The organism is Anaerobutyricum soehngenii, assembly GCF_009697165.1.
GTDB classification, from domain to species: domain Bacteria; phylum Bacillota; class Clostridia; order Lachnospirales; family Lachnospiraceae; genus Anaerobutyricum; species Anaerobutyricum soehngenii.
Genome location: NZ_VULP01000013.1, coordinates 1 through 57,671 on the forward strand (window position 1 = coordinate 1; position 57,671 = coordinate 57,671).

42 protein-coding genes, 3 tRNA genes, 1 pseudogene and 1 riboswitch are annotated in these 57,671 nt (G+C 37.1%); of the genes and pseudogenes, 16 read left to right on the forward strand and 30 right to left on the reverse strand.

Going from position 1 to position 57,671, the window contains the following annotated elements; genetic code table 11:
• Nucleotides 1-131 precede the first annotated feature (131 nt).
• Nucleotides 132-1,238: a UDP-galactopyranose mutase gene (gene glf, locus FYJ25_RS07510; protein ID WP_154580947.1), complete on the reverse strand. Its 1,107-nt coding sequence runs from the start codon at nucleotides 1,236-1,238 to the stop codon at nucleotides 132-134.
• 243 nt (nucleotides 1,239-1,481) lie between these two features.
• Here glf and FYJ25_RS07515 point away from each other — a divergent pair, with 243 nt between their 5' ends.
• From FYJ25_RS07515 to FYJ25_RS07530, 4 genes are all read left to right on the forward strand, one after another.
• On the forward strand, nucleotides 1,482-4,319 hold the full coding sequence (locus FYJ25_RS07515; protein ID WP_154580948.1) for a bifunctional glycosyltransferase/CDP-glycerol:glycerophosphate glycerophosphotransferase: 2,838 nt from the start codon (nucleotides 1,482-1,484) through the stop codon (nucleotides 4,317-4,319).
• Nucleotide 4,320: 1 nt separating this feature from the next.
• A complete protein-coding gene (locus FYJ25_RS07520; RefSeq protein ID WP_154580949.1) occupies nucleotides 4,321-5,373 on the forward strand; it encodes a CDP-glycerol glycerophosphotransferase family protein in 1,053 nt (350 codons plus the stop codon).
• A gap of 151 nt (nucleotides 5,374-5,524) precedes the next feature.
• On the forward strand, nucleotides 5,525-6,481 hold the full coding sequence (locus FYJ25_RS07525) for a glycosyltransferase family 2 protein (RefSeq protein WP_154580950.1): 957 nt from the start codon (nucleotides 5,525-5,527) through the stop codon (nucleotides 6,479-6,481).
• A 4-nt stretch (nucleotides 6,482-6,485) separates the two neighbouring features.
• Nucleotides 6,486-8,393 (forward strand): DUF6020 family protein, encoded by a 1,908-nt coding sequence (locus FYJ25_RS07530; RefSeq protein ID WP_154580951.1) that lies wholly within the window; start codon nucleotides 6,486-6,488, stop codon nucleotides 8,391-8,393.
• 62 nt (nucleotides 8,394-8,455) lie between these two features.
• Here FYJ25_RS07530 and FYJ25_RS07535 read toward each other — a convergent pair whose 3' ends face one another.
• From FYJ25_RS07535 to FYJ25_RS07545, 3 genes are read right to left on the reverse strand one after another with little or no spacing between them, the layout of a single operon-like run.
• Nucleotides 8,456-9,964, reverse strand: coding sequence for a DUF6056 family protein (locus tag FYJ25_RS07535; RefSeq protein WP_154580952.1), 1,509 nt, complete (start codon nucleotides 9,962-9,964; stop codon nucleotides 8,456-8,458).
• Between the two features lies 1 nt (nucleotide 9,965).
• Nucleotides 9,966-11,084, reverse strand: a complete 1,119-nt coding sequence (locus FYJ25_RS07540; protein WP_154580953.1) for an Ig-like domain-containing protein — start codon at nucleotides 11,082-11,084, stop codon at nucleotides 9,966-9,968.
• A 29-nt stretch (nucleotides 11,085-11,113) separates the two neighbouring features.
• On the reverse strand, nucleotides 11,114-11,491 hold the full coding sequence (locus tag FYJ25_RS07545) for an Ig-like domain-containing protein (protein ID WP_154580954.1): 378 nt from the start codon (nucleotides 11,489-11,491) through the stop codon (nucleotides 11,114-11,116).
• A gap of 231 nt (nucleotides 11,492-11,722) precedes the next feature.
• Between FYJ25_RS07545 and FYJ25_RS07550 the strand changes: the two genes are divergently transcribed.
• The 6 genes from FYJ25_RS07550 (at nucleotide 11,723) to pflA (ending at nucleotide 21,255) form a co-directional block, all read left to right on the forward strand.
• Nucleotides 11,723-14,548: a bifunctional glycosyltransferase/CDP-glycerol:glycerophosphate glycerophosphotransferase gene (locus tag FYJ25_RS07550; RefSeq protein WP_167513791.1), complete on the forward strand. Its 2,826-nt coding sequence runs from the start codon at nucleotides 11,723-11,725 to the stop codon at nucleotides 14,546-14,548.
• A gap of 1 nt (nucleotide 14,549) precedes the next feature.
• Nucleotides 14,550-15,602 (forward strand): CDP-glycerol glycerophosphotransferase family protein, encoded by a 1,053-nt coding sequence (locus FYJ25_RS07555; protein ID WP_154580956.1) that lies wholly within the window; start codon nucleotides 14,550-14,552, stop codon nucleotides 15,600-15,602.
• 116 nt (nucleotides 15,603-15,718) lie between these two features.
• Entirely contained in the window at nucleotides 15,719-16,480 is a 762-nt protein-coding gene (locus tag FYJ25_RS07560) for a threonine/serine exporter family protein (protein WP_227084209.1), read from the forward strand.
• Complete coding sequence (locus FYJ25_RS07565; RefSeq protein WP_021907725.1) at nucleotides 16,477-16,911, forward strand: threonine/serine exporter family protein; 435 nt, start codon at nucleotides 16,477-16,479, stop codon at nucleotides 16,909-16,911. Before FYJ25_RS07560 ends, FYJ25_RS07565 begins: the two co-directional genes overlap by 4 nt.
• Nucleotides 16,912-17,354: 443 nt before the next feature.
• A riboswitch (ZMP/ZTP riboswitch) is annotated at nucleotides 17,355-17,440 on the forward strand.
• 476 nt (nucleotides 17,441-17,916) lie between these two features.
• The gene (gene pflB, locus FYJ25_RS07570) at nucleotides 17,917-20,169 is read left to right on the forward strand and encodes a formate C-acetyltransferase (protein WP_154580958.1); all 2,253 of its coding nucleotides are present in this window, start codon (nucleotides 17,917-17,919) and stop codon (nucleotides 20,167-20,169) included.
• A 339-nt stretch (nucleotides 20,170-20,508) separates the two neighbouring features.
• Complete coding sequence (gene pflA / locus FYJ25_RS07575) at nucleotides 20,509-21,255, forward strand: pyruvate formate-lyase-activating protein (RefSeq protein ID WP_205677390.1); 747 nt, start codon at nucleotides 20,509-20,511, stop codon at nucleotides 21,253-21,255.
• A gap of 711 nt (nucleotides 21,256-21,966) precedes the next feature.
• Here pflA and FYJ25_RS07580 read toward each other — a convergent pair.
• The 3 genes from FYJ25_RS07580 to FYJ25_RS07590 form a co-directional block, all read right to left on the reverse strand.
• Nucleotides 21,967-23,556 (reverse strand): peptide chain release factor 3, encoded by a 1,590-nt coding sequence (locus FYJ25_RS07580; protein WP_096241256.1) that lies wholly within the window; start codon nucleotides 23,554-23,556, stop codon nucleotides 21,967-21,969.
• A 214-nt stretch (nucleotides 23,557-23,770) separates the two neighbouring features.
• Nucleotides 23,771-24,955: a sugar transporter gene (locus tag FYJ25_RS07585; protein ID WP_154580959.1), complete on the reverse strand. Its 1,185-nt coding sequence runs from the start codon at nucleotides 24,953-24,955 to the stop codon at nucleotides 23,771-23,773.
• A gap of 262 nt (nucleotides 24,956-25,217) precedes the next feature.
• Complete coding sequence (locus FYJ25_RS07590; RefSeq protein WP_123864871.1) at nucleotides 25,218-25,940, reverse strand: hypothetical protein; 723 nt, start codon at nucleotides 25,938-25,940, stop codon at nucleotides 25,218-25,220.
• Between the two features lie 618 nt (nucleotides 25,941-26,558).
• On the opposite strand from FYJ25_RS07590, the gene FYJ25_RS07595 reads away from it, so the two are divergent.
• Nucleotides 26,559-27,206 carry a hypothetical protein gene (locus FYJ25_RS07595; RefSeq protein ID WP_154580960.1) on the forward strand — a complete coding sequence of 216 codons (648 nt, stop codon included), beginning with the start codon at nucleotides 26,559-26,561 and terminating at the stop codon, nucleotides 27,204-27,206.
• 160 nt (nucleotides 27,207-27,366) lie between these two features.
• Here the strand turns inward: FYJ25_RS07595 and FYJ25_RS07600 are convergent, their stop codons facing one another.
• From FYJ25_RS07600 to FYJ25_RS07610, 3 genes are all read right to left on the reverse strand, one after another.
• Complete coding sequence (locus tag FYJ25_RS07600; protein WP_154580961.1) at nucleotides 27,367-27,666, reverse strand: hypothetical protein; 300 nt, start codon at nucleotides 27,664-27,666, stop codon at nucleotides 27,367-27,369.
• A gap of 38 nt (nucleotides 27,667-27,704) precedes the next feature.
• Nucleotides 27,705-27,908, reverse strand: coding sequence for a hypothetical protein (locus FYJ25_RS07605; RefSeq protein ID WP_154580962.1), 204 nt, complete (start codon nucleotides 27,906-27,908; stop codon nucleotides 27,705-27,707).
• Between the two features lie 187 nt (nucleotides 27,909-28,095).
• Nucleotides 28,096-30,342 carry a YfhO family protein gene (locus FYJ25_RS07610; RefSeq protein ID WP_154580963.1) on the reverse strand — a complete coding sequence of 749 codons (2,247 nt, stop codon included), beginning with the start codon at nucleotides 30,340-30,342 and terminating at the stop codon, nucleotides 28,096-28,098.
• A 137-nt stretch (nucleotides 30,343-30,479) separates the two neighbouring features.
• On the opposite strand from FYJ25_RS07610, the pseudogene FYJ25_RS15230 reads away from it, so the two are divergent.
• Nucleotides 30,480-30,617, forward strand: a pseudogene (locus FYJ25_RS15230) (transposase); the annotation flags it as partial.
• Between the two features lie 301 nt (nucleotides 30,618-30,918).
• On the opposite strand, the gene rlmD reads toward FYJ25_RS15230, so the two are convergent.
• Nucleotides 30,919-32,304, reverse strand: coding sequence for a 23S rRNA (uracil(1939)-C(5))-methyltransferase RlmD (gene rlmD / locus FYJ25_RS07620; RefSeq protein WP_154580985.1), 1,386 nt, complete (start codon nucleotides 32,302-32,304; stop codon nucleotides 30,919-30,921).
• 26 nt (nucleotides 32,305-32,330) lie between these two features.
• Nucleotides 32,331-33,287, reverse strand: a complete 957-nt coding sequence (locus FYJ25_RS07625; RefSeq protein WP_096241260.1) for a 3'-5' exoribonuclease YhaM family protein — start codon at nucleotides 33,285-33,287, stop codon at nucleotides 32,331-32,333.
• Nucleotides 33,288-33,532: 245 nt separating this feature from the next.
• Between FYJ25_RS07625 and FYJ25_RS07630 the strand changes: the two genes are divergently transcribed.
• The gene (locus FYJ25_RS07630; protein WP_096241261.1) at nucleotides 33,533-33,823 is read left to right on the forward strand and encodes an acylphosphatase; all 291 of its coding nucleotides are present in this window, start codon (nucleotides 33,533-33,535) and stop codon (nucleotides 33,821-33,823) included.
• Nucleotides 33,824-33,948: 125 nt separating this feature from the next.
• A complete protein-coding gene (locus tag FYJ25_RS07635; RefSeq protein WP_154580964.1) occupies nucleotides 33,949-36,324 on the forward strand; it encodes an endonuclease MutS2 in 2,376 nt (791 codons plus the stop codon).
• A 726-nt stretch (nucleotides 36,325-37,050) separates the two neighbouring features.
• On the opposite strand, the gene trmL is transcribed toward FYJ25_RS07635, so the two are convergent.
• From trmL to FYJ25_RS07665, 6 genes are all read right to left on the reverse strand, one after another.
• Nucleotides 37,051-37,542, reverse strand: coding sequence for a tRNA (uridine(34)/cytosine(34)/5-carboxymethylaminomethyluridine(34)-2'-O)-methyltransferase TrmL (trmL, locus tag FYJ25_RS07640; RefSeq protein WP_021906323.1), 492 nt, complete (start codon nucleotides 37,540-37,542; stop codon nucleotides 37,051-37,053).
• Nucleotides 37,543-37,575: 33 nt separating this feature from the next.
• Nucleotides 37,576-38,751: a pyridoxal phosphate-dependent aminotransferase gene (locus FYJ25_RS07645; RefSeq protein WP_154580965.1), complete on the reverse strand. Its 1,176-nt coding sequence runs from the start codon at nucleotides 38,749-38,751 to the stop codon at nucleotides 37,576-37,578.
• Nucleotides 38,748-39,230, reverse strand: coding sequence for an Lrp/AsnC family transcriptional regulator (locus FYJ25_RS07650; protein WP_021906325.1), 483 nt, complete (start codon nucleotides 39,228-39,230; stop codon nucleotides 38,748-38,750). Before FYJ25_RS07650 ends, FYJ25_RS07645 begins: the two co-directional genes overlap by 4 nt.
• Before the next feature lie 85 nt (nucleotides 39,231-39,315).
• Nucleotides 39,316-40,290: an AIR synthase-related protein gene (locus FYJ25_RS07655; protein ID WP_154580966.1), complete on the reverse strand. Its 975-nt coding sequence runs from the start codon at nucleotides 40,288-40,290 to the stop codon at nucleotides 39,316-39,318.
• Between the two features lie 67 nt (nucleotides 40,291-40,357).
• The gene (locus tag FYJ25_RS07660) at nucleotides 40,358-41,809 is read right to left on the reverse strand and encodes a VanW family protein (RefSeq protein ID WP_154580967.1); all 1,452 of its coding nucleotides are present in this window, start codon (nucleotides 41,807-41,809) and stop codon (nucleotides 40,358-40,360) included.
• Nucleotides 41,810-42,152: 343 nt separating this feature from the next.
• On the reverse strand, nucleotides 42,153-44,021 hold the full coding sequence (locus FYJ25_RS07665; RefSeq protein WP_154580968.1) for a B12-binding domain-containing radical SAM protein: 1,869 nt from the start codon (nucleotides 44,019-44,021) through the stop codon (nucleotides 42,153-42,155).
• A gap of 500 nt (nucleotides 44,022-44,521) precedes the next feature.
• Here FYJ25_RS07665 and FYJ25_RS07670 point away from each other — a divergent pair.
• Together FYJ25_RS07670 and FYJ25_RS07675 are read left to right on the forward strand one after the other, a co-directional pair.
• Nucleotides 44,522-44,592 (forward strand) — tRNA-Gly (locus FYJ25_RS07670).
• Between the two features lie 99 nt (nucleotides 44,593-44,691).
• Nucleotides 44,692-44,763, forward strand: a tRNA-Gly gene (locus FYJ25_RS07675).
• A 1,010-nt stretch (nucleotides 44,764-45,773) separates the two neighbouring features.
• Here FYJ25_RS07675 and FYJ25_RS07680 read toward each other — a convergent pair.
• From FYJ25_RS07680 to asnS, 12 genes are all read right to left on the reverse strand, one after another.
• Nucleotides 45,774-46,049: a hypothetical protein gene (locus tag FYJ25_RS07680; protein WP_154580969.1), complete on the reverse strand. Its 276-nt coding sequence runs from the start codon at nucleotides 46,047-46,049 to the stop codon at nucleotides 45,774-45,776.
• Between the two features lie 382 nt (nucleotides 46,050-46,431).
• Nucleotides 46,432-47,661 (reverse strand): phosphotransferase, encoded by a 1,230-nt coding sequence (locus tag FYJ25_RS07685; protein ID WP_154580970.1) that lies wholly within the window; start codon nucleotides 47,659-47,661, stop codon nucleotides 46,432-46,434.
• A 403-nt stretch (nucleotides 47,662-48,064) separates the two neighbouring features.
• Nucleotides 48,065-48,137, reverse strand: a tRNA-Phe gene (locus tag FYJ25_RS07690).
• Nucleotides 48,138-48,231: 94 nt separating this feature from the next.
• Nucleotides 48,232-48,507, reverse strand: a complete 276-nt coding sequence (locus FYJ25_RS07695; RefSeq protein ID WP_021906135.1) for an ArsR/SmtB family transcription factor — start codon at nucleotides 48,505-48,507, stop codon at nucleotides 48,232-48,234.
• A 122-nt stretch (nucleotides 48,508-48,629) separates the two neighbouring features.
• Complete coding sequence (gene epsC, locus FYJ25_RS07700) at nucleotides 48,630-49,580, reverse strand: serine O-acetyltransferase EpsC (RefSeq protein ID WP_021906136.1); 951 nt, start codon at nucleotides 49,578-49,580, stop codon at nucleotides 48,630-48,632.
• A gap of 642 nt (nucleotides 49,581-50,222) precedes the next feature.
• Nucleotides 50,223-50,573 carry a TerY-C metal binding domain-containing protein gene (locus FYJ25_RS07705; RefSeq protein WP_005351706.1) on the reverse strand — a complete coding sequence of 117 codons (351 nt, stop codon included), beginning with the start codon at nucleotides 50,571-50,573 and terminating at the stop codon, nucleotides 50,223-50,225.
• Nucleotides 50,570-51,382 carry a PP2C family serine/threonine-protein phosphatase gene (locus FYJ25_RS07710; RefSeq protein ID WP_167513792.1) on the reverse strand — a complete coding sequence of 271 codons (813 nt, stop codon included), beginning with the start codon at nucleotides 51,380-51,382 and terminating at the stop codon, nucleotides 50,570-50,572. Before FYJ25_RS07710 ends, FYJ25_RS07705 begins: the two co-directional genes overlap by 4 nt.
• A 1-nt stretch (nucleotide 51,383) precedes the next feature.
• Nucleotides 51,384-52,190 (reverse strand): vWA domain-containing protein, encoded by an 807-nt coding sequence (locus FYJ25_RS07715; protein ID WP_096241273.1) that lies wholly within the window; start codon nucleotides 52,188-52,190, stop codon nucleotides 51,384-51,386.
• A complete protein-coding gene (locus tag FYJ25_RS07720) occupies nucleotides 52,174-53,355 on the reverse strand; it encodes a hypothetical protein (RefSeq protein WP_154580972.1) in 1,182 nt (393 codons plus the stop codon). Before FYJ25_RS07720 ends, FYJ25_RS07715 begins: the two co-directional genes overlap by 17 nt.
• Nucleotides 53,356-53,368: 13 nt before the next feature.
• Nucleotides 53,369-54,724 carry a serine/threonine protein kinase gene (locus tag FYJ25_RS07725; RefSeq protein ID WP_096241275.1) on the reverse strand — a complete coding sequence of 452 codons (1,356 nt, stop codon included), beginning with the start codon at nucleotides 54,722-54,724 and terminating at the stop codon, nucleotides 53,369-53,371.
• 7 nt (nucleotides 54,725-54,731) lie between these two features.
• Nucleotides 54,732-55,616, reverse strand: coding sequence for a vWA domain-containing protein (locus tag FYJ25_RS07730; RefSeq protein ID WP_154580973.1), 885 nt, complete (start codon nucleotides 55,614-55,616; stop codon nucleotides 54,732-54,734).
• A 577-nt stretch (nucleotides 55,617-56,193) separates the two neighbouring features.
• Nucleotides 56,194-57,576 carry an asparagine--tRNA ligase gene (asnS, locus tag FYJ25_RS07735; protein WP_021906665.1) on the reverse strand — a complete coding sequence of 461 codons (1,383 nt, stop codon included), beginning with the start codon at nucleotides 57,574-57,576 and terminating at the stop codon, nucleotides 56,194-56,196.
• Between the last annotated feature and the right edge of the window lie 95 nt (nucleotides 57,577-57,671).

A 57,671-nucleotide genomic window follows, 5' to 3' on the forward strand; every position in this document is an offset into this window, starting at 1 on the left:
GCTTATTAAAGTGCGCCTAAAATGTCCGGTTATCCACTTTTTATTCCAGGATTCGTGCTAAGCACGAATCCTTCCCTGTTTAAGTTCAAGATTGCGAACGAGCATCGCGAGTTTCGCAATTACCTATTGAATTATATCCTTGTTTCTTCCTCAACAGCCTTTAATGCTACTCCAATTACCTTATCCATATCATAATAACGATACTCTCCAAGACGCCCACCGAAAATTACATTTTCTTCTTTAGTAGTTAATTCGCGATATTTTTCTGCTATTTTTTCATTTTTTTCATCATTTACTGGATAATATGGTTCTTCTCCCAGTTTCCACTCACTTGGATACTCTCTGGAGATTACGGTTACCGGCTGAGTACCATATTCAAAATGTTTATGTTCAATAATACGGGTATATGGAACTTCACGCTCTGTATAATTTACTACTGCATTCCCCTGATAGTTCTCCATATCCAGCTTCTCTGTTTCAAATCGAACACTTCTATATTCTAATACGCCATATTTGTAATCAAAATATTGGTCAAGCATTCCCGTGTATACTGTTTTAGCAGCAATATCTGGATTCTCTTTTCTAAACTCATAATAATCTGTATTCAGCAGAATATCAGAACCTTCTAACATTTTCTCTACAATAGCCGTATATCCACCCATAGGAATTCCTTGAAAACGATCATTAAAATAATTATTATCATAAATAAACCGAAGAGGAAGACGCTTAATAATAAATGCAGGAAGTTCCTTACAGTCTCTTCCCCACTGTTTCTCGGTATACCCCTTTATCAGCTTTTCATATACAGAACGTCCAACCAGAGAAAGAGCCTGTTCTTCTAAGTTCATAGGCTCTGTAATACCTAACTCCTCAATCTCTGCCTGAATCTTTGCTTTTGCTTCAGCCGGAGTTGCGATATTAAACATCTTACTGAATGTATTCATATTAAATGGCAGGTTATATAATTCATCTTTATATCTTGCTACAGGAGAATTAATATAATTATTAAACTCTGCAAACTGATTTACATAATCCCATACTTCTTTATTCGACGTATGAAAAATATGTGCACCATATTTATGCACATTAATCCCATCTATGTTCTCACAGTAAATATTACCTGCTATATGATCTCTTTTGTCAATTACAAGACATTTTTTCCCTGTTTTTGTCATTTCGCATGCAAAAACAGCTCCAAAAAGACCTGCTCCAACAATTAAATAGTCGTATTTTTTCAATCACAAACCTCCTTCGCATTTCCTTCTCTATCCTTTTATTAAATTTTCCCATTTTTAAATTCTAACTCTATAGCTTTCTTCTGTCAATTCTTATATATCTTGATTTATAATTTTAGATTTGTTCTGCGTTTTTCATATACTTTTTACTTATATTACTTTACTGTTCCTTTTCTTGTCACAACAATTAAACTATGCTATATTCAAGTCAGACTCTACAACAATTTATTTAAAAGGAAGTATACTATGAAAAAAGATTTAAAAATATCTGTAATCATACCTGCATATAACGCGGAAAAGTATCTTGCAGAAGCATTAGACAGCGTAGTTTCACAAACCATGCCCGACTCTGATTATGAGATTATTATCGTTAATGATGGTTCTTCCGATCACACAGCAGACATTTTACAGAAATATAAAAAATCACATTCAAATATAACTGTTATCAACCAAGAGAATGGTGGACCTGCTTCTGCCCGTAATGCCGGACTTACTGTTGCAAAAGGCGAATATATTTATTTTTTTGACGCAGATGATCTTCTTATCAATAATGCTCTTGAGGCTATGTTTACCAAAGCAGTGACTAAAAGCGCAGACTTAGTTATCGGAACCTATGATGTGTTGAACACTTACAAGCTTTCTGCCGTTCACACACTTGATAATCTAGTTACTCTTGATGATATTGATAAATATAATACCGACATTCTATGGACCTTTTCTTTATCAAACAAGTTATTCAAACGGGAATTAATTGAGAAATATACGTTACGTTTTCCAGATATTTCTTATTCAGAGGATGGAGCTTTTCTTGTTCAGTTTTTATATCGCTCTTCTAAAATTACCGGTCTTAATCAGGTAATCTTCCATTACAGAAGATATAATGAAGAAGACGCACAGTCCATTACAGCTTCCGTTTCTGAATCAAAAATCAAGGACTATCTTACTGCACATGAAATGATTCTTGATTGTGCAAAGGAAAGTTTTTTGCGAGACTTCCCTGCGTATACAACAATCGAGGATGCTATGGCAGATAATGAGGAAATCAGCGATTATTTAAACACAATCATTCATAAAGAACTGCTTATTTTATTAAATCGTTTTTATGCCAAGTTCTGGACTTTAGATTCTTCTACTGCCCAGTTTCTTCTTGCCCAGATTAACGATAAATTAAACTTATTAAATATGAAGAGTTTCTGTGAACTAAGATCCGCTCTTCCAGAATTGCCATTAACTGCTTTAAGTGCTGATTCTGAAGAAGTATTAAAACACGCCAGTCTGACAGCCGTTCTCTATGGCGATGACAGCACAAAGGAGGACTTCCTATCCTGCCTGAAATCTTTAACAGAACAGAATATGGTATTTATCAAGATTGTTGTTCCTTCTTCTATGAAAGCTGTTATTCAGACTAAGAAATTATTACAGAAAAATATTATTTTCACAGATTGTAATTCCAAAAAGAACCTTTTTAATAAAGCGTTAGATGAAGCAACAACTTCTCACATTGTTTTTTGTGATGAGAAAATCGTATATTCTACAGGTGCGTTCCGCCGTGTGAACAAATTATTCAGCAGATTATATATGGACTTTGTTACAGAAGCTATCTATCACAAAAATTATGGCAGTTTGCAACCATTAATCTACAGTCATATTACCGCAGACTTCTTGGCTTCTAATCAATATGATACATTATGTCTTGGAATGGAAGCAACTTTAGCTAATAAGTTCTTCTCTGTTTCATTTTTAAGAAATCAGAATATCAATTTCAACCTTGATATTATAGACTTTCTGGACAAATGTTACCATACTGGATATTACCTTTATAATTTTGATGAACTTGTCATTTACAATGGCACAGAGGAATCTTTCCTAAAATATACAGAAACAGAAAAATCTCTTTCTCTGTTAAAAGAATATTTTAAAGCAAAATCTGTGACTTTAAATAGCCCAAAATTACTTTATAATCCTTTAGAGTCCGGAGAAAAGTTTCGTCCAATTCCAGAAACGGAAGCGGAACAGCCATGGACAAAAGAAGTGGAAAAGCTAAAAAAGAAAAAACTACAAAATAAAGTCGCCTTTGTTTCTGTTCGCTCCGATGGCGAACTTGAGGGAAATGCACTTGCTCTTTACCCTTATATCAAAGGTGAAAAAGAAATCTGTGCACACAAGTTACCACACGATAATGATGCTGCTCTTGCAATGTCCGAAGCAATTCTTACAAGCAAAGTAATTGTAACTGATGATTATGTCAAGTATCTAAGATACTTTCCTCTTCGTCCAGAACAACGTGTCATTCAGCTCTGGCATGCCTGCGGTGCATTTAAGAAGTTTGGTCAGCGTGGAACTAATATCCCTGTTCCTACAGATATTGCTACCCATGCACAGTATAATCTTGTATCTGTCAGTGGTGAACAAGTACGTTCCATTTATGCGGATGCCTTTGATGTTAATTATCAGAAAGTACAGGCTCTAGGTGTACCAAGAACAGATGATTATTTTAATAAGAAGTTGATTTCCAAAAAAAAGCGACAGATTTATTTAAAGCATCCAAAGTTGCTTTTTAAATCTGTACTCGTCTATGCCCCTACATTCAGGGACACCGACGGTAATCGAAATGAATTTCAGCCGGAAATTGATTTTGACTTACTTTCAAAATCTCTGCTTCCAAATCAAGTTTTATTAATTTGCCCTCACCCGGTAATGGATGCTCCTATTTTGCCACACAAATATCATAATATATTGGAAGTAAGAGATTTTTCTACAAACGATTATATGTTGATTTCTGATATGCTGATTACAGACTATTCTTCTGTCATTTTTGAGTATGCTTTACTAGGCAAACCAATTGCATTCTTCTGCTATGACCTTTTAAGATACGACAGAGATTTTTATCTAAAGTATCCAGATGATCTGCCAGGAGATGTATTCAAAACACAGGAAGAGCTTACAGAATATCTCAGAAATCCTGAAAAGCAAGTTCTGACAGACAAATATACTGCTTTTGTGAAAAAATATATGTCTGCCTGTGATGGGCATAGCTGTGAACGAATTGCAGCGTTAATTAATTCTTATATGGAGGAGAACTAGTATGAGTAAAGCTACCATTTCATTTCTCAGTACACGTGGCAGAGCAATGAATATCGATTTAAAATTAATACAGGACTATCTGGCATTGAACCTTTCTGACGTAACTTTTGAATACTATCTGAAAAACACCGCTACGAAAGTTCCTGCCGCCAACAAACAGTTAGAAAAGGCCCGTCTCTCCTTCTGTGAAAACACCAGAAATATTATCTGTATGGATCCTTCTATTCCAGTGAAACTTTCTCCTGCTTTACCGGAAGAACGGCGACTTTTAACTTTAGTCCCTTATGATTATCTTTTTAATGAATATTTAAAATTTATAGAAAATCCTGAACTGGAACACAAAAAAACTTTCATCCGATGTACTCATGTACTGGCTGGATCTCCGTTCTTTGCTAATTTACTGAAAGAATTTTATGAATTTGAAAATGCTACTTTTTTAGACGATATGTGTCTCCCTCTTGCCTGGGATATCACATCTAAAGAATCAAAAGAAAATGTACGAAACAACTTAGAATACCTTTATCCTGAAGCAAAAGGGAAAAAGATACTGACTATCCTTACAGTAAATCAAACCGCTCCAGAGGAAATGACAGAACTCTTTTCCGATTTAGACTTAAAGAAATTTCTGAATGAAATCGGAGATAACTGGTTTTTACTTACCAACAATATCAATCTTCTTGAAATGTCTGGCAAACTTCCTTTTTCGTATGCAAAATGTTTTGGATATATGAAGGGGGTATTCGGTTTTGATAATCTGCTTTATTTCTCAGACATGTTGGTCACAAACAGCAGTAAACATGCTTGTACCTTTGCCTCTGAAAACAAACCAGTGTATTATCTAAATTACGGGAAAAAGCATTTTGGAAGATATATGAAACAATATTATCCAGATCTATATCTAGAAACAGCAGGAGAATTACTGACACTTGACTATGACCAGACGGAACTATCCGAAGAAGAAAGTCGCTTTTGTCAGGAGTTTGCTTGTAATACGGTGCAGAATCCTTTTACTGCTATACTGAAAGATTTATTTTTATTAACAAACAAAAATTAGCATTATCAAAATTATACTAAAAATCATTAGAATCATTATTGATTTTTATTTTTAAGGATGTTACACTTAAGAGAATGTTTTCCATTTTTAGTATTGATATTACAATACTATTTATGGATATTTAAAACAATTTATAAAGGAGGAATATATAATGGATAAAATAGCTGTTTTAATCCCATGCTACAATGAAAGCAAAACTATAAAAAAGGTTATAACAGATTTTAAAAGAGTTTTACCCAATGCAGTTATCTATGTATATGATAACAATTCCAGTGACAATACCGCAGAAATTGCTGCAAATGCTGGAGCTATCGTCAGACATGAATATCAACAGGGAAAGGGAAATGTAATCAGGCGTATGTTTAGGGAAATCGATGCCGAATGTTATATAATGACTGATGGTGATGATACTTATCCAGCCGAATTCGCACCACAGATGGTTAAAAATGTATTAGAAAAAAATGCAGATATGGTTGTTGGTGACAGACTTTCTTCTACCTATTTTACTGAAAATAAAAGACCTTTTCATAATTTAGGAAATTCTCTCGTACGTAAAGCAATCAATATAATCTTTAAGACAAGCATCAAAGATATTATGACCGGCTACCGTGCATTTAGTTATCAATTTGTAAAAAGTTTCCCTGTTTTATCCAAAGGGTTTGAAATAGAAACAGAAATGAGTATACATGCCGTAGATAAAAATATGTTCGTAAGTAACGTTGTTATCGAATACAGAGACAGACCTGAAGGTAGTGAATCTAAGTTAAATACATATTCTGATGGTGCCAAAGTTTTAATGACAATCGTTAAATTATTTAAGAGTTATCGACCAATGATATTTTTTGGTATCATTGCCTTCATTCTAGCCGCACTCTCTGTAGCCTTTTTTATTCCCGTAGTTTTAGAATTTACCCAAACTGGTTTAGTAAGTCGATTTCCAACATTAATTATGTGTGGATTTGTAATAATTGCAGCTTTACTTTCCTTTTTCTCTGGAACTATTTTACAAATAATCAGACAAAAAGATCGACAAGATTTCGAAATGGTTCTTCATGAAATAGAGGATAGAAAAACTAGAAAGAAAGAATATGATAAGGAGGTAAGGTAAAAACATGGGCAAAACCAATCGCATACAAGATCATCTTAAATATATCATATGCGCTTTTTTTTCCAGTTTAAGTCTTTGTATGTCGAATACTATGTATGAATTATCTCCAGAACAAATAAAACAATTAGGAAGTAACATTGAAATCTCTTGTTGGAAATTAATGAATTCCATTCATTCCCCTTCCTACTTAATATGTATCGTAGCCATTTTATTATATTTTGCTTATTGTTATCTTGGCTCTAAACTAGATAAAAAATATTTATTTTGGGGAATACCTTTATCGGTTCTGTCTTCTTTAATTGTTCTCTTATGTGAAAGTTATTACATAACTAATACTTGGAATAACGTATTTGGTAATATAACCGCATTAAGTCTTTCTATTATTAAGGGGATTGGTATTACAATATTATTTTTATTTATTTTTGGTTACATTCAATCTTTACGCTTTCGTCAAATAGACCAAGTTCTGAAAAGTAAAGTTACAAAAAAATATTTTTTTAAAATAATGGGAATTTTATTATTTTGTTGGATACCCTATATGGTTATTTTATTTCCAGGTTGTATGAATCCAGATACCAGAGATCAAATTGCTCAAATCACGAGAAATGTTGATTTATGCTGGACTGCCCAAACTATTTTATTAAAATCTTCAAGTGTAATATTGAATAATCATCACCCAGTTTTTTATACATGGCTTATCTCTATCTTTATAACAATCGGAAAACATATTGGTTCATATGCATGGGGATTAGAACTTTATTGTATTACACAATGTATTGGTCTTTCTGCCACATTCTCTGGTTTCTTAATTTATATTAGAAAAAAAGGGGTTCCAGAACGGCTTTGTAAATGGATTACAATTTTCTTTGCTCTCAACCCAATTTTTCCAATCTATGGGATGACTGTAATGAAAGATGTTCCTTTTTCAATTTTAATACTAATAGCAATCATTATGATATATGAAGCTCTCAAACATCCAGAAAAATTAACTCCTGTATACATGACAATACTTATGCTTGTATTATTAGTTTGGATGCTCCTACGTAATAATGGCTTTTATATTTTAATCGTACTCATTCCTTTTATTATAGGTATTCTATGGAAAAGCAAAAAATATTTAGGGAAATTTCTAATTTCTTTTTTGATTCCAATGCTAATTTTTCAAATCGGAATACAAGGTTTCCTATTTCCCGCACTGAAAATATCAAGTGGAAGTGTTCGAGAAATGTTGTCTATCCCCTTTCAACAGACTGCAAGATACATTCAAGAATATGGTGATACACTCAGCACTGAGGAAAAAGATATTATTTTAAAAGTATTTAACACCCCAAATCATTCTGTCAATGACCTTGCACAACAATACGTTCCCGATCGTGCTGATATAATAAAGTCTTGGTATAATAAAAATACCTCTAAAAATGATTTGAAAAATTATTTAAAGGTTTGGGCAAATGGATTGATACATCACCCTAATGTATATATACAAGCTTTCCTTAATCTTAATTATAGTTGGTTCAGTTTTGACAGCAAACAAGATAATATATATTACAATGGAATAACCGATAAAAATATACAAAAGATGCTTCCAGATGTAGAAAACCCTAAATTTCTATCCCCTATAAGACAAATATTATCATACTTTATCGGAAGTTTATCAAGGATTCCTTTTACATCGTGGATAGTAGAATTCTCATTTTATACCTGGGTATATCTTCTTGCATTTATTCTTATGTTTGTAAGAAAAAAATACAAGGAATTACTGGCAACCGGTATGTTATATATAAACTATTTAATTTGTTTTATTGGCCCGGTTGCATATATGCGCTACGCCATTCCAATGATTGTATGCTTACCATTTCTTTTAATTCTAACATTTATGGACGAAATAAGAACCACTCCATCTATATACTAATTAACATAAAGAGGGAATATTGTAATTATACTGTTTATAGTATAATTACAATATTCCCTCTTTTACTTACTATATTCCCAAACAGATTTCAATGTTATATTCTGTGGAATATCATAAAATAATTTATAACGTTCTTCCCATATTTCCCCTTTATTTGGTGTAGGCGTCCATATATAAGATTCATATGGAAGATGTAATATTTCAATTTTCTTTTCGCCGGCTGCCACCTTCTCTTTTATATAGGAAAGTCTTTGATGATCTGCTCTATATACCGATGCAAAGATGCATAAATAAAATACCATACCTACCCCTGCCGCCGTTACCGCTACTCGCTTAATAATCTCCGCATCCACTATCATTGTAAAGTTATCTGCTACAACCCTACATAATTCTTCTGCAAACAAAATAAATAATACATAAGATGGGAAGAAACAGCGACTTCCAATTGGATTTACTGCAAATAATGGAGCTGCCACGCAAAGTACACTACATGCAGCAAACAAAACTCTCCAAAAATTCGTATAATGGACCGCTGCAATTAAAGCAAATACAATTAATGATATACCAGCTATCGCTGTTGCAGTTCCTTCTATACCAATTAATATATTCTGCTTTGTTACTGTCCCCAAACCAATATAGGAAAAGAAACTCCAGGCATCATAACAAGTCAGTATTCCCAAACAAACCGCTAATACCTTACCTGATATATTTTTACTCTCTGTATTTTCCCTTTTATAATTTATATAAATAATATAACATAAGCCTAAAATAAATAAATTTAACGCAATATTATTCATAAAATATTCTTTATAAATAACATCAAAATAATTCTTTAACGCCTGAACAATAATCCCACCCTTTGCTACACTTCGATATCCATCTGAATTTGTAGAGATTGAATGGTATACTGAATTTGAAAACATATACACTGTTCCACAAATAGTTCCTGCAAAGTAGCATACCTGCTGAATCAATACCTTACGATATCGAAACAGTACATATATTATGACGGCTATCCCCAATACCATGTTATACAGAGTAACGTTTTCCACAATCAATGTATTAATCATCCCCAAAGCAAACAGTGGAATACACGGCAATATTCTTTGGCGCAGTTTATTTCGATCTGGCTTCTCATCAAAAATCCAATAAATATAAGCAATATAAATCATTGTAAAAAAGATTGAAGTCACGTAATTAGAAAATCCTGCTGTCCACACTACTGCCTGTCTCAAAACTGCCTTCGGTAAACATATTAATAAAACAATACTTACATAAAAAGACCACTTTCCCTTTATCAGCCTTTCCAGTAAAAATATACTACCAGTTATAGCAGTACCCATTGCCAGTGATTTCAATAAATTAGAACGCGTCAATGCCAAAACAATCAAATTTCCAATGTATCTTCCACTGTAATTGTCAAACCATGTATGCAATCTGTCCACCCCAATCTGACTTCCCCATGCCCAGTCATCACCTGTATAGGGAAACATCCAGCTCAATGCAAACATCATCACAAAACATATTGCATATTTAACTATATCTTTAAAATTTATTCCTTTTATATTCATACTACTTCCAATCCTCTGCTAATACCCAGTTCTCGTAAGGTATCATATGTCCAAATGCATCTATTGCTCCTTTTGCTGTTGGCTGATATTCATTAATCAGTCTTTCTTTTATTTGAAGATTTCCCTCGCTAATCTTGTCACCCGGATTTTCTTCTCCCTTATTATAATAACGACCAAAATAGTACAGTTTTGATTTACCCACAAGAGTCTTTTTGAATGCTGCTGTAACCATGTTGCTTACCTGCTGGTGATGGAACTTTCCATATTCTCCATTTGGATTATGTGTAACAACTTCATCCCACTTCTTATAATTTAATAAAAATTCTATGTCCTCCTGCATCGCATTTTTACAGGTAGAGTACAAATCCATTTCATAGCCATATTTTCCATCCGTAACCCAATCTCTTCTTACATCTGGATAATCTAAAATAATATGTGGATCACCTGTCTGACTCATTACCCGCTCAAAATCAGAACTTCTTTTCTTATACCATCCATTCGACATACACACTACAAGATAATTTGAATCAATCAGATGAGAACCTCCCCATAAAGTTTCATCGTCCGGATGCGCAACAATCATAAGCTTTGTTACATTCGTAAGATTTAACTTGTCAAGACTTTGTTTCGTAAGATAACCTTTACTTTTTGTAATCTTCAATTGATATGTTGCTCTGTACTTTCCATCCACACTCGTTGCTCTTACTTCTACGTATTCTGTCGGACGAAGAGCTGTAAGCACCCCCCCGTTTGTATCAATTGATACTTTTGTTTTATCACTCGAAGAATAAATAATCTTTTTATTTGTTGCATTCCATGGTTCTATCTGTGCATTTAATTTAATCTTTTCTCCAACTTCCATGGAAGTTATTTTGGACTTCCACCAAATTCCTGTCACTGGAATGTGCTGTTCTTTAATCTTTAATTTAATTTTTGATGTCTTCCTTGTAAAAGGTTCTTTTGCCCTAATAGTAACAACTCCGGCTTTCTTAGCCTTTACAACACCTTTTTCAGACACTGTTGCAATATTTTTATTACTAGACATCCATTTTACATCCTTGTAAGTCGTATTGGTGGGAATTCTTTTTAATCGTAATTTTACAGATTCACCTTCTACCAACTTTTTCTTGGAAATTATTTTGATTTTTTCTAGTTTTTTGATTTTTTTACCTGAACAGTATAAGAAGTTTGAATATCACTTTTTCCTTTTATCGCTGTTATTCTGGCCGTCCCTGTTCTTCCTGCTGTAATCTTTCCTTTTTCAGATACCTTTACAACAGAGGGATTACTTGACTTCCAAACTATATTTTTAGGAATCTTTCCTTGATTTGTATTCACTTTCAATTTATACCATGTATTTGTATATAAAATTTTTTTCTTATTTACTATCTTTATCGTTTTTATTTTGGGTAAATCTCTTGTTTTTACTGTCTTGGCATTTACAGAGATTGTATTTCCCCAAAATAACATACACAATATGGCTGCCATCATCATAAACTTTATAGCTTTCTTTTCTCTAAGTAACATATTTTCCTCCTTTTTTAAATCACTTTACATATATTATCATTAAATATAGCGTTTATCAACGTAAAAAACAGCTTCGAAGTTTATGATATATAAGGCATATCTTTACTAAATTCTCCTATAATATTGTCATAATAAAACAAATAGTATATAATAAAAAAATATATTCATGTTGTACAGATATGTATTTTTTACAATTGTACAACCAATTATTATGAAAAAGGATGGATGGATATGAAAAAAATATCAGTTATTATTGCTACCTATAACGCAGAAGAATATCTATCTGAAACATTAGATAGTATTTTTTTACAAACAATGGATAATTCTGAATATGAAGTTATTGTAGTAAATGATGGCTCATCTGACAATACACTAGATATATTGAATTCTTATAAAACCAATTATTCTAATTTAATTATTATCAATAAAGAAAATGGCGGTCCTTCTTCCGCAAGAAATGCAGGACTAGATATTGCGCAGGGAGAATACGTCTTCTTTTTTGATGCGGACGATCTTCTAGAACCTGATGCTTTATCCACTATGTATGATACGATTTCTGAAAAACACTCTGATTTACTAATTGGAAAATATGATATTTTTAACCGACATACAACTATAGAAATCCATAATCTCGATAATTTAGTTGAATTAGAAGAAATTCACAAGTATAACACCGATATTTTATGGACATTTGCTTTATGGAACAAACTTTTTCGCCGCAGCATAATTCAAGAATACAATTTACAGTTTGCTCCAATTTCCTATTCGGAAGATGGTGCCTTCGTAATGAGTTATTTATATCGATGTAATAAAATTGTTGGTCTTGATCAAATATTAACTCATTACCGCCGATATGATGATATGAACTCTATTACGGCCTCTATCTCACCAAGTAAAATCAAAGATTACATTACTGCTCATCAGATGATTCTTCATTCTGCAGAAGAAAGCTTTTTAAGGGATTATCCTGAGTACAGTTCTATTGATGATGCACGAGAACAGAATCCAGATATTCATAACTACTTGAATACAATTATTCAAAAGCAGCTACAGATTATGCTGAACCAGTTTTATATTCAGTTCTGGTCCTTAGATTCAAACACAATTCAGTTACTTGTGGATGAAATAAATAACAAATTAAAGATTCTGGATATGAAAGTAATTTCTACCCTCAGTCTCTCTTTCCCAGAATTTTCTTTATATGATATTAAGTCATCTAAAGAGGACGTTCTTAAAAACGCATTTTTTACTGCAGTACTCTATGGTGATAAAACAAATAAAGACAACTTTATGAAGTCTTTAGATTCACTAATAAAACAGAATCTCATATTTATGAAAATAGTTGTACCTGTTTCTATGAAAGCTGATATCGAAAAAGAAGGGTTGTTACAAGATAATCTTTTCTTTGAAGATAGTAATTCTAAAAAAGAATTATTTGCTACTGCTTTGAATAATGCTCAGACACCATATATTACTTTTTGTGATGCTGAAATCACTTATGCCGTTGGTTCTTTCCGCCTGGCTTATCGGCAGCTTATGAAGCAGCAGTATGATTTCATCAGTGAGGGAATTTATCATAAAGAATATGATAATCCACAGCCATTGCTTTTCAGTAAAATCGCCTCTACATCTTTAAAAAATGGAATGAAATATAATTTTTCCCTCTTTATGGATGCTACATTAGCTAACAAATTCTTCTGTGTTGATTTTGTAAGAAGTCTCCATTTAGATTTTAGCGAAGAGCTTCCAGAATTGATAAAATTATGTTATACAAAAGGCAGTTACGCATACCGCTTAGATGGTTTGCTTCTTTACAATAATAAAAAAGAAACTTTTATTGATTACATTGCAACAGATAAAACTCTATCTTTTATTAAAGAATACTTAAAAGATAAACCAATTACATTAAATAGCCCTGAAATACTCTACTCTCCGGCAGAATCTGGCATGAAATTCCGTCTTCTCTCTGATGAGACGGAAGAAGAACGAGCATGGAATAAAAAGGCAGCTTCTTTCCAGAAAAAGCCACTGAAAAATCAGGTTTTATTTGTTTCTCCCCGTGCAGATGGGCATCTTGAAGGAAATGCAAAGGCTCTATATCCCTTTATCAAAGGTAAAAAGACAATCTGTGCAAAACGTTTACCACATAATCCTCAAACAGCCCTTGAAATGACTGAGGAAATCCTTACCAGTAAGGTAATCGTAACAGATGACTATGTAAAATATTTAAGATATTTCCCTTTACGCCCGGAACAGCGAGTTATTCAGCTATGGCATGCCTGCGGTGCATTTAAAAAGTTTGGACAGCGCGGAACAAATCTTTCTTTGCCTGAAGACAGAGCCACACATGCACAGTATAATCTTGTATGTGTAAGTGGAGAAAATCTACGTTCTATCTATGCGGATGCATTTGATGTAAATTATAATAAGGTAAAGGCATTAGGCTGCCCACGAACAGATGATTACTTTAACAAACATCTGATTAATAAAACAAAACGGAAAATCTATTTCCGGCATCCAAGTTTGATTGGAAAATCTGTTCTTGTTTATGCGCCTACCTTCCGGGATGTTGGATGTGATAGAAGTGAATTTCATCCTGAACTTGATTTTGATCGTCTTTCAAAAGATTTACTTCCTAATCAAGTACTTTTAATCTGCCCGCATCCGATAATGAAGAACGATATTCTTCCAAAAAAATACAAAAACATACGCGTAATGAGAGATTTTTCAACAAATGATTATATGCTTATTTCAGATATGCTAATCACTGATTATTCTTCTGTTATATTTGAATATGCACTACTTCGCAAACCTATCGCATTCTTCTGTTATGATCTGCCAACCTATGACCGAGGATTTTATCTTAATTATCCAGAAGACCTGCCTGGAGATGTATATACAAATCAAGAAGAACTGACAGACTATTTAACACATCCTGAAAAACATATTCTTACAAATAAGATGAATTCTTTTGTTGAAAAATATATGTCTGCCTGCGATGGACATAGTTGTGAAAGAATTGCAAACCTGATTAATTCATACATGGAGGGAAAGTAAAATGAGTAAAAAAACTATTTCATTTGTAAGTACCCGTGGACGTGGACTAAACACTGATCTGCAACTTGTAAAAGACAATCTCATGACTGCTCTTCCAGAAGTGGAATTTGAGTACTATCTCAATAAAACAGCTACAAAGATTCCTCTAATCAATACTAAAATGGAAGATGCACGCCGAACTTTTTGTACTGAAGCCCAAAATATCATTTGTATGGATCCTTCTATTCCAATTAAAATACCTAGTGCTTCCGAAAGAGAGCGCCGTTTGCTCTTAGCAACACCTTTTGATTATCAATTTAATATTTTTATGAAATATCATGATAATCCTGACCAACCAAAGAAACAGACATTCATACGCTGTACACATGTAATGCCCGGCTCTCCATTTACAGCTAAACTTTTCCACTCTTTTTATGAATGGGAAGATAGTGTTACCTTTTTAGATGGTATTCCCCTGCCTATTTCCTGGGATATTCTTCAGGAAGAGAAAAGAACTACTGTAAAAAAACAATTGGAATTCTATTTTCCGCAAGCAAAAGGTAAAAAAATACTATCCATACTTTTAGTCGGACAAAAACCCGAACCCGAAGATGGTTCAGAACCTGTAAACCTTTTTGATAATTTTAACTTAAAAAAAATCATGGATTATATAGACGATGACTGGTTTGTAATTACAAATAACGAGGATCTTGTAGAACTATCCTACCAGTTACCATACCAATATTCTTCTAAATTTGGTTATATTAAAAATAAAATTTCGCTTAATGATATGATGTACCTTTCCGATATGTTGATTACAAACAGCAGCAAACATGCCGGAAACTTCTCAATCACCAAAAAGCCTATTTATTATTTGGAATATCTTCCAAAAATATTTGGTGATTTTATAAAGAAATTTTATCCATCTATGTATTTGAAAGACCTGGAGCAATTACTGACACTTGACTTTAGTAACACTGAATTATCACCTGAACAGAAAAACTTCTGCCAAGAATTTTCTTATGACCCAACAGAAAATCCATTAGAAACAATTGAAAAGCTTTTCAAATACTAATTTATAGATTTCGTATAGACGAAAAAAGAGCGAAATAGTTCTCTGATTAAAAAGATTCCAATAGTACCCTAAATTTGTGATATACTATATCATATTTTGTTGAAAGGAGAATTTCATTGAGCTCACCAAATGCTATTTTACATGAATTATTAAATCTGGCTGAAATTATGCTGACCAATGGCGCCGAAGTCAGTCGTGTGGAAGAAACGCTTAATCGAATGGGACATGCCTACGGTGCCAGCCAGATGAATGTTTTTGCAATTACATCAAGTATTGTTGTTACAATGGTATTTCCTGAGGGAGAAGAATATACACAAACTCGCAGGATTACCACTCCTGCCGGCACAGATTTTTTTAAATTAGAACAGGCAAATGCATTAAGCAGACAATGCTGTGCCACTCCCCTTTCTTTAACAGATTTGAAAGATGAAATAAACAAAATTTCAAAAATAAAACCTGCACCTTATACTATTTATCTGGGAAGTATGCTTGGTGCCGGCGGGTTCTCTGTCTTTTTCGGTGGAACGATCTTAGATGGAGCTATTGCTGTTATCTTTGCTTTTCTCCTTTGTTTTTTACAAAGGCATTTAAATTCTATATGCAGTAATACCTTTATTCTTCAGTTTTTCTGTTCTCTCTTTATCGGTACCGGCATTTGCATCACTGCCTTCTTTTTTCCGGTAATTCATGTAGATAAAGTTATGATCGGAGATATTATGCTGTTGATTCCCGGTATTCTTATGACCAATTCTATCCGGGATATTTTAATCGGAGATACGATTTCCGGTATAATGCGACTCGTAGAATCTCTTCTATGGGCTGGCGCTCTTGCCTGTGGATTCATGTGCGCTATCTGGTTTGTGGGAGGTGTATTATGATACTTCAGTTCTTTGCGGCTTTTATCGGAGCTGCCGGATTCGGATTCCTGTTTCATTTGCAGTTTAAACACATTTTTCCTGCAGCTTTAGGTGGCGTACTGACCTGGGTTATTTATGTTATTGCTAATACCTGGGGGTTCGATGTTTTTATTTCCTCACTATTTGCCAGCGCCTTTGCTGCAATTTACTCCGAAGTCATTGCAAAAATAAGAAAAGCTCCCACCACACTTTTTCTTATCATCTCTGTTGTTGTTTTGATTCCTGGCGGTTCTCTCTACTACACGATGAGCTATGCTGTTCAAAGGCAATGGCAGTATGCCGCAATGTATGGTTCTAAAACCGTCCAATGTGCATTAGGACTTGCCATCGGAATGAGCCTCATATGGATATTCCACGATATGGCAAGAAGAGTTTACTCTTTAATTCATTAGGGGAAAACAGACGAAAAAAGAAATGAATACAATAGTTTTTGGGAAAGAGATGGGGAAGGGGACAGAAGGTTGTGGCTTATTCTGATATTGTCAATGATGATACAATGATATCGCCAACTATCATTGTATACGATAAATATAAAGGCGATTTCTTTAATATTCTGGACACTATACCTTCCAAACAAGCAGTAGACTTCTGATCTCTCCCCCTTTCTCTCCTCCAAAGACTATTGCATTCATTCACGTGGAGCCAACAAACAGAAAATAAAAAGAATAGACGATAACAAATGTAATGTGAGAGCAAGTAAAAATGCCGAACAGGCATTTTCTACGCAGCGATATCTTTACATTTGTTATCGTCTATTCTTTTTATTTTCGTCTGTTTTCCCCAAATGAATTAAATAGTTACCCCTTGACATTTGATTGGCTTTTGGTTATAGTTAGGTTACTTATACGACTGACGGAAGTAAGTGGAATGAACCACATGAAGTATGAGATTCTTATTTAGCCGACCGTCTGGGCAATTCTTGTCTGGATATCGGCTTTTTTTATTTTACTCTGACAGGTTCAAGTCGAGCTGTCACTCACCACCTGAAAGAGGTGGGAGTCTTCTCGACTGAGATGAATATTCTATCCGATATCCCCGAGAAGAAATAACTTTAAATCATGATTAAGCCAGGTGAAATTTTTGCTATTTTCTTGTTGATATTGTATTTATATCCGTACATTTGTACGATTTGATATTTTTTTATCAACAACTTAAATCCCTTGATTTTAAGGGCTCTAAGAACATTTTTAGTGTATATGTTCAGAAAAAAGAACACATAATATCAAAAATTTGTTTGACGATTATCAAAAATCATGCTAATAATGTTGTTAGGTGATTATAACTATAATAAGTTTTAACTAATTATTTAAAATCATCTGACACTTTTTTGATTTTTTAGCAAACATATTTCAAAGCCTTGACTTAAGAATTTTTTACAAACAGGGAGGTCAATTAAGATGTTACAAAAAGAACAATGGCAGGGATTTAACGGACGTATCTGGAGAGAAGAAGTTAATTTAAGAGAGTTTATCCAGGATAACTACACTCCATATGATGGAGATGCTTCTTTCCTTGAGGGACCTACAGAAGCTACGAATACGCTGTGGGACGAACTGCAGAAATTGCAGAAGGCTGAGCGTGACAAAGGTGGCGTTCTTGATATGGATACCGAGATTGTATCAAGCCTTACTTCACACAAACCAGGCTATATTTCTGAAGCTTTAAAAGAAAAAGAACAGATTGTAGGTCTTCAGACAGATAAGCCTTTAAAACGTGCCTTTATGCCATTTGGTGGTATCCGTACTGCGGAAGAAGCCTGCACAACTTATGGTTATACACCAAATCCAGAACTGCATAAAATTTTTACAGATTATCATAAAACACATAATCAGGCAGTATTTGATTCTTATACACCTGAGATGAAGAAAGCTCGTCACAACAAAATCATTACCGGTCTTCCAGATACGTACGGACGTGGACGTATCGTTGGCGATTACCGTCGTGTTGCTCTTTATGGTATTGATTTATTAGTTGAAGACAAGCAAAAAGATTTCGCAAACTGTGGCGATGGAACGATGACAGATGATGTAATCCGCTTAAGAGAAGAAATCTCCATGCAGATTAAAGCATTAAAAGATATGAAAGTTATGGCAGAAAGCTATGGTTATGATATTTCTGAGCCTGCTTCTAATGCAAAAGAAGCTGTTCAGTGGACATACTTTGGTTATCTTGCAGCAATTAAAACACAGAACGGTGCTGCTATGAGTATCGGACGTATCGCTACTTTCCTTGATATTTATATCAAACGTGATATGGATAAAGGCATCCTTACAGAGAAAGAAGCACAGGAATTAATTGACCATATGACTATGAAGTTCCGTATGGTTAAGTTTGGACGTATCCCATCCTACAATCAGCTCTTCTCTGGCGATCCTGTATGGGCTACACTTGAAGTCGGTGGTCTTGGTCAGGATGGTCGTTCTATGGTTACAAAGACAGACTACCGTTTCCTTCATACATTAGAAAATATGGGACCTGCTCCAGAGCCAAACCTCACCGTACTTTACTCTGAGCGTCTTCCAAAAGCATTCAGAGATTATGCCGCTCATATTTCTATTACAACAAGTTCTATCCAGTATGAAAATGATGATGTAATGCGTCCGGTATGGGGCGATGATTACTCTATCTGCTGCTGTGTTTCTGCTACACAGACTGGTAAGGAAATGCAGTTCTTCGGCGCCCGCGCTAACCTTGCCAAATGTCTTCTTTACGCAATCAATGGTGGTGTGGATGAAAAGACCGGCCAGCAGGTTGGACCGGAATATAAACCAATTACTTCCGAATATCTTGATTATGATGAAGTAATGCATAAATACGATATCATGATGGACTGGTTAGCAGGTTTGTATGTAAATACATTGAATCTCATCCAGTACATGCATGACAAATATTACTATGAATATGCACTGATGGCCTTAATCGATACAAATGTACGTCGTACTTTTGCTACCGGTATTGCAGGATTCTCACATGTAGTAGACTCCTTAAGTGCGATCAAATATGCCAAAGTAAAAACAGTCCGCAATGAAGAAGGTCTTGTTGTTGATTATGAGACAACTGGTGACTTCCCTAAATACGGAAATGATGATGACCGCGCCGATGATATCGCTGTATGGTTACTTCAGACATTCATGAAGAAACTGGAGAAGTTCCATACTTATCGTGATTCTGAACCTACAACTTCTATCCTTACTATCACATCTAACGTAGTATATGGTAAGGCAACAGGTTCCCTTCCAGATGGAAGAAAAGCCGGTGAACCACTTTCCCCAGGAGCAAACCCAAGTTATGGTGCAGAGCAGAACGGTCTCTTAGCTTCCTTAAACTCTGTAGCTAAACTTCCTTATGAATGGGCATTAGATGGTATTTCCAATACGCAGACAATCAACCCTGATGCACTCGGTCATTCCGAAGAAGAACGTATTGGTAACTTAGTAAATGTTATGGACGGCTACTTCGCACAGGGTGCTCACCACTTAAATGTAAACGTATTTGGTGTTGAGAAACTGATTGATGCCATGGAACATCCAGAAAAAGAAGAATATGCAAACTTCACAATTCGTGTTTCCGGCTATGCTGTTAAATTCATCTCACTGACAAAAGAACAGCAGTTAGATGTAATTGCAAGAACATGCCACGATAGAATGTAGTAAAAATAATTTATACCGAAAGCAGGATGATGAGCCTGAACGGTGCATAGCCTAGTTAGCTCCTATCCTGATGAAGAAAAAAGAGATACTTTTATACACCGTACTGTACATTCCATTTTGCCTGATAAAACAGCCACTTCGAAGAAAGCAGTTCAAAGCGGCTACAGTCAAAATTCCATAGTACGAAATGATAAAAGTATTCTCTTTTTTCTTCATTAGGATATTTTAATATTTGATATGCACCTGTCTATGTTCTGCCACCTGCTTTCTCCTTGATAATTTATTTTTACACTGTAATAGAAATAGAAATTACAATGAAAATATTATGAGGTGTTATTTATGAGTGATAAAAATGCGATGGCTCTTGTTCATTCTACGGAGAGTTTTGGTTCTGTCGATGGGCCGGGAGTTCGTTTTATTATTTTTTTACAGGGTTGTCCTTTGCGTTGTCAATTCTGCCACAATCCAGATACCTGGAAAATGACGGACGAAACCGGAGCTGTCTGGAAAAGTGCAGATGAACTGTTAAATCAGGCTCTCCGTTATCGTGCTTACTGGAAAAACGGTGGCGGTATTACAGTAAGTGGTGGTGAACCTTTATTACAGATTGATTTTTTATTAGAATTTTTCAAAAAAGCAAAAGAAAAAGGAATTCATACTACTATTGATACAGCCGGAGGACCATTTACAAGAGAGGAACCTTTCTTTTCTAAATTTCAGGAACTGATGAAATACACTGACTTGTTATTAGTAGATATCAAACACATCGATACCGAATGTCACAAAGTTTTAACTGGTCGCAGTAATGAGAATATTCTTGATATGATTCGCTATCTTTCCGATATCAAAAAACCGATTTGGATTCGCCATGTCCTTGTCCCAGAACGAAGCGATAAAGATGAATATCTGACTAGATTAGCTGATTTCATTCACTCTCTTGATAATGTGGAAAAGGTGGAAATCCTACCTTATCATACGATGGGTATTTATAAATGGAAAGAACTTGGACTAGATTATCCTTTAGAAGGAATTGAACCACCAACAAAAGAACGAGTGGAGAACGCAAAGAAAATTCTTGCTATTTAATTCATTAGGGAATAGACGAAAATAAAAATAATAGACCATTGCAAATATAAAGATATCACTGCGTAGAAAATGCCTTTTCGGCATTTTTACTTGCTCTCACATTATATTTGCAATGGTCTATTATTTTTATTTTCTGTTTGTTGGCTCCACGTGAATGAATTCAATAGTTTTTGGGAGAAATTAAGGGGGAGAGGTCATAAGTCTACTGCTTGTTCGGAAGACATCTTTGTCATGGAATTTTATTTACCTGTTCTCACATTACATTTGCAATGGTTTATTCTTTTTATTTTCTGTTTGTTGGCTCCAGAAGGAATGAATACAATAGTTTTTTGGGGATAAGGAGGAGAGGTCAGAAGTCTACTACTTGCTCGAAAGGTATATCATCCAGAAGAAAAAGATGATATATTGCCACAATATAGTAGTGAATTTATCGTATACAATGATAGCCGGCGATATCATCTTATCAGCATGCCAGCATCAGAATAAGCCACAACCTTCTGTCCCCTTCCCCATCTCTCTCCAAAGACTATTGCATTCATTCCTTCTGGAGCCAAAACACAGAAAAAAGAAATACTTCCATATCCCAGATGCGGCTTCGGAGCGTGTCTAAGATGCAAATAAGCATCTTAAACACAGCGACTACAGAGCAGATGGGATATGGCAGTATTTCTTTTTTCGTTTGTTTTCTTCTTAATGAATCAAATAGTTATTTTATGCTTTTCCAAATTCAGAGAGTACTAGTCCTTCGTTTCTTTCTAAGGTCATTCCCACACTCCAGCTATTAATAAACAGTAACAGTGGGCGTCCCTTTAAGTCCTTAATCTTCTTCATATCCGATGTTCCGCGAAGGTTTTCAAGATCAATCTCTGTATTTTCAATCCAGCGGATATACTCATATGGAAGTTTTTCAAGGCGGATTTCTACGTTATATTCATGCTGCAGACGATAATTTAATACATCAAACTGCAGTGTTCCTACTACACCTACGATAACTTCTTCCATTCCAGTATTAAATTCCTGGAAAATCTGGATGGCACCTTCCTGTGCAATTTCATTGATTCCCTTAATGAACTGTTTACGCTTCATTGTGTTTACCTGGCGCACTCTTGCAAAATGTTCCGGTGCAAAGGTTGGGATTCCTTCATAGGCAAACTTCTTCGGTGAAGTTGTGATGGTATCTCCGATAGAGAAAATGCCTGGGTCAAAGATTCCGATAATGTCTCCGGCGTAGGCTTTATCAATCATCTTTCTCTCACTTGCCATCATCTGCTGCGGCTGGGAAAGACGTACCTTTTTGTCTCCCTGTACATGGAAAGCATCCATTCCTGCTTCGAATTCTCCGGAACAGATTCTCATAAAAGCGATTCGGTCACGGTGAGCTTTATTCATATTTGCCTGAATCTTAAATACAAATGCAGAAAAATCTTTTTCCTCAATTGGGTCGATTGTTCCCTGATCAGAAGTTCTTGGCAGTGGGGAGGAAGTCATTTTCAGGAAGTAATTTAAGAAATTCTCTACGCCAAAGTTCATGAGGGCAGAACCAAAGAATACTGGAGAGAGTTCTCCGGCATCAACTAATTCCTGATCAAATTCTGCACTGGCCCCATCTAAAAGCTCAATTTCTTCCTCTAATACTTCTCTTGCTTCGTCTGTAACATAGTTACTGATTTCCGGGTCATCGAGGGCGATTTCTTTCATCGTTCCCATCTTTGTACCCTTCATTGTGTCTTCAAATAAATCGATTTTCTGGCTTTTTCTGTCGTAAACGCCTGCGAACTGTTTACCGGAACCGATTGGCCAGTTTACCGGACAAGTTGGGATTCCAAGTTCTTTTTCGATTTCATCTAAGAGGTCAAAAATATCTCTTGCCTCACGATCCATTTTATTAATAAAAGTAAATACCGGAATATGGCGCATGGCACAAACTTTAAAAAGCTTTCTTGTCTGTGCCTCCACACCTTTCGATGCATCGATTACCATAACAGCGGAATCGGCTGCCATTAATGTACGATACGTATCTTCAGAGAAATCCTGATGTCCCGGTGTATCCAAAATATTGATGCAGCATCCGCCATACTCAAACTGTAATACGGAAGAAGTTACGGAAATACCTCTTTCTTTCTCAATATCCATCCAGTCAGATACCGCATGTTTTGCGGTTGCTTTTCCCTTAACGGAACCAGCCTGGTTGATCGCTCCTCCATATAAAAGGAATTTCTCTGTTAATGTGGTCTTACCGGCATCCGGATGCGAAATAATCGCAAAGGTACGTCGTTTTTTTATTTCATCTATTCTACTCATGTTGTTCTCCTTACATTTTTTCAACAGATTTTATCACCTGCACTACAGTAATTACCTGTAGCTTTTATAGTCAAACAGTACCTATTATCGTATAAAATCGTCATTTTCGCAAGTACATCTTTTATTTTTGTTACATATTTCAGATTACGTCCTTTTACTTCCCATAAATTTTCTATCTTAAGAAAAAAAGCGAGTATAAATACCCGCTTTAAAATCAATCTGCCCTATCAAATTCCTTCATATATTTTATCACAACAAATATACACAGCAATGCTGCCACTACCGCTATCACGCCACCAACCATTCCGATATAGGAAATGGACAGATGTGTGCAGATACTTCCTCCAATCCATGTTCCGCTTCCGATTCCAAGATTATAGATTCCGGAATAGATTGCCATTGCTACAGAAGAAGCCGCTGCCGGTGCATAAGTAATAATTTCTGACTGAAAGGTTACATTAAATGCCATAACAGCCATACCCCAGAATGCACATAAAACAACAACCGCCATATGTGCTTTTGATACAGGATACAATAAAAGTAAGGCTGCTGCTACACTGATCATGACCAGTCTTATAAAAAGATATTTATTCTTGTCATAGTAATGGGAAAATAAAAAACTTCCTAAAAGACCTGCTGCCCCGAATATAGTAAGTGTTGTCGTAACCCAGTTAGCAGAAAGACCTGCCACCTTCTGTAAGAACGGTTCAATATAACTGTATCCCGTATAATACGATGTGGCAAATAAAAATGTGACAAGAAAAATTCCCATCAATGTTTTATTTTTCAATATTTCCGGCATTTGCTTAATAGAGAATGACTCGCCTCCCGGCACCTTTGGGAATACAAAAATCATATATGCTGTTGTGATAAATGCAATTACTCCCACACAGAAAAATGCCATATTCCAGCCCATATGAAGTCCTATGATCCTTCCTAACGGAAGTCCAAGAATCATCGCAATTGAGGTTCCGGTTACTACCATACTAAGTGCAAGTGAACGAAACTTTTCTGACACAACACTGACTGCTGCCGGTGATGCGATCGACCAGAATACTGAATGTGTACACGCTACACCGATACGTGATACCATTAACATTCCATACGAGGCAGAAAAAGCGGACAGCATCTGGAAGATTCCAAAAAGTGCAATCGTTCCTAACAAAAGTCTTTTAAAATCAATCTTATTCAATAGAAGCATCAACGGCAGAGACAGTAACATAACGATCCATGAATATACTGTGATCAGTACCCCTGCATGTGCCTCTGTAATATGAAAGCTGTCGGCAATATCTGTCAACAAACCAATCGGCATAAACTCTGATGTGTTAAATATAAATGCGGAAACAGTAATCCCGAGAAGCGGAAGCCATTCCTTAAGTGACATTTTACTTTGCATAATTTTTAATCCCTTCTAAATAATAATTTTATATAAAAACCACGACTATTAAATCACATGGTGACTTATGTGTCAATCCTGAATATAATTTACTCCAACAGCCAAAGATAATCCTCTGAAAGATAAATAAAGCATATTTGTGACCTCGGAGCAAGGTTTAAACATTCGCGCGTCCAAGCGAACATTCAAACCACAGCGACTAAAGTCACAAATATGCTTTATTTATCTTTCAGAGGATGTCTCCCCTTGCCTGTAGCAAATATTATTTATTCTGCAAAGCTTTCGTAACTAATGCAGCAATCTCATCTACCTTCCATGCCGGCTGAGTAGATGCAGAAATCTTATTGCCTCTCTCCCAGATTCCCTGAGCAGATGCAGATTCTTTTGGTTTATACTCCTCACTGTCATCTTTCCATGCTGGCTGTGTAGAGCTTGATACTGTTGTTGGCTTTGGTAATGGTTTGTTATAGAATTCCAGATTCTCTGTTAATTCTTTTCTTACTAAAGCTGCGATTGCATCCAGGTTCCATACTTTCTTTGTCTCAGAAGAAAGTCCACCTGGGGTATCTGTTGTATCCCATGCTCCCTGCGTTCCTGCTGCTGGTTTACGAGGAGCTTCTTCCTCTTTCTTCCATGCTGGCTGTGTAGAACTTGAGATTGTTGTTGGCGCCGGAATTGGTTTATTAGAGAATGCAACCTTTACATTATTAGACTCTAATGCCTTTGTTACAAGTGCTGCGATTTCCTGCACGTTCCACTTTTCCTTTGCTAAAGAAGAAACACCGCCCGGTGTGTTTGTGCTGTCCCATGCTCCCTGTGTTGCTGCGGAAGCTTTTGGCGCTAAATCTTTAGACCATGATGCAGAAGTTGCTGTAGAAGCTTTTGTTGGCTTTGGACGGGCAACATTAGAAAATGCCAGCTGATTCTCTTTAAGAATCTCCATTACCTGGCTGTGAATCAGCTCCTGTCTCTTGTTATCTATCATGTCTTTTCTACCCCTTTCCCAATATGTATACTTTGGTTTTCTGGTTATGGTGACATCCTCCCCCACCTATAGAGTTGGGAACTTCCCAACCTCGGCAAGTTTGGTTCTCGTTCGATAGCACCATTGTGCTAAGCATACACGAGCTACCTCCATGTGTCCCATGGTTGTGTTATGTTATATAAACTGAGGCTATTCAAAACAAAAAATAAGCATCGCAACTACGATTTCATGAATTCTTTCTGAATAGTCATATTTATTCTATTATAGCACTAATTCAAAGAGGGGATATATGAAAATTGCTGTCCTATTACTGAAATATATTGACTCTTCACACAGGAAATTAAAATCTAAAGGATTGACACATTCCTTCTGGTACATTCCACGTTGCCAAACTGTGGATTTAGAATAATCAGAAAAAAAGAAAAATGATATACCCAAATGCGGCTTGGAAGCATATTTAAGATGCGAACGAGCATCTTAAATACAGCGACTACAGAGCAGATAGGATATATCATTTTTTCTTTTTTCGTCTATACCAAATCTACAAATCAAGATTTACTTTTTTTTCACAAAGTATTATAATCATAACATACATTTTAATTAAGGAGGAAAGTTACTATGAAACACTTAGTAAAGAAACTGTCGACTTTATTTATCGTTGCTGTATTAGCTGTTACCATCCTGCTGCCAGCAACTGCAAATGCAAAGGAAAGAGCAATCAAATATCGTTCAAACTTAGTTGTAGTTAAAGACCCTATGTTTGCTTCTTCCATTCGTTTTCCTGAAAGGATAACTTCTTATACTTCCAGCAACAAAAAATTTACTACAACTGATTTATTACAACTTGACGGAGACCAATATGTCACTATTACTCCCTACACAAAAGCTTCAACTTCTCTTTCATTTGTAGGTAAAAGTGGTAAAATTTACAATATGAATTTTAAGATTGTAAATTATACAAATCCTGTATCTAAATTTAAAATCAATTCAAAAAATTATGCAAAAAAATTCAAGAAATCTACAGAATTTTCTAAAGAGATATCCGGAAAACAAAAAATTTCTGTTAAGGCAAAACGTGGCTGGAAGGTTGTTGGATTATATTATACTACCTATAATTATTCAGGCAAATGCAAAACTAAAAAAATTAAAAATAATCACTATGTAAATATTTCAAAAAAATATTCAGGATATGTAGATGTAACCTTAAAAAATAAAAAAACAAATGCAATTACAGTTTTAACTCTTTGCGTTGGTCCACAATTTTAATTATTAAAATACAAGAACAAAAGAAACAGAAAACAAGAACCCCCTACTATAGCAAATGTAATGTCGAAGCAAGTAAAAATGCATTCAAGCATTTTTACGTAGTAACTACCTTTATAGTTGCTATAGTAGGGGGTTCTTGTTTTCGTCTATTTATTTTTGTTTATTTTATTTCACACAACCATTTTCTCTTATTATTTCTACATTTTTCTATAAGCCGATGGATTTCCATCATACTCTGGCTAATTTCTGAATTTCTATTTTTGTATGTAATCCCAACAGCCGAAGAATAATTGCCAATAGCACCAGGATGATAGCAAGTTATATCTTGGCGGGCATCTACTCCGATTACTATCTTATTTGTACTGGACACCTGAAAAAGAGCCGCTAATAAATAATCATTCACAGATACTCTATTGTCATGACATAATTTTTTTATTTCCAATAATCTTTTTACGGACATACTGCTTCTTGCGTATCCATAAGGATTTTTTTCATAAATTACTTTGCAAACATTTCGTATTCTGTATAAGAAACCATCTGTTTTTCCTTACGCCATAAACGATTTACTCTTTTTACGAGTACCTTACTAATACCAGATAACTTGCTTTTTTCTGGAAGATCTGACATTGAAGAAATCAATTGCTCTTTCACATACATAAGAATTTTGTTTTCTATATAGCAATCTGAAAATTCAACAACCAACTGCAGTAATGCCCTCCCATCGCATAAGAGATGGTGTGCTATAAATAGAATTTTGCTGTCTTGACTGATTTTATCAGTATCTATGAGTGTCTACAACTCTTCCAGAAACTGTTTTGAAGTAATCGGCAATACCTTTTCTTCGTTATAGCATGGAATAATGATAAATAACGTTGGCTTCTTCATCTACTCACCCTCTTTTCTTTCTTTTGTTGATAAACACAAATCCCATGAATATACAAACCGAAGCCGCTGATACTAAACTTCCCACACGGAAACCAGGAGTATGATAAGTGAAAACTATCTGATGTTCACCAGCCGGAATCTTTAAGGCCATCATTCCACCAGAATTAATAATCTTCGTCTCAAATCCATCCACTTTTGCAATCCATCCATTGCTCCACGGAACCGTGAAATACAGTAAACGATTTTGATCATAGCTTGCCGTACACGTAAAACCATGACTATCCCTATGAAATTCAGAAACTCTGTTTGCAACAGCTTTCGCCACTAACTCATCTACACTTGCCTCATAGTCAAGGCTTCCTTCTCCCGCATGAATAACTGCATCATTTAAATCGCCGAAATCATCTTCATCAACAATAGCTGCTTGCATAAGAGTCAAAGCTTTTTGTTCTTGAGGAATTGCCGTAAACTCTTCTTCTGTTAGCGCAAAATCCACAGCAAAACCTATAGGGCAAGCATTCTTTTCTGTCACATAGAATGTTTTCTCACGCCCTACAACTGTATCCAATATTTTTTTATCTCCTGGCTCCCTCGTTATTTCATATTTTCCTGCAAGAAGCTCAGAAAGGCCAGGTACATCATATTTGTTTTGCGTACGATTACTGGAATAATGACCAAACAGGGCATCAAATTTTCTTGAAGAATTCTCTACAGTGGTACAGAATACTCCGATTCCAGCAGCATCCCCATTAATCATCAATTCATTATTTACAGAATTATAGCGATATTGTGCATCTATCGTTTTTAATTGCAATCCAGCCTCAAAGTTTTCTTTATATCCTTCCACCGAATTGCTGCATGCACTTCTGTAAAAATGCAAAGTTAATGCAGTGGTAAGAATGCAGCCACACATTGTAAGTACCAATATATTTTTATATGAATTCCAGTTCAGCTTTTTCAACACGCAAAAAAGTAGTGGCCCAGCCAATGCAATAAAATAAAACAAAGTGAATCTTTTCACATCAAAAACTATACTGTCTCCATTGGCATTCCATTTTACAAATCGAATTGTAAAATAAAATATTGATAACATCGCCACATATAGCATTGAAGATTTCATCACTGGATAATCTTCAATATTTTCCAAAACTTTTGTAGTCGCCAAGGCTAATACCAAGACAAACATATACCACCAACGTTGATTGGATTCGCTAAACAAAAGAAAAATTGATTCCGACAGCGGAAACAATGAAATTATCCCTAATATCCACAGCAAATTAGAAAGCCATTCCTTCTTTTTCCCTCTTACATAAGCGATTACCAATGATATTCCAAAAAAAGGAAGATATGCCGAAGTAGAACTCCATCTCTGTCGTATTACGGCGCTGAATTCTCGCATAGATTCACCCGGAAAAAGAATACCCTTGATGATATGAAGTAGCCCTGCTGAATCATAAGTTAAATTTTCAAGATGGAGTTTATTCTGCCCTCTGGAATTTCCTAACACATAAAGAATGTTGGGAAAGAACAGAATTGCTGCCATCCCGACTCCTAAAACTCCGCATAATATACATGTCAAGATTCCAGAAATAAACTGTCGTACAGGCAGTTTTCTGTATCTAACCAGATAATAAATTGCAAGAAAAATAACCTCTCCGACGAAAAAGAAATAATTCAGCAAACAATTGATGAAGATTGTCAATACGAAGACAGGACGATATTTTTTGTCTTTCATTGCCATCTCAAGTCCCCATAACAATAATGGAAATATGGCTACAACATCATGGAAATGAAAGAATTCCAAATTTGTTGTCTGATAGCCTGAAAACGCATATAAAAGTGCTCCTATCACTGCCCATTGACGTTTATCAACAAAAAGCCTGAGATAAAGATATGCAGTTGTTGCCGCCGTTACATATTTGACGATATACAAAAATCCTGCAAGATATGGGAACACACCTCTTGGAGCCAGTAGACTTATCCAAATAAACGGACTCCCTAAATCATAAAAACTGAACGTATTAATAAAAGAGGAGCCTAAGTCTATATTCCAGCACCATTCTCCTGCATCACCTGAGTGGATCATATTCCACACTGCCGTTGCAAACGGCAATTGCTGAAAATTAAAATCATCAACAACCGTAAAAAAACCTCTACTTTTAAAAATAAAATATCCGAATATAATACTTGCAGATATTAGAGAAAAAAGTAGAGTTTGAATAAGGTAAACATCTTTTCTTCCCTTTTTCATCTGTCTCCCCCCTATATATTTTGATTTTCTGGGTATCAAAAATGTGTACTTTTCTGTAAATCGCCAATGCCGAAAGTATCTGTATTATTTTACCACAAAAGTACGTCTGTTTCAACATAAAACGACACTTTTAAAGGCGAAATTTCACGCCTGGGTTTATTATGGTTCTGCATACCTTTGGGTGGAATCTCAAATGGAATCCACATATTCACTGTCTGATTTCCGAAGGCGGCTACAATGATGATGGTTTTTGGCGTCATGTAAAATATCTAAACAGTGTCATCATCTTCTTATGCCTGCCTTTGCGCAGGTTTTTGTCATTCATGCGTTCAATAAAGATCGAACTTTCCTATAAAGTAAAAAATAGGAACACCCGCTTTTAACAAGTATCCCTATAATCTATCAATTATTTGATAGCTCTCTATTCATTTTCATATTCAGAATTCTTTGTGTTCCCCGTACCGAGGTCTAATGCAACAACAACGGTTACTTTCTTCACAAGGCTCTTTTCTTTGTGATTTTCGCCTATTCTTTTGAAACTGAAAAACTCCACAAAGTGCGTAAATTCAAGGATTTCTACATATTCTTCCTTTGTAGCAACACCACACTTTCCACATGAACAGAATGACTAAACTGATCTACGACGGCTACTTTCTCTAAAGTGTATTTTTCCTCACATAGTATCTTTAAATCTCTTGCCAATGTTGCCGGATCACAGCTCACGTACACGATACGTTCCGGTGCCATATCTAACATCGTATTTAAAAGGGCAGCATCGCAGCCTTTTCGCGGTGGATCTACTACAATAACATCTGGATGGATTCCTGTTTTTTCATACTGGGCAGGAACAATTTCTTCTGCCTTTCCAACGAAAAATTCAACATTGTCCATATGATTCAATGCGGCATTACGCCTTGCATCATCAATCGCTTCTTTTATGATTTCGACACCATAGACCTGTTTGGCTTTTTGTGCAAGGAATAGGGAGATTGTTCCAATTCCGCAGTATAAGTCCCAGACTAGTTCTTGGCCTTTTAAGTCCGCATACTCTAATGCTTTTGAATAAAGTACTTTCGTCTGCTGTGGATTCACCTGATAAAAGGAAAGTGGCCCGATCTGATATTTAATATCGCCGATATAATCTTCAATATAATCCTGACCCCAGACTGTTTCACAGTGTAATCCTAAAATTTTATTTGTCTTATCTGTATTTGTATTTACGATAATACTTGTCATACCCTCGATTTCTTTTAGTTTATCGACAAGTTTATTGATATTCTTTAACTGTTTTGCGGTTCCATTCACGATAAGGCATACCATGATCTCTCCTGTGGTAAATCCTACTCGTGTTAAAATATGACGGATCAATCCGCTATGATTCTTTTCATCATAGGCAGAGATCTTATTCCCCCTCATATATGCAAGTACTTTTTCAACGATTGGATGGGTTACTTTTGCCTGAATCGCACAATTAGTATTTGCTACAATGGAATGGGTTCTTCCCGCATAAAATCCAGCAACAAGATTCCCTTCTTTATCATATCCTACAGGAAACTGTGCCTTATTGCGGTAATGCCAAGGTTCTTCCATCCCATATACCGGCTCCATCTTCTGTTCTATATCTTCTTTTTCAAAACCGCCTATGCGGGTAAGACAGCCTTCTACAAGCCCTTTTTTAAAGTGGAGCTGTTTGTCATAAGAGATCTGTTGTAATTTACAACCGCCACACTGTCTTGCAACAGGGCACAGAGGGGGCACTCTATCTTCTGATGGCTTTATAATCTCCACAAGACGGGCATATCCGTAATTCTTTTTTAACTTTGTTATGGAAACTTTCACTTCGTCACCGATTACCGTATCCTTAACAAAGAGGGGAAAGCCCTGGTACTTCCCAAGACCTTCCCCTTCCTTTGTAAAATCTTCGATTGTAAGTGAAACTTCCTGATTCTTTTTCAAGTTCAAATTCTTCTCTGATTTCACTTTCTTATTCAATCCTTTTCTCCTAAATGACTTGTCGGTCTGATATTCGTTTCAAATAATTTATTGTAGCCTTTCCATTCACCACTCTGACGGCTTTCTTCGGCAAGTGCTTCAATAAATGTCTCCATCTTCGCATCGGTATTATCTGCAAAGTTAAGAGCCAGCGCCTCGATTAAGGCAGGTTTTTTGGGGGAACCGTATTCTAATTCACCATGATGTGCAAGAATACAGTGCTTTAATTCATTCGCCAGCTTTGGTGGGAATCCATGAATTTCTCTGATCTTTTCATCGAGCATCATCGTTCCCATAACAATATGTCCAACTAACTGTCCAACATCTGTATAATCGTTCTCCGGGAAATTAGAAAGCTCATCAATCTTTCCAATATCATGACAGATTGCTGCTGTAATAAGTAAATCTTTATTCAGGATCGGATATTGGGTACAGTAGAAATCACACAGCTTCGTTACACTCAGTGTATGCTCTAATAATCCACCCATAAATCCATGATGCACTCTCTTTGCTGCTGAATGTGCTTTGAACTTCGCAGCAAACTCTTTATCTCCGAAAAAGGCAACTAAGAGCTGTCTTAAATAAATATTCTGTACATGATTCACATAATTAGATAGCTCTTTAAACATGCCATCGATACTCTTGCTAGAGCAAGGAATATAATCTTCCATGGCAAACTCGCCTTCTCTGGCTTTACGGAGTCTTCTTACATTCAACTGAAGGCTACCCTGAAAACTTGTGATATTCCCCTCAACACGAATGTAATCCATCTGCTCAAAATTATCAATTCCATTATTCAAATCCCAGATCTTTGTATCTATTACACCGGTTTTATCCTGTAAGATCATGGAATAATAAGTCTTTCCTGCTTTTGTTTTTGCAATATTCTTTACTTTACAAAGGTATACATCAGAGACATTATCTCCTTCTCTGAGTTCATTAATATAACGCATATACGTTTCCTTTCTAGCTTTCTCATTAATTACTTCACATATTATAGCGTAAATTTCATATGCTGACAACCAAGAAAATCGTCTATTTTGCAGAATTTTCCGCTTTTTCAAAAGCTTTCTCCCCCATCTTGATTGACAAATCGAATGTTTCGTGTCACAATTACTTTTACATTATTTTTTATCTTAAATTTACTAAATTAAAGAAAGGAATAGTCCGGCACATTATCGGACTGTAGAAACGCACTATGATCAGAAAACATATTATTGCACATGGCCGCGTACAAGGCGTTGGTCTTCGATTTACAGTAACCGGTTTCGCAAAAAAATATAATGTAACCGGATGGGTTCGCAATCTTTATGACGGTACAGTAGAGATGGAAGTGCAGGGACTTGAACACCGCGTGGACCTCTTTTTACAGGAGTTATCCTCTGATCGGCCAGGTGGGAATGGTTTTATCCGCATTGACAGACTGGATATCTCAGATATTCCTTCCGTAAATGCAGCAAAAGAAACCCGATTCCGGGCACGCTATTAATAATCTCATATACGATACTGTATCAACAGATAATGAATATATGAAAATCTTAACATGTACTCTCGGAATCTTTTTTTGCTTGATTTTGTAAGAGTACATTTAACTTATCTGAGAGGATTTTATTTATGAATACAAAGGCATTTATCACATTAGAATATGATAAAATAATTAAAAAGCTGGAAACTTTTGCTTCTTCCACAATGGGAAAGAAGCTTTGCAAAGATTTGCTTCCCTCTTCTGACTACGAAGAAATCTTATCCGCACAGACAGAAACAAAGGATGCATTAACCCGGCTTTATAAGACGGGTTATCTTTCTTTTCAGGGACTTTCCGATATCCGCCCACATTTAAGGCTACTAGAAATTGATTCCACACTCAATCAAAAGGAACTTCTTGAGATTGCCCGTCTTCTTTCTATTACGGCACAGGCAGTCGAATACGGAGATACCGAAGATGAAGTGCTGGCTTATGACTCTTTAAACAGTTATTTTGGAGAACTTGACCCGCTCGAATTCCTGTATCAGCGAATTACCCAGTGCATCCTATCAGAAGATGAAATCAGTGATAATGCTTCTTCCGCATTAAAAGATATCCGGCGGGAAATCAAGCAGACAAATATTTCCATTCACAATAAGCTGACTTCCGTTATCAACTCACAAAATAATAAAACTATGCTTCAGGATGCATTGATTACTGTCCGTAACGGCCGTTACTGTGTTCCTGTAAAAACAGAATACCGCAATGCATTTCCTGGTATGATTCATGATCAGTCCTCATCCGGTTCCACACTTTTCATCGAACCGATGGCTGTCGTACAGTTAAATAACCATTTAAAAGAATTAGATATTAAAGAAAAAATGGAAATCGAAAAGATTCTGCAGTCTTTAAGCGCCCAGGCCGCTTCCTGCAGCCGGGAATTAGAAGAGAATCAGAAGATTCTCACAAAGCTTGACTTTATTTTTGCCAAAGCAAAATATGCAAAAGAATATCAGGGAACAGAACCGATCTTTAATACCGACGGCATTGTAGATATCAAACAGGGCAGACATCCTCTGCTTGATCCGAAAAAAGTAGTTCCGATTCATATTTATATTGGAGAAGATTTCAATATGCTCCTTCTTACCGGACCAAACACCGGTGGTAAAACGGTTTCTTTAAAAACAGTTGGTCTTTTCCAGCTCATGGGACAGGCCGGTCTTCATATTCCGGCATTTCAGGGTTCCCGCCTTGCTGTATTTTCCGATATTTTTGCTGATATTGGCGATGAACAGAGTATTGAGATGAACTTATCCACATTTTCTTCTCATATGACGAACCTTGTCCACATTTTAAACGAAGCTGACCCCAATTCTCTCGTCTTACTCGATGAGTTATGTGGCGGAACCGACCCGACAGAAGGTGCGGCACTTGCGATTGCCATCTTAGATGATCTACATACAGGTAAGATTCGTACTGTTGCAACAACGCATTATGCGGAGCTTAAAATGTACGCAATGGATACAGAAGGCGTCGAAAATGCCTGTTGTGAATTCGACCTTGAAACACTTTCTCCAACTTACCGCCTCTTAATCGGTATTCCTGGAAAAAGTAATGCGTTCTCCATCAGTGAACGCCTCGGTCTTCCGGACTATATCATCGAGCAGGCCCGCTCCCAGATTGATGCTACGGCTATCGACTTTGAAAATATGCTCTCTGAATTAGAGAAAAATAAAGCGGAAATCGAAAAAGAGCAGTCTGAACTTTACAAGACAAAACAGGAAATCGAAAACTTAAAAAACAGCCTGAAAGAAAAACAGGATGATATCAAAGAAAAACGAGACAAAATGCTCCGGGACGCTCGTGAGGAAGCTCGAAATATTCTCGAAGAAGCCAAGGAAGTTGCCGATGAATCCATCCGCAAATACCACGCATGGGGACAGCATCCAAAGCAGAACAACATGAAGAAAATGGAAGCACAAAGAAGTGACCTTCGAGGCCGCATGAGTAAGCTTGATAAAAAACTTGCTTACAAAGCAAAGAAATCTTCCACTATCTCCGATCCTTCTGACTTTAAAGTAGGCGATTCCGTATTTGTAACTACACTTTCTCTAAACGGAACCGTAAAAGAAGCCGCCAACAAAGATGGGGACCTTATAATCCAGATGGGCTTCCTAAGTTCGGTAGTAAACTATAAAAACTTAGAACTCCTCGCCCCTGAAAAAGCACCAAAACCACAGCATCAGCCAAAAGACCGCTACAGCATTAATAAAGCGGCAACCATCAATCCAGAAATTAACCTTCTCGGAAATACTGTGGACGAGGCAATTGCCCGTCTTGAAAAATATCTTGATGATGCCATGATTGCCGGCCTTACTTCCGTCCGCGTTGTTCATGGAAAGGGAACCGGCGCTTTACGAAAAGGAATCCACGAATATCTCCGTAAGCTCAAATTTGTCAAATCCTATAAACTCGCAGAATTCGGCGAAGGAGATGCGGGGGTAACAATCGTAACTTTTAAATAAATACTAATTTGAGGGGGACACAGACGCCGCTTTAGTAGAAGATATTGAGCTGAATTGTAGTTAGTCTTGTAAAGAAAAAAGAATAGTTATAAGTTAGATTTTGTTCCGTTGCGCTAAACGCTTCATTTTGCCTCAAAAAACGAAAACTTCGGAAAAACGAGTCCGAAGTTTTCAGAGTCAAAATTCCACAGCGCAAAGTCACAAAATGCAATACTTATAACTATTCTTTTTTCTTTATCATAGTCTTCTTACAATTCAGCATAAAATTTTATTTCAGCGGCTGACTGCTCTTAATGAGGAATTAGTATTTTAGTCTGAGGGAAAAAGAGGAGATTGTCCAGAAGTCTATGGTTTTCACTAGAATAAAAATCTCCAGAGGGGAATATTTTCCCACTGGATTTGTAGTCGATCTTCTAAAGCAAAAGGAATTGTAAGACATTATTATATGGAAAGAAATCGGATTAATCGGAAGGCTTTGACCTTCACTACTATTTTCTTATGCGGAACAGTTTTTTTGATTAAAAATCATAGCCTTCTGGGCAATCCCCCATTCTCACCAACTGTGAGTTTTGTATAGTCAGAAAAAAGAAAAAACTAATACATCCCAGATGCGGCTTCGGAGTGTGTTTAAGATGCGAACGAGCATCTTAAATACAGCGACTACAGAGCAGATGGGATGTATTAGTTTTTTCTTTTTTCGTCTACACGAAATCTACAAATTCGTATTTACCATTCGTATTTGTGTAGTTGTCCTTCGAGTTCAAGTTCTTTGAAGCCCTGCTGTCTTAATGCTTCATACAACACGATTGCTACAGAGTTTCCAAGATTCAGTGAACGGATATGATCGAGCATCGGGATACGAACAGCGGTTTCTTTATGTTCAAGCAGAATTTCTTCCGGAATTCCGGCACTTTCTTTTCCGAACATAATGTAGCAGCCATCTTCGTATTCTACATCTGTGTATGTCTGTTTTGACTTTGTTGTTGCCATGTAAATTTTTGCTCCGGGATTTTTCGCAAGAAAGTCTTCAAAGTTTACATAGGTGCGGACATCTAATTTATCCCAGTAATCAAGTCCGGCCCGTTTGAGCATTTTGTCGTTGATTTTGAAGCCAAGTGGCTCGATCAGGTGAAGAACGCTTCCTGTTGCTACGCAGGTTCTTCCGATATTTCCGGTGTTTGCCGGCATTTCCGGCTCATGTAATACAATGTTTACCATAATTATTCCTCGATATTTCTTTATTTACTACTATTATAGGTTTTTCTCTTTACGTAATCTTTCAACAAAGTTTGCTAAACGTCCTAATGCTTCTTTTAATTCTTCGATGGAATACGCATAAGAGATTCTAAGGAAGCCTTCTCCGCAGTCACCAAAAGCGGTTCCTGGAATGACTGCTACTTCTTCTTCGTGTAAGAAACGGTTTGCAAATTCATCGGAAGTCATTCCAAATTCTTTGATGCATGGGAACAGATAAAATGCGCCTTCCGGTTCAAAACATTTTAGTCCCATTTCTGAGAAAAGTTCTAATACAAATCGACGGCGTTGATTATATGCATTTCGCATAATCTGTACGTCTTCTTCTCCGTTTGTCATTGCCTCGATTGCGGCATACTGACTTGTTGTCGGTGCTGCCATGATCGCAAACTGATGAATTTTTAATATTTGCTGCATGATCAGTTCCGGACCTGTAGCAAATCCCATTCTCCATCCGGTCATAGCAAATGACTTACTGAATCCATTGATGATAATCGTTCTGTCTCTCATTCCCGGAAGTGAAGCGATAGAACAGTGATCTTGTCCGTAGGTAAGTTCTGCATAAATCTCATCGGAAATGACATACAGATCTTTTTCTTTTATAATTTCGGCGATTGGCTCTAAGTCTTCGCGAGTCATAATTGCACCTGTTGGATTATTCGGATAAGATAAAATTAAAATCTTTGTTTTATCTGTAATCGCGGCAAGTAATTCTTCGGGCTGTAATTTAAATTGATTCTCTTCTTTTAAATTAATCGTGACCGGAACTCCATCTGCCAGCTTAATGCAAGGAAGATAGGATACGAACGCCGGCTCCGGTAAAATAACTTCATCTCCCGGATTGATCATTGCGCGGAGTGCAAGGTCAATTCCTTCACTTCCGCCAACTGTTACTACGATTTCATGTACAGGATCATATTCTAAATCATATTTACGATACATGTAGTGTGCGATTGCTTTTCGAAGTTCTAACAGTCCGGCATTCGATGTATAAAAAGTGCGTCCCTTTTCCAAAGAATAGATGCCTTCCTCACGAATATGCCATGGTGTGTCAAAATCCGGCTCACCTACCCCAAGAGAAATCGCATTAGGCATTTCCTGTACCAGATCGAAAAATTTGCGGATTCCCGATGGTTTCATTTCCACTACTTTATCAGATAAGGGATTTCTCATGGTGTCACCTTCATTCTGTTCGTTGGTTCTTTATCAATAAGGATCATTCCATGATCTTTATACTTTTTCAGAACAAAATGTGTTGCCGTACCGGCAACTGCCTCTAATGTTGAAAGCTTCGTTGATACAAACATAGATACTTCTTTTAATGTTTTTCCTTCTAAAAAGATTGCAAAATCAAATGCTCCGGACATAAGATATATTGACTTTACTTCCGGATAGTTCGTAATTCTTTCCGCAAGTTTTTCAAAGCCTTGTCCTCTTTGTGGGGTAACACGAACTTCGATAAATGCGGTTACTTTTTCTGTATCTGTTTTATCCCAGTTAATCAGTGTAGGATAACCGCAGATAATGCCCTCATTCTCCATTTTTTCGATTTCTTCTAACACCATGCTCTCATCGGTTCCAAGCATGATTGCCAGATCATGCAAGTCTATTCTGCTGTTATTTTCCAGCATTTTTAAAATCTCATTACGCATCTGCTACTCTCCTTTATATTTTGTCACTATCAATATGATATCGTTACTATTACATCGTTGGCAATGCCTATTTATATTACAATAATTATACTTTATAATATTCATCCATTTTCGGGGGCTCTAAAAAACGAGCCTCTTCATCGTAATGTATCAGGCGGTCATTTCCTGATGTTGTCTGACCGATCACTGCCGATTCTATGCCAGCTTTCTGAAACTGTTCTACTAATCTGGCTCCATTTGCACAGGCAAGAAGCAAGGTTCCACCGGACCGAAGCATATATGGATTTAAATTAAAATATTCACATACTTCGATTGTATGTTGTCTGATCGGTATATTTTTTAAATCAACAGAAAGACCAACGTTCTTTGCGGCTGCCATTTCCCACAGTGCGGCAAAAATACCACCTTCTCTTACATCATGAATAGAAATAACTTCTCTTTCCTGTAAAATGTCAGATACTGCGGACATCGAACCATCATCAAATAAATGCTTTGCCGTTTCAATATAAGACGGCGCATATCTTTCTTCTAAACGATCCGCATGCTCCGTTGCAATCATTGCTGCTCCCTCTCTTCCGATAGTTCCTGCAATAACCAGATCTAAATTTGTATATTCTGCCCGGGCTCCCTCTTTTTTCTTTTGAATTCCCATTGCTGTCACAGATAAAATAAGAGTACTTACAAAAGGAGACACTGCTGTATGTCCTGAAATTACCAGAATGTCTTCCTGTGTACAAAGTGCATCGATCTCCTTCATTAAAAATTTTAACTGTTTTTCCTCTGTATCTTGTGGCATAAGAACGCTAAGTGAAATTGCCTTGATTTTTGCTCCGGCTGCCAGCATACTATTTACAGCGCCATAAACAGCTCTCTTTGCCGCAAATGTCCAGCCTTCTATCGGATTCACCGATAATGCTACCCCGGCATCCTCTGAAAATTCCGGCATAAAAAGAACCCCGGCATCCTCACCGGATGCCGGAGAGCCTTCTTCACTGTGATTATGCAACTGTCTTAGTACCGAGCGTTTTAAAATACTCTCTTTTACTTTTCCTATCCGCATAATATCTCCCGCACAGAGCAGGCATACACCTGCTCTGTTTTATCTATTTTTCATTCATTATTCTTCATTAATTACCGTTTGGCTGCTTCACATCGGCTTTGGCTTTATCCTCTGCCTTTGTTGTTTTCTTTCCAGTTTCTGTCGTTGGCTTTGGAACTTCTTTTTTCTTTGTTCCAACACGAACAACCGATGGCGTTGACATATAAGAACTGGAATTCACCTGTGTTCTCTTTGTCTCTTTGCCGTCTATGTATACAACCTTCCACAGCCTTGCTGTATAACCGGTACGTCCATTAGATTCCACAACACGCTTTCCTTCTTCCATCGTATTATCTTTAATCACTTTTTCGGAAGGACCTCTTACAGAAAGGGTCTGTGATACATATTCTACTTTACGGTTTGAAGCACGATATTCCTTACCATAAATAGTAAATGTAATACTGCTTCCACCTGCGGTTCCTTGAATATAAATCGGATGATCTAAATTATTAGTAAACTTTAAATCCTTATCTGTTCCGGAAATTGCCGCATCGGCAGATAAAGGAACATAATGAACCGTCATAGAATGATTTAAACGCTCTGTTACATTTAACTCTGCTCTAAGAACTGCATTATAAAGAGTCGTTGAAACCTGACAGATTCCACCACCATAGGTCTGAACTGTCTGCCCATTTGAATAAGAACCTGCAAGATGATATCCATTAGCCGCTGTAAATGGCGCAACTTTAGAATATACAGAGAAGGATTCTCCCGGATATAATACGGTTCCATTGATGAGACTTGCTCCATTCTCTACATTCGCACATCTTCCAGAAGCAGATCCAGCATAGGATGTTGTATATGTACCAAGTACATCCTTAATTGCAGAAAGCTCCTTCTTTGTGTGCTTTGCCTTATCTAAAGTATAATCCATCGGAAATACAACAGACTTATGATCCCAGTTCTTATTATCAAAAACTTCTGCAAGCTTCTCTGCATTCGCATCAAAATCGATAGCAATACCATGTACATGTTTTGTAATAACAAACTTACCATCTACACGCTTAATTGTCGCATCCTTCTTCTTTGCAAGAAACTTCTTTGCCTTCTTTGCGACAACCTTCTTTGTTTCTTCTTTATCTACAGAAAATGTAAGTGGAAAGTCGGTTCCTTTCTTCTCAAGCTCCCTGACTTCCATCACTCTCTTAAAAACATTACCTGTCTTCCCAAGATTATATGCTTCCTCTACCACATCCATGTTTGTACACTTCAAGCCGATATCTGAAAGAGGGAATGCGGTCTCCTTCTTCCTTACCTGTAATGTCACTGTTTCCTGTGATACTTGATCTACGTACTCCTGTACCTTTGCCTCCGCTTCTTTCTGCGTCATTCCGCCAACAGACATCCCCTGAATCGTTACTCCCGGATAAATCGCGTCAATATTAATATACTTAGAATAGTAATAATAAAATCCCGCTCCGGCGCCTGCTAAAAGAAGAAGAAGCAATACAAGAACAACAACCCCTATTCTTTTCTTCATCTCACACCTTTTCACTTTCTTTCTAAAACTTATCTATTGTATTCTCACATCTGATATAAACAAAACAGCTTTACAACTGCAGCAAAATTCTGGTCGTCTTCCTGCCAAAATACACATTGCCTACATCATCATCGGCGCTACTGTAGTGATTACCATTGCGATTACTACTATTGCTACTACAATCGTAGCGATTCTCTGTCTTCTCTTTGTACCATTTGACTTCATAATATATTCCTCTCTTTTAAATCATATTTCTGTACTTTTTTATAAAGTAAAAAACATCTTCAATGTTGAATAGTTACATTCTAAGCCATTTCTGTCTTACATTCAAGTATGTATTTTATTAGATTTTACCCTTTTGGGGCGAAACATTCCATTCCACAGTCCTTGCAGCACGATTTAACGGGTTTCTTTTATTATAATCAAACAAACAACATACTCTCTTTTCTACAATCGTTCCATTCTCCTCAAACTGCTTTATATCAATTTCAAATAGTTCAATATGACTCTGATTCGCTGCTTTTTTTGAATCATATGTACCTGCCTGTACTTCTTCTGGGAAAAGTTTTTCTCCCTGTTCTCTATACAGCATCTTCCATTCTTTCTTGTACTTTGCGGTATCTTTTGCCCACACTGGTCTTCCTTTTACATTTTCTCGAAGATACATATCATACAACATAATCTCATCTAAAATATTCCATCTGACTTCCTGCATATGTTCCCTTAAGAATTCGCGAAGAATATTATATTTTTCCAGACGATTATGATTCAATTTATGGTAACCTTTTTTCCGATAAGATGCTGAGAACATTTCATAAAAACGAAACGGACTTTCAAAAAATGGTACGGCATACTTCAATGTCAGCGCATACTGCCCACTATTATAATAAAGCTCTACCAGTTCCTCCACACCTTTTAATAAAATAATCTCATCATAAGAAAGCCATTTTGTGCCAAGCACTTCATACGGAGACTGATTTCTATAGATAATGTCGTATTTTTTAACTTCCTCTTCCATCACTGTCCCCTTCAGAACTTTAAGGAACCCTAGCTGAAGCTGATCTGGTTCATGTGCATACAGATCATTAAAAGACTTTCCAAAGCTCTCATAATCTTCATAGGGAAGCCCCGCGATCAAATCCAAATGCTGGTGAATATTTCCCAGTTTATGTACTCTGTCCACATAATGAAAAAGCTTATCTAAATCCATATGCCGATGAATCGCATCAACCGTCTCCCCATTCGTAGACTGCACTCCGATTTCAAGCTGGATCAGACCCGGCCGCATCTTTGCAAAAAGTTCCAACTCTTCCTCTCCAAGCAGATCCGAAGAAATCTCAAAATGAAAATTCGTAATACCATTATCATGTTCCACCAGATAACTCCAAATATCAATCGCTCTTTGCCGATTACAGTTAAATGTCCTGTCAACAAACTTCACCTGCGGAACCTTTGCCTCAAGAAATGCATCCAGCTCCTTTTTCACAAGCTCCAATGAACGGAACCGCACCGTCTTATCCACAGAAGAAAGACAGTAACTGCAACGAAACGGACATCCCCTGCTTGTCTCGTAATATAAAATCTTATGCTCAAAAAGATGAAAATCTTCATACACAAAAGGAATCGTATCCATATTCATCAAAGCAGCAAAACCTGTATTGATGATTTTCGATTTACTCTCCATACTACTCTCGCCAATTTCCAATGCTGATTTTTCGGAAAAATCCCGAACGGCGATTCCCTGTAACTTCTGAAGTTTTGCCATATCTATATGATTCGTTGAGTTGGTATTCTCTTCTCCTGCGAAATATTTATCTTCTAGCGCAAAACGAATCAGTTCAGAAAAAACTTCTTCTCCCTCTCCCTGCATAATAAGATCAAATGCTGAATTCTGCTCTAAAAATTTATTCGCCGCATAAGAAACTTCCGGACCTCCAGCCCATATTTTTACAGCAGGGCTTACCTTCTTAAGCTCTGCTGCTAACTCTCTTACAAAAGAAATATTCCAGATATAACAGGAGAAAATAACCACATCGGCCTTCGTCTCATATAAATCCTGTAAAATATCCTCTACATAATTATTAATCGTATATTCTTTTAAAATAATCTCCGCTCCCGGAATCTTCTTCCTGTCTGCATATGCTTTCAGGCTGAAGATTGCCAGATTTGAGTGGATATACTTTGCATTAATTCCGCATAATAAAAAGCGCATTACATACTCCTTCCAACAAAATTCAAGTCGAGCAGGTTCTTTTATTCAATACGGGATTCAAATAGAACTTCCTGGCTCTGTCTGAATAAAAAACCTACGGAAATGTACTCCGCAGGCTGATTTTCATTCGAACGTTTTCAGTATAACATGAGATGAGCGTTTTTAATAGGGGAATGTTGTTTAAATGGCTAAACTGACGCCCCTTATCCTCTGTAATATACAAAATGCTTCGTATCACTGCGTCCAAACTGCTCAACCGCAGCTTGAACTTGCTCTAAGGCGCATTTTTGTATATTACAGAGGATAAGAGGGCTGTCCATTCTTAAACCTCCTAACTACAAACTCCCAATCTGGCAAGTCTGTTAGAAACTTAGAAAAGTGAATTAATGAACTTTAGTTTTCTATAAAGCTATAATCTTCTGAACAATTTCAAAAAAACCCCTTGCATTTTCAAAAAAACTATGCTAGAATAAATTTCGTTGTGAGACAGCACAGCATATGCGGGTGTAGTTCAATGGTAGAACACTAGCCTTCCAAGCTAGATACGTGGGTTCGATTCCCATCACCCGCTTTTATTTTTTCAAAGTTGTTAAAACATTTCAAATAGTTCTTGACAATTAGAAAATATATGATATACTAAATACAGTTGAATAATTCATTTAAGTTTTATGCACGAGTGGCTCAGTGGTGGAGTATCGCCTTGCCAAGGCGAGGGTCGCGGGTTCGAATCCCGTCTCGTGCTTTTTTTGTTGTCTTTTTATTCAACTAATTTATACTAGAATTAAATTTGGAGATGTTGCATTATAATAATATACTGCAGCATCTCCATTTTTTCACTTACTGGTAATTAGCTATCTTGTAAACGAAATGATAAATTTTTAATCCATATAAAATAAGAACTTGCCAACAGGATACTTGATAAGAACCACGTTATACCAAAGAAACTATATTTAACATTTGACCACAGCATATACGCAGCAAACAATACTATCGCAATATAAAACAAAATACTTACAATCTTCCATATCAGCGAATCATCGGACGAATAACAAATTTTTCTTATATCAACATATTCATTAGTTTGATATATCAAGGTGATGATAATCACTGCGATAGAACTAATAATTTTTATAATAGCTGCTCCATAATTCCACATTATAGGAAAGATCAACAATACTATTGTATTACTAACTTTAGAACCATCCGCCGTATCCATCATAATTTTTACATATTCATAAATAAAATTCTTTCGTTTGCCATAGGCGGAAACCCACTACCTTTAGGTGGTGGGAGGAGCCTTGTTAACTGTTACCCAATATGCTACAATAGCCGTAGCAGTTCTTAAAGAGAAAACCGTTAGATGTGCTGCTCATTAAAGACACTCTTTTGTACATTGACAAGATATGAGGTTGCAATACGAAATTCGTGTATTGCGTAAAATCTTAACCGTAAAAGATTTTTTTACTGTATAGCATGGGAAGTTTAGTACCTGATACAGTTACAGATGAGCATGTCTTGTCTGTAAAGGGTGCTGTCAGCCGCCCTATGATGTAACGCCACTTTAGATAGCAATATCTATCGGGGATTAAAGGTCGGAGGTGTAATCCGTTAGTACGACTGGGCAGTTACAAGCCCATGACCTTTAGGTCGTGGGTAGTTGACAAGATAGTAAGTAATTAAGCCATATTAAAAATAAAATAAATACTAAAAATGTCTTCTTTTTCATTACCTCGCTCCTTTAATCTAGATGTATTATTTAACATCTTCTATTGATTGCGTTGAAGCTTCTTCGGCAGCTTCCTGTTGATCTTCTTCACCTGCTTTATCATACCATTTTTGTGCTTCTTCTCCTTCTAACGTAGTGAATGTACCATCTCCATTAGGAATATCAACTCTTATGACCTTTCCTTCCTGGTCAACAGAAACAGACTCATCAACCATATTACTTGTTTCTGACTGGCCTGTAAAAGTACAAGCATTTAATGACAATGCTATTGTCACTGCCATAACCAGTAATATTTTTTTCATGATAGACCTCTTTTCGTTTTACTTTTTTGCTTTCTTTAAGGTAGTATTACTTTTTTATAATACATCTCTTCTTCCATGTTTTCAAGATAAATCACTTCAAGTTAATGATTATTTTTTTCATTCAAGTCGAGCAGCCGCGCGACTTGGCGCCTGATTCTGGTCAGCGTAAGCTGACATATTCTTTACAGAATCACTGCGCATCCTCGCGGAGCGTTTATCTCAGTCGGAGATTGGATTCCCACTAAGACAAATTTGCTGTCACTCACCACCTGAAAGAGGTGGGAGTCTTCTCGACTGAGATAAAAAAAGAAGCCAGCTATATAACCGACTTCTTCTAGAGCGTGTAAAAAATTCTCTGGTCAAAATTGATTCAACCTATCTCTTACAATGACTTTCTAAACTCTTCTTCAATCCCTATAATTGTTTCGATCAAATCATCTGCACTTTGATACTTATATCTTCCAAACATAATTCCCCAGTCTATCATGAGTGACAGTACCGTTGCATTACGTTTGGCATCTTTGTTCTCAATCACATCAAAATCCGGATATGGTATATCACTTACAGAGCGGAACCAGTTCACCATGCTGGCATATCCCGGCATGTCCACCATAACTTCCTGTAAAATGCTTTGTAACAGTCCCTGCTGTCCGCGGTATCTTTCCTTCACACTTCTTTCCCAGCATAAAGTAAATGTCTTCATATATGTTTCGATTAATGACTTAATCGTTGCTAACAGATATGCCTTAAACTGCTTTCTGTTCTGCTCGGACGGGAAGCGTTTAAAGCAGGCTGCACAGTACTGGGAAATGAGGTTGCCAACCAGATAGCCGAGGTCGTAACCAAATGGTCCCATAAAAGCAAATTCCATATCAATGACCTTCATCTCATCTCGTGAAGCTAAAATATTCGATGTATGTAAATCTGCATGAATCAATCCGTCTGCATGGCTCATAAACTTACGGCGGAGCTTATAAAGCTCTGTGCGGTATCTGGAATCTTTACTGAACTGACTTGCAAAATCTGCAAAGTTATTCCCTAACGAATAATCAACATCGCAGCCAAAGCAATCTAAAAACATCTGATCTTCCATAATCCTTCGAAGTTCTGTATTCTCAAAATGCTTCTGCAGTCCACGATACTTCTCACGAGACAAATAATATTCTGATGTACAGAATTCGGTCTTCGCCATAAACTCACCGCACTGACGGCCAAGCTCCGGGAACATCTTGTTCTTATTTAACTGAAAACGGACAACCTTCAAATCCGAAACATCTTCCATCACAAAAACATTATTCTCTCTGTCCTGAAACTTAAGATACGGCACATACTCCGGTGTGATCGCATAAAAAATACGCATACTGTTGTACTCTAACCGATTACGGTACGTTGCGATCTCCTGCTGGCTTACTCTGCTGATATCCGTTCCCTGCTTCAATACCAGAGATTCCTTCGGTGTCTGCACTCTGTAAATGTAATTCACATAGCCATCTCCATCTTCTTCCTCTGTTCCCTCTCCAACCATACTAATATTCACAGGGAGAGAATCATCAAAATCCGGCAAATGCTCTTTTAAATATGGAATAATATTTTCCTTCGTAATCTTAATCATACAATTCCCCCAATAATCTTCTATCCGAATCTATATCATATAGACAAACTTTCTCATGATTATTATAGCCTAATATTATGAATAAAAAAAGCAAAATGTTTGTCTGTGAGGTGGGAAAAAATGTGGCATTGGGGACAGACGAAAACCTGAAAATCCTCATATATCACAAATGCTTCGTATCACTACGTTCAAACTGCTCGTCCGCAGCTTGAACTTGCTCTAAGGCGCATTTGTGATATATGAGGATTTTCAGATTTTCTGTGTATTGAACATTCCATGTTTGCCACTTCACAAGCTAGATGCTGTGAAGATTAACCCCAATTGCTGTGACTCATATTATGAATAATATTAAATTTGATTCCTTCTGGCATTCTTTATTTTCTCAAAAAAGGCAATAAAAAAATGCCCAGAACCGGAATCGAACCAGTGACACGAGGATTTTCAGTCCTCTGCTCTACCAACTGAGCTATCTGGGCATTCGTTGTATTGCTACAACGTCTAATATTTTACTTTATAAAGTAAATTTTGTCAATACAAAATGCATAAAAAACTCTAAAAAATTCAAAATTCTTATTCTCCGTACTCCGCGATCCACTCCGCAACCGTAGAGAATATTTCTTTATTCAGACTGTAATATGTCCACTTGCCATTCTTTCGAGCCTTTACCGCTCCTGCCTGCAATAAAATTCTCATATGATGTGACAAAGTAGACTGTCCAAAGTCCATCTCATCTAAAAGTTCGCTGGCGTTATATTCCCTTTCACGAAGTAATTCAAGAATCCGCAGTCGATTTTCATCCGACATAGCCTTTAGTACTCTTGCGTGAACAACAAACTTTTTATTCATATTATATATGATACTCCTTTCACTCCGCACCGCCTATAGAAGTGAACGTTTTCTAATCTACAGTCACTTCTATAAGCGAATACCATAAACATCTGCGATGCTAAAACTCCGGCGAGCTTTGCTTAAATCTCCCAGATTCCTTCCTTGTTCTCCGTTGTCTGAAGCTCAATCTTCTTATCAGAATCTTTAATCTTGATTTCTGGATTCTTTACGATTACCTTTGTATGTGCCGGAACAGACTTCGTTACAAACGCTCCACCTGCTACGATAACACCCTCACCGATTTCTGTCTCTCCACCAAGAATACTAGCTCCAGAATATACCGTAACATTATCTTTAATCGTCGGATGTCTCTTCTTACCCTTTAACTTCTGTCCACTTCTTGTAGAAAGCGCACCTAAAGTTACTCCCTGATATAACTTCACATTATTACCAATCTCTGTTGTCTCACCAATTACAACACCAGTTCCATGGTCAATAAAGAAGTATTCTCCAATCTGTGCGCCAGAGTTAATATCGATTCCAGTACGGCTATGTGCATATTCCGTCATAATTCGAGGAAGGAATGGCACATCCTGTGTATACAACTCATGAGCGATTCTATAAACAAAAATAGCAAACAGCCCCGGATAAGAAATCACAACATCCTCTCTGCTCTTTGCAGCAGGGTCACCGTCAAATCCGGCCTGCACATCTTTTAAAAGCATCTGCTGTACATATGGAAGCCTCTTAAAAAATTCCTCACAGACTTCTTCTGCCCGCTCACTGATTTCTTCCTCTGTATACTTTTCATAGTCTCTATAATACAAAGAAATCTCAATCTGCGGTTTTAACTTACCATAAATATCTGTCAGACGGTCACCGATAAAATACTGCGGAGAAATCAACGCAATATTCTCCTCTCCAAAATAGCCAGGGAACATTATCCTCTTTAAATCTTTTAAAATACGAATAATACAAGAACGATCAGGAAGACATCGTTCCCCCCTTGATACGATAAAATCTGTTTTATGGCAACTTTCCGTCATCTGAACGGATGCATTCAAAATAATGTCTTTCATTGTCTCTTTCATAATTTAAGTCTCCCAACAAATTTTCAGAAGCATCTACTCCTCACTTACAATATAAAGGGCATACTTCTGAGGTATATTGATATACCTATATTTATGCTAAATTATAACAAACAACTACAGAAAATACAATTCCCAAATACTAATTTGATGGACTAAAGAGACGAAAAGCAGAAATTTGATATAGAAGAAAATGTGAAGATAGTCGCGGCGTAGAAAATGCCTGACCGGCATTTTTACTGGCTCCGACATCCCATTTTCTTCTATATCAAATTTCTACTTTTCTGCTATTTGGCTCCAGAAGGAAATTAGTATTTGGATTTGAGGAAGAATAAGGGGATTGTCCAGAAGGCTATGGTTTTTAATCAGAGAACGGTTTCGCCATAAGAAAATATTCTTCATCTGGAGCCTTTATTGTCAATCCTTTAGAATTTAATTTTCCGGAAGACCATAGTCTTCTGGCACATTCCATGTTGTTAAACCGTAGATTTAGATAGTCAGAAAAAAGAAACAATACCCTATCCCAGATGCGGCTTCGGAGCGTGTTTAAGATGCGAATGAGCATTTTAAACACAGCGACTACAGAGCAGATGGGATAGGGTATTGTTTCTTTTTTCGTCTACACGAAATCTACAAATTAGTATTTTAGAAGCCGCCTCCAGAAACATCGAGCTTTCCGTCGTCGTCTGCTGCTGTTCCGTTTGAACCACACCAGTTACACACAACTTTATCGGAGCCGTCATAGCAGCTTACTTTTCCGCAGTTTCCGCAGACAAAACACTTCTTTGCTCCACAGTAAGGGCAGCCTGGGTATTCTTCGTCTGTGTAAAAGCTTCCGGTAAAGTTGATTTTATCGAAGCCTTCTTTTTCTGCAGTTTCTTCTTTTAATTTAAAGGCCCATGTACGAACCCAGTCATTATCTCTTTTTTCAATTCGAATTCCGTAAAGCTTATCCTGTGCACATTTTGCCAGAATTACGCTTGCCTCTTTCTTCATTGCGCTGTCTCTCCTTCCTGATAAACGAAAGCAATGGAAATATCGTCTCCGCTGCCTTCTCTCGTTCTCTTTTCAAAATTCCGTTTTAAACTCTTTTTCATTTTTTCGGTATCATGAAACATATGGGAAAGTAATCCATGATATTTTAAAAAGTCTTCTTCGCTTGCAAATGATTTAAACAGTCCATCTGTGGATACAAATAATGCCTTTACTTTTTCTGTTGTATACCAGTGTTCAAAAAAATGTATCGCATCGGTATTACAGAGGGAAGATGTATAGTTTGCGTGGGAATTTTTATCCTCGATCGGGATAAATAATCCGTCATTCTCTCCGAGTACGACAAACCCTCCGTCACCGAGGATCATTCCGTAAGAAAAGTCTTTTGTCAAAACCGTTGCCAGTACGGTACTCCCGTAAATAACGGCTGTTCTTAGTCTGCCTTTTGCCTTTTCGGGAATCTTACTTTCTTCTTCCTCTGTGAGTGGGTTTTCTAAATGATATTCCTCTACCGCTTCTCTCCACTTCATTAAAATCTGTTTTTCCATCTGGGCCAGAATAAATTCCGGATGTTTGAAAAACTGTTCTTTAAAATCAGAACGGTTCATATAATTTTTTAATAACTTTGTCGTAATCTTTACAGCAATCCTCGAACCCACATCACTGCGGAAATGCTTGGCACTGCCATGTCCATCTGCTACTACGGCTATGGCAAACTGATCGGTAACTACGGTTCCCGAACTATCCTGACAGACAATGCCCTTTCTAATATGGCTGTCTCCGATTACTGTAGAATGTACTCCCTGAAACATTCTACCATCCCTCATCAAATTCAATATCCATATCGCCAAGATCGGTAAGATCGTCTACTCCCATGATATCCTGTTTCATTTCCTGTACAGCTTCTATCATCTGTTCCTTCTTTGCTCCTGCTACTTCTGCAAGAGAACGCTCACCGGTCGCATCGGTAAGTGTCATGCTCGTGCTTCCGATCTTAGAAGAAGTAACCGCGATTTCACGAACAAGCTTTTTCAGCATTTCTGCACCGCATGCCTGAAGTACTAATTCTTCATCATCCGTAAATTCTCGAAGTACGTCAAGATCGACATTGGAACCAATTGCCAGTGCAATCTTTAAACCATACTGGAACCAACGGTTTTTCTTTAACATTTCAAAACCTTTTTTGTAGTTATCTGTCGGATATCCGTCAGTCATCAGAAAGATAACCGGTGCATAGGAAAGGGAAGGTGCTCTTAAGAAACTGTTTCTTGAAAGCTTCTGACAAAGCTCTTCACAGGCATCTCCCAGATCGGTTACTCCATCTGCAGAAAGATTCTCCCATCTCTGATATTCTTCGATCAATACCGGTTCCGGTGTAATCCATTCACAACCGGAAGAAAACGACATTACAGCAACTTTTACATCGGTTCCTGCCTCACCGACACCGATCAATTCCGGTAAAATATCTCCCATAACACGATTTAAAGATTCCAGCTTTGAACCTTCCATACTTTTTGAAGTATCTACCAGGAAAAAAATGACCATACTTTTTTTGGCAGGCGGCATAGTCTCTAACGGATCAATTGCCTCTATACTCTGTTCTTCAAACTGTCTGCTCATCCTCATCTTCCTTTCTCTCCTCCGTCTGCTGTACCAGACGAAGATTCCATTCTTCACCCAATTCAAATCGGACAGACATTCCATTCCAGATAGGAATTCCCTGTCCATTTGGAATATCTTTTAATTTCCCGTCAGGATAAAATCCTCTCCAGACACCCTGACTTACATTTTTAATACCATACAGGCCTTTTTTCTGGCGATTCTCCACGATCAGACCTGTGACCGTATCTTTATCCATCGGATTCCGACCGGTCTGACACTCATAAAGCTTCTCCCCTTCTGCAAGAAGAATCCGGTCTAATCCGTTCGTTAATGGATAATAAATCTTTCCACACTTCGGACAGACCAATGTTCCGTTCTCCTTTTGCAGCAATCTATAAGAAAATCCATGAAATCCGCAATGGCAGGACTTATAATCCATCGCCATTCTTACAAGAAGCTGCTTCCAGTCCACCTCTGTCGGTCGAAGTTCTCTTAGTCTTCCGCCATCAAGAAATGCCTTCTGGAACATCTTTTGTAAAATCTCTGGATATTCATTCCAGTATTGAATCAATTTATCCTGAATTCCCTTAACCGGAATATTCTCCTCCTCACCCGGTTCCATGCAAAAACGTCCTTCTTTTGCCCGGAACAGTTCCTTTTCCTCTGGAGAAAGGAAACAGCGGTTCACCATCTTTTTCCCTTCAAATGGGGAACCTGTATGAAAGAAATATTCAAATAAATATACCGCCATGAAATAACGGTCTGTCTCAAAAGAATAACATTCTCTGAATGTTTCAACATCTTCAGAACCTTCCTGTTCTTCTGGTCCTTCTGCAAGGAATTCTACTAACTCAGGAGCAAGGAACTCCGTAAAATCTGTCTTTTCGACATCAGGAGCCTGCACATAGGCTTCGCCAAGAAGCTCTTCCCCTTCAAAATGAAATGCTCCACTTTTCAGATTAAAATAAAATGCTTCCGGAGAAATACTACAGTAAACCTTACCGTTTTGATGCAGCTCTTCAAAAAAACGGGCAAATTGATATGCTCCTTCTATCATCGCATTCATTGAAGAAAAATATGCCGCTCTTAAAACCTTTTTTCCGGTTTCTACGTCTGTTACAAGCTGTCTTTCGTCACATATTTCTGCAAGAGAAACCCAGCCATTTTTATTAAATACACTCATCCTATCCTCCTACCTACAGGAGAATCTTTGCGATCAGATTATCTCCAAAATCAATCTCTAAGCCCGTCCAGATCGGTACGCCCTTGCCCGGTGCAACTTCTCTGATGGAATTATCCGGAAACTTTGCCTTCCAGACATCATCTGACATATTTTTAATACCGAACAGCCCCTTCTTTAAACGATTCTCAATTACCATTCCTGTTACCGATTCAAAGTCATCACTATTCTTCGTCGTCAGACATTTATAGAGCTTTGCACCAAGATTCAACGGAAGTTCATAATCTTTTACCCCCATTGTATAAATAGTACTTCCACAATTACGGCAACGCAGTGTATGCTCCCCTGTCTTTTCAAAAGAAGAAGAAAATGCCGTCTTTCCACAGCTACAGTGAATAATATCAAGCTTTAACTGAATGAGCATCTGAATCCAGCTCTTTTCAATAATTCTGGCATTCGGCTCCTGAATTCCATACGTAAAAGATAATGTAAATGCCTCTCTGATAAAGTCCGGGTAAATCTTCCATAACTTGATCACATTATCATGGACACCGTTTACCGGGCGATTCGATGCATTGCTCGGATCATAAATAAATACCGGATCCTTTCCGTAATGGATCAAATCATTCTCCTCTGTCATAACAACGCACTGCAATACTTTACTTCCTTCTAACGGGTCTCCGCGGAAAAATAATTTAAATAAAACGACTGCCAGTGAATATCTATCTGTCAGCACATCTGGCTTTGCAATACCACGCACAACTTCCGGTGCCATAAAGCCAGGCATTCCTCCGATTCCAAAGTTATCTCCATCTGCCGCTACGTTATCGCAGTCGCAAACTAAAACATCCCCTGTTTTTGTATCAATAAAAAATCCGCCATCGTTTAGATCCTGGTAACTCTTACCCGCAAGGTGCAGTGCTCGGAATGCCTTAACGATATTAATTGCTGCTGTGAGCATCACATCAAGAGAAGCAAACTTCACCTTGATCTTTCTTGCCGGCTGTCCTTTTACCCGAGGCTTTTCCCAGCGATATCCATTATAAATATCCGTAAAAGACTCGTAGCCTGATGGTGCAAGACGCATCAGATAACCAAAAGCTCCGTTCTTCTTCGTTTCTGTCAGGAATAACGGCCAGATAAACTGCTTTCCGCCTTCCGGCGCACCATCTTCAATGTTCTTACGAAGATTATTACGAAATGCCTCCGGGTTCTTTATCCGACTGATAAAATACCATTTAAGCGCATATTCTCTGCCATTATAACGCACAAGATAAACAATACCCTGCCCGCCTCGTCCAAGCTCTCTTGAGACAACGGCCTCGCCGCCTGCCTCTATTGGAATTCTCTCTCCAATCTTTAACTCTCTCATCTATGTTCTACCATCCTTCATCGTAATTCACAGCACCAAGATCCACTGCTTCACCAAGAATATCCTTTGCTCCTGTCCGAATCTCTTCCACAAGAACCTGCTGCTTCGCCTGTGCCACAGCCTCCTCTGCCGGCTGTCTTCCATTCGAATCAACTAAAGCAAGACTGCGGCTTCCAATCTGAGAAGAAGTGACCGCTAAAAGTTTAATCAATTCCCTAAGCTGATCTGCATTCTTTGCCTGGACAGCAAGCTCATCGTTCCCGGTAAATGCACGAAGTACATCCATATTTACCTTAGAACCGATACCAAGCGCAATCTTTAGCCCATGCTGAAACCATTTATTCTGTTTTAATGTATCAAGCCCTTTCTTCCAGTCATCATTCGGAGAACCGTCGGATAACAAGAATATAACCGGCGCAAAAGAAAGGGAAGGAGAACTTAAAAATGTACTGCGCGAAAGCTTCTTAGAAAGCTCCAAAAATGCATCTCCCATAAACGTAAGACCGTCTGCTTCCAGACGATTCCAGTACTGATATTCCTCAATCTTCACCGGCTCCGGTGTCACCCACTCTACATCTGTAGAAAACTTCATGATCGCGATCTTCACATCTGTAGAAGCCTCGCCAACACCAATCAATGAAGGTAATAATTCCTCCATCGTACTATTCAAAGAACCAATCTTCGTTCCCTTCATACTGCCGGACACATCAATCATAAAAAAGATTGTCATACTCTTCTTCGCCGGTTCCATCGTATCAAGGAAATCCTCCTCAGCCGCATCTGCCACTTCTGATACTTCCGGTGTGTCAAAAACAAGACTTCTGCTCATTCGATTCTTTTTCAAAAGAATCTCATCATCATCTACTTCATTTAAATCAAGCCACTTTGGCATAAAAGTACCCCCTTTGGAATTATCTTTTCACGTGCTATGACAAGACCAGAATTTCTCTTCTAGTCTTTAACGCCATCCTGTCACCATTATATAACAATTTACCTATTTTACAAACTGCTTTATCTAGTTCTTTGAGATAAATTCTTGCACGAAAATTTGTAAGGTTGAAGAATTCAAGACGAACCCGCATCTCCTGTAATTTATAAAAATGCTTCGTTTCACTGCGTCCAAGCTGCTCATCCGCAACTTGAACTTGCTCTAAGGCGCATTTTTATAAATTACAGGAGATGTGGGTTCTGTGTATTTCAATCCTGCAAATTAATTCATTCAAGAATGCCCCTATTTCATTTCATGGAAAGCTATACTCTTATGAATGATATCCAAATCCTACAACATGAATTCTAATTTTGCTTCTCCAGCCAAAGCACAGCCATCTGGAAATAAAAGAATCTATATTTGTGGCCTCGGAGCAAGTGTTGGATACGAGCGGTTAGAGTGAGTATTCAACACGCTGCGACTAAAGTCACAAATATAGATTCTTTTATTTCCAGATGGCGTCTACTTTGCCTGCGGCAAATTACAATTCACAATTATTCACTGTTCTTGGGAATGGTATCGCATCTCTGATATTAGAAATTCCGGTCAGATACATAACACATCTTTCAAATCCAAGTCCGAATCCAGAATGATGTGTGGAGCCATACTTACGAAGATCTAAGTAGAACTGATAGTTCTCCTCATCTAATCCAACTTCTTCCATACGTTTTCTAAGCAGATCATAATCATCTTCTCTCTGGCTTCCTCCAATGATTTCTCCAATACCCGGTACAAGACAATCCATTGCCGCTACCGTCTTACCATCCTGATTCAGCTTCATATAAAATGCCTTGATCTCCTTTGGATAATCGGTTACAAAGACAGGACGTTTAAACACTTCTTCTGTAAGGTATCTCTCATGCTCTGTTTGAAGATCCGTTCCCCATGATACTTTATATTCAAATTCATCGTTATGTTTCTCAAGAATCTCTACAGCCTCTGTATATGTTACATGTCCAAACTCTGCGTTCAGCACATGATTCAGTCTGTCTTTTAATCCTTTGTCAACAAACTGGTTCAGGAAATCCATCTCTTCTGGAGCATTCTCCATAACATAGGAAATAACATATTTAAGCATTGCTTCTGCTACTTCCATATCATCTTTTAAATCTGCAAATGCCATTTCCGGCTCAATCATCCAGAATTCTGCTGCATGACGCGCAGTATTAGAATTCTCTGCACGAAATGTAGGTCCAAAAGTATACGTATTGCGGAATGCCTGTGCAAATGTTTCTGCATTAAGCTGTCCGCTTACTGTCAGATTCGTTGGTTTGCCAAAAAAGTCCTGTGTAAAATCAACCTTTTCTTCTTTATCCTTTGGAATATTATTCAGGTCAAGTGTTGTCACCTGGAACATCTCTCCTGCACCCTCACAGTCACTTGCTGTTATAAGTGGTGTATGCACATAAACAAAGCCTCTCTCCTGGAAAAACTGGTGAATCGCATAAGCCGCCATAGAACGGATGCGAAATACTGCCTGGAACGTATTCGTTCTTGGACGAAGATGAGAAATTGTTCTTAAATATTCTAAGCTGTGACGCTTTTTCTGAAGTGGATAATCTGGTGCAGAAGCACCCTCTAAAGTAACAGATGTTGCCTGAATCTCAAACGGCTGCTTTGCCTGCGGTGTAGGAACAAGAATTCCTTCTACGATCACTGCAGCTCCTACATTCATTTTAGAAATTTCCTGAAAGTTGGCAAGTTTTTCTTCATACACAACCTGAATCGGCTTGAAAAATGTTCCATCATGAAGTACTAAAAATCCAAAATGTTTTGAACCACGAATGCTTCGAATCCATCCGCCAAGCTTCACCTCTTTATTTAAAAATTGTTCACTGTTCTTATAAATCTCTCGAATTGTCATGATATAGCAATCCTTTCTTATAATTATTTTTAATTATTTTTGGATATGTATTCTAATTACTTTTAATTAGAAAATCCCGCTTCTATTTTATCGCA

Coding starts and splice junctions, on each gene's coding strand:
- FYJ25_RS07665 (WP_154580968.1), bottom strand. CDS start 44,021: ATGCGCTTTTTATTATGCGGAATTAATGCAAAGTATATCCACTCAAAT.
- FYJ25_RS07550 (WP_167513791.1), top strand. CDS start 11,723: ATGAAAAAAATATCAGTTATTATTGCTACCTATAACGCAGAAGAATAT.
- FYJ25_RS07725 (WP_096241275.1), bottom strand. CDS start 54,724: ATGAGAGAGTTAAAGATTGGAGAGAGAATTCCAATAGAGGCAGGCGGC.
- FYJ25_RS07595 (WP_154580960.1), top strand. CDS start 26,559: ATGAAACACTTAGTAAAGAAACTGTCGACTTTATTTATCGTTGCTGTA.
- epsC (WP_021906136.1), bottom strand. CDS start 49,580: ATGAAAGAGACAATGAAAGACATTATTTTGAATGCATCCGTTCAGATG.
- FYJ25_RS07720 (WP_154580972.1), bottom strand. CDS start 53,355: ATGAGTGTATTTAATAAAAATGGCTGGGTTTCTCTTGCAGAAATATGT.
- FYJ25_RS07695 (WP_021906135.1), bottom strand. CDS start 48,507: ATGAATAAAAAGTTTGTTGTTCACGCAAGAGTACTAAAGGCTATGTCG.
- FYJ25_RS07555 (WP_154580956.1), top strand. CDS start 14,550: ATGAGTAAAAAAACTATTTCATTTGTAAGTACCCGTGGACGTGGACTA.
- FYJ25_RS07515 (WP_154580948.1), top strand. CDS start 1,482: ATGAAAAAAGATTTAAAAATATCTGTAATCATACCTGCATATAACGCG.
- FYJ25_RS07730 (WP_154580973.1), bottom strand. CDS start 55,616: ATGCCAAAGTGGCTTGATTTAAATGAAGTAGATGATGATGAGATTCTT.
- FYJ25_RS07600 (WP_154580961.1), bottom strand. CDS start 27,666: ATGTCCGTAAAAAGATTATTGGAAATAAAAAAATTATGTCATGACAAT.
- FYJ25_RS07655 (WP_154580966.1), bottom strand. CDS start 40,290: ATGCGGATAGGAAAAGTAAAAGAGAGTATTTTAAAACGCTCGGTACTA.
- FYJ25_RS07710 (WP_167513792.1), bottom strand. CDS start 51,382: ATGTTTCAGGGAGTACATTCTACAGTAATCGGAGACAGCCATATTAGA.
- FYJ25_RS07535 (WP_154580952.1), bottom strand. CDS start 9,964: ATGAATATAAAAGGAATAAATTTTAAAGATATAGTTAAATATGCAATA.
- trmL (WP_021906323.1), bottom strand. CDS start 37,542: ATGGTAAACATTGTATTACATGAGCCGGAAATGCCGGCAAACACCGGA.
- FYJ25_RS07590 (WP_123864871.1), bottom strand. CDS start 25,940: ATGATAGATAACAAGAGACAGGAGCTGATTCACAGCCAGGTAATGGAG.
- FYJ25_RS07660 (WP_154580967.1), bottom strand. CDS start 41,809: ATGAAGAAAAGAATAGGGGTTGTTGTTCTTGTATTGCTTCTTCTTCTT.
- FYJ25_RS07545 (WP_154580954.1), bottom strand. CDS start 11,491: ATGTTACTTAGAGAAAAGAAAGCTATAAAGTTTATGATGATGGCAGCC.
- FYJ25_RS07705 (WP_005351706.1), bottom strand. CDS start 50,573: ATGAAGAAAGAGGCAAGCGTAATTCTGGCAAAATGTGCACAGGATAAG.
- FYJ25_RS07585 (WP_154580959.1), bottom strand. CDS start 24,955: ATGCAAAGTAAAATGTCACTTAAGGAATGGCTTCCGCTTCTCGGGATT.
- FYJ25_RS07530 (WP_154580951.1), top strand. CDS start 6,486: ATGGGCAAAACCAATCGCATACAAGATCATCTTAAATATATCATATGC.
- FYJ25_RS07580 (WP_096241256.1), bottom strand. CDS start 23,556: ATGAGTAGAATAGATGAAATAAAAAAACGACGTACCTTTGCGATTATT.
- FYJ25_RS07680 (WP_154580969.1), bottom strand. CDS start 46,049: ATGAAAAAAATATTACTGGTTATGGCAGTGACAATAGCATTGTCATTA.
- FYJ25_RS07610 (WP_154580963.1), bottom strand. CDS start 30,342: ATGAAAAAGGGAAGAAAAGATGTTTACCTTATTCAAACTCTACTTTTT.
- FYJ25_RS07635 (WP_154580964.1), top strand. CDS start 33,949: ATGAATACAAAGGCATTTATCACATTAGAATATGATAAAATAATTAAA.
- FYJ25_RS07715 (WP_096241273.1), bottom strand. CDS start 52,190: ATGAGCAGACAGTTTGAAGAACAGAGTATAGAGGCAATTGATCCGTTA.
- asnS (WP_021906665.1), bottom strand. CDS start 57,576: ATGACAATTCGAGAGATTTATAAGAACAGTGAACAATTTTTAAATAAA.
- FYJ25_RS07625 (WP_096241260.1), bottom strand. CDS start 33,287: ATGCGTTATATTAATGAACTCAGAGAAGGAGATAATGTCTCTGATGTA.
- FYJ25_RS07685 (WP_154580970.1), bottom strand. CDS start 47,661: ATGATTAAGATTACGAAGGAAAATATTATTCCATATTTAAAAGAGCAT.
- pflA (WP_205677390.1), top strand. CDS start 20,509: ATGAGTGATAAAAATGCGATGGCTCTTGTTCATTCTACGGAGAGTTTT.
- pflB (WP_154580958.1), top strand. CDS start 17,917: ATGTTACAAAAAGAACAATGGCAGGGATTTAACGGACGTATCTGGAGA.
- FYJ25_RS07650 (WP_021906325.1), bottom strand. CDS start 39,230: ATGCGTAATGAGATTTTAAAAATGCTGGAAAATAACAGCAGAATAGAC.
- FYJ25_RS07630 (WP_096241261.1), top strand. CDS start 33,533: ATGATCAGAAAACATATTATTGCACATGGCCGCGTACAAGGCGTTGGT.
- FYJ25_RS07525 (WP_154580950.1), top strand. CDS start 5,525: ATGGATAAAATAGCTGTTTTAATCCCATGCTACAATGAAAGCAAAACT.
- FYJ25_RS07520 (WP_154580949.1), top strand. CDS start 4,321: ATGAGTAAAGCTACCATTTCATTTCTCAGTACACGTGGCAGAGCAATG.
- FYJ25_RS07565 (WP_021907725.1), top strand. CDS start 16,477: ATGATACTTCAGTTCTTTGCGGCTTTTATCGGAGCTGCCGGATTCGGA.
- FYJ25_RS07645 (WP_154580965.1), bottom strand. CDS start 38,751: ATGAGAAATCCCTTATCTGATAAAGTAGTGGAAATGAAACCATCGGGA.